Genomic DNA, 57495 nt, shown 5'->3' with positions numbered 1-57495 from the left:
TTAAAGAGGAAGATTTAGTCGATACCTTTTTAAAAGAGGTTGAAAAAGCGGCACGAGAGTATAAAGCATGAGTACGTTGCACAATGTTAACATTGAGCGTTCTGTTTTAAGCTCCATTCTCTTTAATCCAGCGACCTTTGAAGATGTCGCCGCATTGATTAGTGCGAAAGATTTTTATTTGCCCAGTCATCGTTATATTTTTGAAGCGATGGAAGCGTGTCAAAGAGAAGATTTGCCTATTGATGAAGAGTTTATCAAGAAAAAGTTAAACCAGCAAAGCAGATTTGATGAAGATGCGATGCTCGAAATTCTCTCCACCAATCCTCTTCCTACGACCAAAGCGTATGTGGAAGAGATTAAAGAGAAGGCGATTAAGCGTGAGTTGGTGCAACTGACGTCTGATATTAAAGAGATTGCGGTGGAGAAGGATTTGCCTTCTACGGAAGTGATTGATTTGGTGCAACAGAAGTTGTATCAAATTACGCAGGAGAACAGTTCTCGTGAATTTCGTGAATCGCCTGAGATGACGCATGCGACGATTGCACATATTCATGAGATGAAAAAACGGGGTAATTCTGGCATTGTTGGTGTTGATACGGGATTTACCGAACTGAATCGTTTGACAACGGGATTTGGTGAGGGCGATTTGATTATTGTTGCGGCACGTCCAGCGATGGGTAAAACGGCGTTTTGTCTTAACTTAGCACAAAGTGCTTTGGATAGAGGGCGTGGTGTGGCGATTTTTTCTTTAGAGATGCCAGCAGAGCAGTTGATGCTCAGGATGCTTAGTGCTAAAACTTCTATCCCTCTGCAAAAGCTTAAAGTGGGTGATATGAGCGATGAGCAGTGGAGTAGGCTTAGTGGTGCGGCGGATGAGATGAGTAAGCGCAAGTTTTTTGTGGACGATAATGGCTCAGTGGATATTCACCATGTGCGTGCGAAACTTCGAAAACTTAAAAGTCGCCACCCTGAAATCTCTTTGGCGATTATTGATTATTTGCAGTTAATGAATTCTGCGGGAAATAAAGACAGACATTTGGAAGTGAGTGAAATCAGCCGAGGGTTAAAACTTTTGGCAAGGGAATTGAATGTGCCTATTATCGCACTTTCTCAGCTCAATCGTGGTTTGGAAGGCCGTAGCGATAAACGCCCGATGCTAAGTGACCTTAGAGAATCAGGGGCGATTGAGCAAGATGCGGACATGATTTTATTTGTGTATCGTGATGATGTGTATCGAATACGAGAAGAGAAAGAGAAAGAGCAAAAAGCCAGAGTTGAGGGCAAAGAGTATAAAAATGACTTTTTTGAAAAGCCTGAAGAAGCAGCAGAAATTATTGTGGGTAAAAATAGAAATGGTCCTGTGGGCGTTGCTAATTTGGTCTTTCAAAAAGCATGTACTCGCTTTGTGGATAGTGTCAAAAATCCTATTCCTGTGGAAGTGGTACAGTATAACGCCTCCATTGCCCCTGAGGCAAAGATAAGTTTGCCTCCGTTGTAATATGCTTCTTCCTCCTCCGCTTTTAGCAAACAAAAAAGAGCTTTTTGTTTTGCTTGTAGCGGTGGGATGTGTGGCGCTTTTTTCTCTTTCTTTTCATTACTATCACTTTTTAGAACTTCACAAAACAGCGTTACATGTAAGCAAAGCCACGGTTTTAAATCACTATACTAAAACCAACGCAAAAGGGCGCACGTATGATGTTTTTAAGCTTAAACTTGATGGTAGTGGCGCAGAGGTTTATACCACTTCGTTTCGTCCCTCTTTCATTCCTATCAAGAGTCGAGTCAAAGTAAAACTCAATGTTGAAAATGTAAGCTTTTATGACTATCTCAAAGGTTTTTTTGCGCCTTCTTTGGCTCTGTATGAAATGTATGAAGATGACCCACCTTGGGATGTGCGCCCTTTGTATCAATGGATAGACGCCCAACATAAAAATGACAAAATGGCAGAAGTGTATAAAACCCTTTTTTTTGCCACGCCTATTTCAAAAGAGCTTCGTGACGAGGTTCAAAAGTGGGGTATCTCGCATTTGATTGCGATTAGTGGGTACAATGTTGGGGTTATCTCATTTTTACTCTTCTTTTTTCTTAAACCTCTGTACCGTTTTTTTCAAAATCGTTATTTTCCCTACCGTAATATGAGCGCAGATTTGAGTTTTATTGTCTTTGTAGTCTTGTTTTTTTATATGGTTATCATTGATTTTATTGCCCCATTTTTACGGGCATTTGTGATGAGTTTATTGGGATTTTTCTTCTATTCAAAGGGGATAAAAGTGTTGAGTTTTGAAATGCTAGCTCTGGTGAGCATGGCACTGTTAGCACTTTTCCCATCGCTTCTTTTTTCGCTCTCTTTTTGGTTTTCCATCGCAGGGGTCTTTTATCTCTTTTTGTTTTTGCACCACTTTGGGCATCTCAATCGTTTTGTTTTGCTTGGGATAATTGATTTGGGAGTATTTTTCTTAATGATTCCTATTGTGCATACATTTTTCCCCGTTTTTACCTTTTTACAACTCACTTCTCCTCTTTCTAGTTTGGTGTTTGTCGTGTTTTATCCTTTGGGGCTTTTGTTGCATCTTTTGCAGTTTGGTGATATCTTAGATGGCGCAGTCCTTACCTTTTTACATGTAAAGACACAAACGTATATGCTGGAATTTCCATGGTGGATATTGTTTGGGTATGTGGGAACTTCTTTGGTGGCAATACGTTTTAAACTAGCCCTCTATGGGTGTTTGATTTTCTCGTTTTGCTCGCTCTTTTTCATTGAGTAAAAAGCAGAGTTTTAAGCCGTAGAGATAGATAAACCATGAGAGATAAATCCATAAAAAAAAGAAGAGTAAAATGCTAAAAGAGCCATAAATGCTGAGGTAGGTTTTATTGTAAGCAACATAAAAAACAAATAGGTTTTTTGAAATATACCAAAAAAGTGAAGCGATAAATGAAGAAAGTAGAGCACTTTTAAGATGGATTTTGATTTTAGCAGAGACACTATACATAATTAAGAAGAGAAGCCAGATAATAAAATAAGGGGTAAATTGTACAAAATTAATCGTACTGGTAACAGGGGTTTGTTCTAAAAATGTTTGTATGGTCGCTGAGCTATAAAAAAAGATAATCAGCCCCAGTGGCATGAGTGTTACCATCGTCCAATATGTTGCGAGTGCTTCCCAAAAACTGCGGGTTTTTGTCTCAAAGATTTTACTGACAATTTTTTCATAATCCAAAAAAAACATAATGGAAATGTAAAGCACAAAAATGAGTCCTACAACGCCCATATTGCCTGTATTGGCGATGAAATCATGCAAGTAGTGAATCATGATGTCTTGCTGAGTGGGAATCAGTGAACTAAAGATAAAACTTTGGAGTTTTTCATAATAAATTTCAAAAAGAGGCAGTTTGGTAAAAAGGCTAAAGGTAATCAGTAAAATAGGAATGAGCGATAAAATCGTGTGAAAACTAAGCGAAGAGGCGTAGTGTGCAAGTTCTACGTCTCTTAACTTTTTGAAAAATTCCACACAATTTTTCGCACTTAACACTTAGAGTCCCATTTTAGAGGGATTTAAAATGTTATTGGGGTCAAAGGCTTTTTTAATCGAACGGAAGAGTTCCATCTCAGCATCGCTAAAGGCTAAGTGCATAAAAGGCGCTTTACTGAGTCCTATGCCGTGTTCACCGCTAAGGGTTCCACCCAGCTCCACAGTTGCTTTAAAAATCTCTTCAATGGCTCTATGCCCAATTTCAAGCTGTTTCGCATCGCTTCCATCGACCATGACGTTGGTGTGAACATTGCCATCGCCTGTATGTCCAAAGCACGGCACTACGACGTTGTATTTTTTAGAAATCTCACCAATGGCTTTGAGTAGGGCTGGGAGTTTGCTACGAGGTACGGTGATATCTTCGTTGAGTTTTTTACTGCCGTAGATGTTGATACATTGACTTGCATTGCGTCTTGCAAACCAAAGATTTTTCGATTCTTCGGCATTTTGCGCTCGTTTAAAACCACTTCCTCCATTTTCATTAAAGGCTTTTTCAATGACATCAAGCTGTTTGGTGAGCTCTTCTTGCGTGTTTCCATCCACATCGGTAATCAAAATAGCCCCTGCATCTTTTGGCAAGCCTTTGTTGTACTTTTGCTCAACGGCGTTGATAGAAAGGTTGTCTAAAAACTCCATTGCCACAGGCGTGACACCCGCTGCCATCGTTTTATACACTGCATTCATCGCATCTTCAACGCTGGGGAAAATGCCCATGGCTGTTTGTGACATTTTAGGCTTTGCAATCAGTTTAAGGGTAATCTCTGTAATGATGGCTAACGTTCCCTCACTGGCAATGAGAATTCCTGCAATGTTATAACCTGCGACATCTTTAATGGTACGTTTTCCCGCACGAATAATCTCACCGCTTGGAAGCACCGCACGAAGCGCCATAACGTAATCTTTGGTAATACCATATTTGGCGGCTCGCATACCACCAGCGTTTTCGCTGACATTGCCACCAATGGTTGAGTACTCTTCACTGGCAGGATCTGGTGGATAAAAAAGTCCCTTAGCTTCCACAGCTTTTTGCAGTGCCATGTTAATGACACCGGGTTGAACTACCGCAACCATGTTTTCCATGTCAATCTCAAGGATTTTGTTCATATGTTTTTCAAATGCTAAGATAACGCCACCATTTGCAGGCAAAGAGCCTCCTGTAAAACCACTACCCGCCCCACGAGGTGTGATGATAATGCGGTGTTCATTGCAGTATTTTAAGATAGCACTCACATCGTTTTCATCACGAGGAAACAGCACGGCATCTGGCTCATAGCGTGTACGGGTTGCATCGTAGCAGTACGCAATGAGATGGGCTTTGTCATCATAAACATTTTCAGCGCCTAAAAAACTTTTAAAATAATCAATATGCTTTGCTTCCATCACTATTTTCCAATCAATGAAGTGTAGTAGCTGTTATAGTCTTTAATTTCAGAACTTTCCCAGCTAAACCATGAACTTTCCACTTCTTCATTACGAGAGTAAAAAGGAAGTTTCATCTCTTGTGCAGAGGTTTGAATCGCAACGGTATGAATGGTGTTGAAATTATGACAATCTACAAAATAGCCCTTATCTTTAATCGCAAAGAAAATAAGTGATGCGGTGTTTTGATAGCACATTTTTTGAAAGAGTTCTTTATCGGGATTTGGACGGTAGATTTTTGCTAGATAGGCTGCCATTAAGTCAGGGTGTACCCATGTGATTTTAGGATAAGTTTTCAAAACCTCTTTATACGTCTCTTGATTTGGTGTTACAATTAACGCTCTGTCGTAGAGATAATTTAAAGTAACTTCATCGCCTTTGCTTGGTTTTATGCCTGATTCTGGAAAGGCAAATTGGGAAAGCATCTCAAATTTTTCAACACGCAATGTTGCATGATTTCCGTCTTTACTGATAACATCGACACGCGCAATGATACTTGAGGTTTTATCATCAAAGGCATGTTTCACAATGCCACTTGCACCCACAACAAAAGAAGGGGAATCTGCAATAACGAGGTGTTTATCATTTGCGTCTAACACAGCTGTTTTGTATTCGACAAAAGGTGTTTGAGCAAAAGCAAAAGAGCCAAATAAACACAGACACAAAAACAAGCATATTTTCTTCAACGGAAGCTCCTTAAGGGGTTGAATCCCTGTATGATTTTATAGTGGGATGATTATATCTATAACTGTTTTAAAAAAACTTATTTTTACACATAAGGAAGGCTTTTAGGGATTTTGTAAGATTTTTTGAGATAAAATCAAGCACTTATGAGGGGGTGTGTCGATGAATAAACTGCTATTTTTTTGGATGATTTTTGTTTCATTTTCTTGTGCCTCCTATCTTGAAGAGTTGAAATGGCCAAAAGGTGAAACTTTTTTAACCTTTTTAGAAAAAAACAATCTACCGCTTACGATTTATTATACTTTAGATAAGGAAGAACAAGAACTGGCTGCTGAAATTGTCGCAGGGGTTAGGTATCAGGTTTTAAAGAGTGATGATGAGCAACTCGAACAAGTGTTGATTCCGATTGGTGAAGAGCTTCAAATGCATCTTAAAAAAGTCAAAAATGAATTTATGATGGAGATTACGCCTATCGTTTTTCAAGAAGAGAAACACTCTGTTGCCATTGAAATTCATCATTCGCCGTACATTGACATTGTTAAGGCAACCAATAATCATGGACTTGCCAATGAATTTTCTCAATCATTTAAAAGTGGGGTGAATCTTCGTAGTTTACAAAAAGGGGATAAACTTGTTTTACTTTTTCAGCAAAAACGTCGCCTTGGAAAACCTTTTGGTTCCATAAAAATAGATGCTTCGATGCTTGAAACGGCTAAAAAGCAAAATTATATTTTTTATTATAATGAAAACTATTACAACCAAAAAGGGGAAGAGTTAGATAATTTTCTCTTAACAAAACCTGTGAATTATACTCGTATCTCTTCCGTGTTTACGCAAAAACGGTGGCATCCTGTCTTAAAAAAATACCGTGCGCATTTGGGTATTGACTATGCTGCACCTACTGGAACGCCTGTTCGTTCTGCAGGTAATGGCAAAATTGTTTTTGCAGGAACGAAGGGTGGCTATGGTAAAACGATTGAAGTGAGTCACGATGGAAGTTATAAAACGCTTTATGCGCATCTTAACGGCTTTGCGAGGGGCATTCGAGGTGGACAGCGTGTGAAACAAAATCAAGTCATAGGGTATGTCGGCAATACAGGTATGAGTACAGGACCGCATTTGCATTTTGGTTTGTATCGAAGCAATGTGGCGATTAATCCTGCGAGTGTGGTAAAAGTAGCTAAGAGTTCTTTGGGTGGAAAAGAGTTAAAAGAGTTTATGCGTTACACCGAAGAGTTAAAACAACACGTTGAAACAGCATTAGAAAATGGAGAAGAGCCTCGTAGGGAAGAAGAGTTTGATAACTTTTCTCTTTTAGAAAAAGCCCATAGTTAAATTAAATCGCAAAAAAGAGTCTCACATGATACGATGTTTTTTTAAGAATAGTAACAAACTAGAAGTCATCACTGATTTTAATGATTTTTATGAGAATGAGGATAAAAAAGATAAAGTTGTTTGGCTCGATATGCTTTTGCCAACCCACACAGAGATTAGTTTTGTGGAAGAGACGTTTGGGATAGATTTTCCAACCAAACAAGAGAGTGAAGAGATTGAGATATCTTCACGTTATTGGGAGGAAGATAAGAAGATAGAGATTAACAGCTTCTTCTTAATTACGCATGAAGACGGTGCGCACAACGAAACGGTTTCGTTTATTTTGCAAGGGAATTTGCTGATTTCGATTCGTTATAAAGAGCTTCGTGCGTTTGAAGAGTTTAGCAAACGCTTTTTTTACGCACCTCGTGAGTTTAAAAACGGCTATTACATCTTTTCACAGCTTTTAGACATTAGAATTGATGCCGATGCAGACATCATTGAAAAACTCTCAAAAGATATTACCCGTCTTCGCAAACACGTTTTTACAGACTATGCGAATAACGATGAGGAAATCTTGGAAAAAATCTCCTCTTTTGAAGATTTAAATATGAATATCCGTGAAAACTTGATGGATAAACAGCGTATCTTAACGTCGTTTTTAAAGTCTAATAAATACGACGATAGCTCCCTTCGTAGCGATATTGTCATTATGCTTAAGGATATTAAGTCCTTGATTGATTACACCGAGTTTAATTTTGAGAGGCTGGACTACTTGCAAAATATCTTCGTGGGTGTTTTGAGCATTGAGCAAAATAAAGTTATCAAAATCTTTACCATTGTTAATGTCATCTTTCTTCCACCAACGCTCATTGCAAGTATTTATGGGATGAACTTTAAGATTTTGCCTGAGCTTGATTGGAGTTATGGGTATGTCTTTTCGCTTGCGCTTATGGTGATTTCTGCGATTACGCCGATAGCAATTTTTAAGAAAAAAGGGTGGATTTAGGGAATGGAACACACCATTGAAGTGCTAAGAATAGAGGAGTGTGTTTCATCGGTTTATATTAAGCCTAAAAGCATGTACTACGTGCACAATGATGTGGAAAAACGCTGGGATTTGGTCGATACGCACGATAGCGTTGCGATTCTTTTGTACCATCAAACTTTGGATAGTTTCGTCTTCGTTAAACAGTTTCGCCCTTCCATTTACCTCAAAAATAAAGAGGGATTTACCTATGAGTTGTGTGCGGGTATTGTCGATAAAGAGAAGAGCTTGATTGAGATTGCCAAAGAGGAGATTATTGAAGAGACGGGGTATGATGTTCCGCTTGAAAAATTAGAAAAAATCTCTTCGTTTTACACCGCTGTTGGCTTTGCGGGTGGCAGACAAACGCTCTACTACGCCGTGCTAGATGAGAGCATGAAAGTGAGCGAAGGTGGTGGCATAGAGAATGAAAACATTGAAGTCATTTACCTCAAACGTGAAGAGACGCTAGAGTTTATGTTTGATGAGAGTATCGCTACCACATCTGGGTTAATGTTTGCCTTGATGTGGTACTTTAAAACGTATGAAAAATAGCTTTACATGTAAAGGTTTTAGAACATAAAACCAAATAAACTTCTGCTATAATATTTTCATGTACACCGTTGAATTTGTCGAACTTGAGACCAAAAAACCATTTGCAGAGTTTATCGCTACTTTGGAAAAAAATGAAGTAGCAAAGGTTTTTGCTTCGATTGATAAATTTATCGAGCTTAAAAATACCGCTTTGCCTGTCGGTGAAAATCTATCTAAAAAGCTAGACGAGGGCATTTTTGAGATACGAGTGAGCTTACCCAATAAGATAGTTCGAAATTTATACTATTACGTCAGCGGTCAAAAGATTATTATCACGCATGGCTTTGTGAAAAAAAGCCAAAAAACTCCTAGCTCTGAAATCGTAAAAGCCAAAGAGCTAAGGAGACAATACAATGAAAGGATGGCATATGAGTAACTATGAAAAACTAAAAAAAAGCTATATGAATGATGCTGAATTTGTCTCTATGTACGAAGATGCAAAAACACAAGTTGATTTGGAAAACGAAGTGCAATACATCAAAGATAAAATTCACACCAACGATACTTCTTTCAACCTTCTAAATGCTCTGGACACCTTGCAAAAACACATCAGCGAATACACGCATAAACGAAAGTTGGCGTAGGTTTTATCTTTACATGTAAAGCTTTGAATCTTTACATGTAAAAAGGTTTTAGTCAATAAATCGTTTCGTCAAATCCCCATAGGTTTCGATGCGTCTATCACGCAAAAACGGCCAGATGCGTCTGACGTGTTCGCCTCTTTGTAAGTCCACATCGACGATGAGCACTTCTTCTTTATCATGACTCGCTCGAACGATGATCTCGCCTTGAGGACCAGCGACAAAAGAGTTTCCCCAAAAGCGGATGCCATCTAACACGCCATGATTGTCTTCTTCTTTACCGATGCGATTGACGCTGATGACGGGTAGTCCGTTGGCGATGGCATGCCCTCGTTGCACCGTTTCCCATGCGTCGCATTGTCTTCTTTTCTCATCTTCCATGTCTTCATCAAACCAGCCGATGGCGGTGGGGTAGATGAGCATTTCAGCCCCTTTTAGCGCCATCAAACGGGCGGCTTCGGGGTACCATTGATCCCAACAGACTAAAACGCCTAGTTTGCCCACACTGGTTTGGATAGGGTTGTAGCCCATATCGCCTGGAGTGAAGTAGAATTTTTCGTAAAAACCGGGGTCGTCAGGGATGTGCATTTTGCGGTATTTGCCAGCGACTGTGCCATCTTTTTCAAAGATGACGGCGGTGTTGTGGTACAGACCTGCGGAGCGTTTTTCAAAAAGGGAGGTGACTAGAACGACGTTGTTTTCTTTGGCGATGCCTGACCAAAAGGCGATGTCGCTCTCCCAGTTGCTCGCAAGGTCAAAACATGCTACATCTTCGTTAATGCAAAAGTAGCGGTCTTGGTGGAGTTCTTGGAGTACGACAAGCTCTGCGCCTTGGCTTGAAGCGTGTTGAATGAGTGAAACGGTTTTAGCAATCGTTTCTTTGGCTGAGCCTTGAATGGCGTGTTGGATAAGCGCTGTTTTCATTGGATTGACCTTCTCTTATAAAGTGATTTTATTCTACATTAATATGCTTTTAACACAAATTAATCTATTATCTTGATGATAACTATCAATTAGGAACAGAGATGATAATGCTATCGGAAATGAATCCAGGCGAGCAGGGCATCGTCAGTAAAATAGACGCTCAAGGTGAGCTTAAACAACGCCTTTTTTCTTTAGGACTTCGAAAAGGAAGTCAGATCAAAATGAAAGCAAGCAGTATCGCAAAAAGTACGTTAGAAGTTGAAGTGGGAAGTACGCTTTTAGCTTTACGTTATGAAGAAGCAAAAATGATTCAGGTAAAAAGAGTATGAAAGAGTTTGTGATTGCCTTAGTGGGGCAACCTAATGTGGGTAAAAGTATGCTGATTAATGCCATTGCAGATGCAAGGCTTAGGGTTGGCAATTTTTCAGGGGTGACGGTTGAAAAAGCTGAGGTGCGTTTTGTAGCGCAAGGGCATAGCATTAAGATTGTCGATTTGCCTGGAACTTACTCTTTAAATGACTACACGCAAGATGAGCGAGTGACCAAAGAATTTTTGGAAAATGAGCCGTATGATTTGATTATTAACGTCGTGGACACCACCAATTTGGAGCGCAATCTTTTCTTAACGACGCAGTTGTTAGAGCTTGATAAAAAGATGATTGTAGCATTGAATATGATGGATGAAGCGCAAAAAGAGGGGATGTGCATTGACCATGAGCAGTTAAGCTCCATCTTGGGTGTTCCTTGTGTCAAGGTTTCTGCGGCAACGAAAAAAGGCATTGGAAAGCTTTTAAACCGTGCGATTGATATGTTCCAATTTCCACATGAAAAATCAAAGTTAATTTACAGTGATGTTGTGGAAGAAGAAGTTGCAAAAATCGTACTTTTCTTAGAAGAAAAGCGCTATAAAAGTGCTGTTGCATACCGTGATATTGCCTTAAAACTTTTGGAAGAAGATGTTAAAACGTACCATCAGATGCGAGATGAGCCTTTATGGTTGGAACTCTCTTTGATTTTAAAAGAGGCGTTGGAGCATCTGTATTTGCACCATGAGAGCAAAGATGTGCGTGAGATTTTTGCACAAGAGCGTGCGGCATTTGCCAAAGGTGCGGTGCTTGAAACGCTTACATGTAAAAAGTGTTTAACATCAAGTATGACTGAAAAAATTGATGCAATTTTAATTCACAAAGTCTTTGGGATTCCTATTTTTGTTGTGTTGATGTGGAGTTTGTTTCAGCTGACATTTGAGCTAGGTTCTATTCCTATGGAATGGATTGATATGTTTTTTGTGGCTTTGGGTGCGTATATTAAAACCATTTTTGGAGAGGGCGCTTTGGGTTCCTTGCTCGCAGATGGCGCACTTTCTGGTGTGGGTGCTGTGGTGATGTTTTTACCTAACATTGTTATTTTGTTTTTAGGCATTGCGCTTTTGGAAACCACAGGCTACATGGCTCGGGTTGCGTTTTTGCTCGATGGTTTTTTTCATCGTTTTGGTTTGCATGGAAAGAGTTTTATCCCTTTGGTGACGGGGTTTGGATGCTCCGTTCCTGCGTACATGAGCGCACGTACGCTTAAAAACGATAAAGACAGATTGGTGACGCTTTTTATCATTGGATTTATGAGTTGTGGGGCGAAACTTCCTGTGTATGTACTTTTTGTTGGGGCATTTTTTTCGCAAGAGCAAGCGGGCAATGTACTTTTTCTCATCTATATCGCAGGGGCATTTGTCGGGCTTATCGCCGCAAAATTTTTAAAGCGTTTTATTTTTAAAGGGGTGGATGAGCCTTTTGTTATGGAGATGCCAAAGTACCGTTTACCTTCGTTAAAACTTATTTGGCATACGGTGGCGATTAAGGCGATTTTGTATTTGCAAAAGGCGGGAACGTTTATTTTGGGTGCTTCGATGCTGATTTGGTTTGCGAGTAATTATCCTAAATATCCCGAAATTGAAGCAGAGTATGCGCAAAAAATAGAGTTAGCTCAAAGTGATGAAGCAAAAGATAGTCTTGAAAATGAACAAGCCAAAATGCTTTTGGAGAAGAGTTTTTTAGCGATGATTGGCAAATCTACCGAAGGGCTTTTTGCACCCATTGGGTTGGATTGGAAGATGACGGTGGCTTTAGAGAGTGGTTTGGCGGCTAAAGAGGTGGTGGTTTCAACTTTAGGGGTTTTGTATGCCTTAGGTGCTGAGGTCGATGAGGAGAGTGAGGGGTTGCTTGAGGTGATTCAAAAAGAGATTCCTTTTGCCTCTGCGGTTTCGTTTATTATCTTTGTCATGTTTTATTTGCCGTGTATGGCTGCTTCTATTGTTTTTGCCAAAGAGAGTGGAAGTTACAAATACTTAGCCTATTTGTTTGTGTTTACGACACTCATTGCGTGGGGATTGTCGTTTATTGGGTATCGTATAGCTCTTTACATGTAAAAGGGATTAATCCTTTTTTACATGTAAAAGCGTGTCGGTATTTGAATCATCATAGGGGTCAAGGTGTGCGTTGATGACCCACTCAATTTCAGGAGCGAGTGCTTTGATATTGTCTTCGATTTTATCCCCTGCATGGTGCGCTCGAAGCAGAGAAATACCAGGGCTAAAGACTAAATGAACATCGACAAAGTAGGTGTTGGCAGACCTTCGTGTTTTTAAGTCATGAAAATCGCTAATCTCCTTTTCCGCTAAAATAAGGCGTTGAATATTTTCCACAATCTCTTCTTCCAAAGAAGCGTCCAGTAAAATATAAACCCCATCTTTAATCAGCTCATACGCCGAGTAGATAATATAAAGCGAAATAAGTATCCCCATAATCGAATCAATCATCTCAAAGCCTGTAAAATGAATCGCCACTAAAGAGAGCAAAATGGCGCCATTGCTTAAGACATCGGTTTTATAGTGTAAGGCATCAGATTCGATGACCATACTGTGTGTTTTTTTTGCTACATGGTGAAGAAAAGCAACTAGCATGGTTGTAAGGATGAAAGAGACGAGCATCACCCAAATGGAACTGCTTAGGTGTGAGAGTGCCTCAGGATAAAAGAGCTTTTTAATCGCCGTATAGAGGATAAAAAGTCCCGACATACAAATAATCGTTCCCTCAATGACCGCAGCTAAGGCTTCGATTTTTCCTTTACCGTAGTTAAAGGTTTTATCGGCAGGTTGTTCGGCTTTGGCAATGGCAAAGTAGTTAAAGGCTGAAACGATTAAGTCCAGAACTGAGTCGATGGCAGAAGCTAAAACCGCCACCGAACCGCTTAAAAGACCAATAAACAGTTTAATAATAATTAAAAGTGTCGCCGTTGCACTTGAGACGATGGTCGCTTTTTTTTGTAATGTCATTAGGCGTCATCTCGTTCTTTGTAGATATTCATCGAAGCACAATGTAAACTGCCATGCTCTCGAATCAGTACAGAGGATTCAATGCCTACAACCTCACGCTCGGGAAAGTAGTTTTTAAACGTTTCGAGCACCGCTTCATCGCATGGGTCAGAGTAGGTTGGAACCAACACAGCGTTGTTAATCAACACAAAGTTCATGTAGGTTGCAGGAATACGGTGATTGTTAAAGTATTTGGCAGAAGGCAGGGGGAGAGCAAGCAGGTCATAGCCTGTTTTTTTAAGCTCTTTTTCCATCTTTTGAAGCTCTTCATAGTGTTCGTCTTCTTTATCGTAGCATTTGACATAGGCGATGGTATGTTTGTTGATAAATCGTGCTAGGGTATCAATGTGTGAGTCGGTGTCATCGCCCATCAGTGCGCCATGTTTTAAAACAATCAGTTTTTTGAGTCCAAAGAGTTTTTTCAAGGTTTTTTTAATTCCTTTTTTGGAAAGCTCAGGATTACGGTTCTCTTCAAAAAGACAATATGCTGTTGAGAGCATGACGCCATGACCGTTACTGTCGATGCTTCCGCCTTCTAGCACAAAATCTAAGCTTTTGAGTTTACCTTGAAGATAGCCTTGATAAAAGAGTTGTTGGGTGATGGTATTGTCTAAATTGGCTTCAAATTTGTTGCCCCATGCATTAAAGATAAAGTCATAGGTGCGACGTTTGTGATTTTTATAGATGTTAATGCCTCCAAAATCACGAATCCATGTATCGTTGGTTGGCATCTCAATAAGCTCAATATTTTGCAAGTTTGGAAGCAGGTTTGCAAGAGCGGTTTTATCTTCACAAATCACAAGACATTTTTGAAAGCGGGCAATCTTACCAATAAATTCGACATAGGTTTGATGAATCTCTTTAATCGAGTGTGCCCAGTCGCTCTGTTTTGGAGGAAACACAACCAGTAAAGCCTCTTGCTCTTCCCATTCTGCGGGTATACGTCGTTTCATTGGATTTCCTTCGTGGAGTAATTAGGGATTTTATTATACCAAAATGTGCCATCGTTTTTTTGAAGAAAAAAGAGTAAAATAGTCGCCATTACTCTTTACATGTAAAGGACTTTTGTGTTACTTCGAGATAAAAATAATAAAAGCATTAAACAGATTAATCTTATGGCACTGTTGTTTGCCGCTCTCTTTGCTTTTGTGTTTGCGGGGTTTATTATTATCAATGAATATCTTTCGTTTAAAGCAGAAAATGAAGCGCTTAAAGTGCGTTATAAAGAGGAACAACATAAAAGCGCTTTAGCTAATTTACGTCTTTTAAGCGACATCGTCCGTTATCGTTTTGAACAAAGTAAGCATGAAGAAGAGGGTGTCATTGAGAAAAAAGTACTCGAAGATGTCCGTGCGTTAATGGCGCATCTTGCAGCGCATCATTATATTTTTATTCAAAAAGAACAGGGGCAATTACTTTATACTTCCAGCGAGTATCCTACTGAAACGCCTTTGAATGAGAGCGTTGTACGGGAGAATTTTGAGCCTTTGGCGTTGGTTTTAGGAAGTGGTGTGCAGATGCAAGGGATTGAAGATGTTTTATCCCACAATGAAAAAGCGTATGAAGATAAGATTATTGATTTTGTTTTGAAAATTTATATGCTGACACTCTTTTTGTATTTGGTAAGTACCATAGAGTACCGTTATGTCAGTGAATTGATAGGGCGAGAAATTCGCTTTATCATTGCTTCATTTAAAAAAGCTTCACTCAATTATGAATTTATTGATACCAGCAAAATTAAATTTAAAGAGTTTCAAGAGATTGTGGCACAAGCCAATGTGATGATTGAGCAAATCAAGAGTCAAAATGGCGCTTTAGTGGGATTAAATAGCTCCCTTGAAGAGATTGTGGTGCAAAAAACACACGCACTGAAGCAATCGGTTGAATACACAAAAGAACTTTTAGAAAAACAAGATCGTTTTATTAAAAATGCTATTCATGAAATTAACACTCCCCTTTCTATTATTTTGATGAACATTGATTTGTACAATCTCAAATATGAGAAAAATCGCTATTTACTCAAAATTGAAGCGGCGGTGAAGGTGCTTGATAATATTTACGGGGATTTGGAGTACATTGTCAAAAAAGACAGAGTGGTGTATGAAAAAACAATGGTGGATTTTTCAAGCTTTTTGATGCAGCGGGTTGCCTATTTTGAAGATGTTGCGGAGGGAAATAAGTTAGAAATCAAAACAGAAATCGCTTCTGATTTGTTTATTGTCTTTAATGAAATTGAATTACAGCGTATTTGTGACAATAATATCTCCAATGCCATTAAGTATAGTTATGAAAATAATGCGGTAGAGGTTAGGCTCTATGAAGAGAAGGATGCCATTGTCTTTTCGGTTGAAAATTGCGGTGAGATGATTCGTTCTCCCGAAAAATTGTTTGATAGGTATTACAGAGAAGATGTCGCACGCGGTGGTTTTGGGCTTGGACTAAACATCGTTAAAGAGATATGTGATATGCATGGTGTGGGTATTGAGGTGATGTCCAATGAGGAGAGAACACGCTTTTTGTATCGTTTTAAAAAGGAAAAAGATGAAGATTTTACTGCTTGAAGATGAGTCGATGTTGCGAAGTTCGATTGAGGAGTATTTGGAAGGACTTGGGCATAAAGTCATTGCTTTTGGAAATGGGGAAGAAGCGTATAGTGCGATTGCAGAGGGAGTGTTTGATCTTTTGATTTTAGATATTAATATTCCTAAAATGAATGGATTGGCTCTTTTAAAGGCTCTCAATGAGGCAGAAAAAGCTTATCCGACCATTTTTATCAGTGCGAATGTTGAAATTGATGACATTAGCAGAGCGTTTGAGTTGGGGGCTTCGGATTATCTTAAAAAGCCGTTCCATCTTAAAGAGTTGGGACTTCGTATTGATAAAATTAAAAAAGCCTATGAAATTAAACATTTACAGCATGTCATTTTAAGTTCAAAATACGTTTTTTCCAAAGAGGAGCAGATGCTTTTTTACAACAATAATGTGCAAATTTTGACAAAAAAACAGTTACAAATAGTAACATTATTGTGCGAAAATATAGGGGTAGTGGTGGACTTCGAAAAATTCCGCAGTTATGTCTGGAACGATGAACCTGTTGATAATGCCACAATTAGGGCTGAAATAAGCCGTTTTCGTAAACTTTTAAAAGAAGATTTCATTATCAATCTTAAAGGGGTAGGTTATAAAATAGAGCGATATTATCCAGAGAAAAAAGGATAAATGTTACTAATTTACCCATATAAAAGATAAGTTTTTACAAAATTACACATAATTTTCAAATGCTACGATAATGCTATGTTGCTCTTTTAGAATGACCTTGTGACATTAAAAGCCGACCTTGAATTTTAAGGTCGGTCACAAACTTTAAGAAGGAGCATTTATGAGTGAAAATATCTACGATAAAGTCAAAACTAACCCAAAATTTGCAGAACTGGTGCAAAAAAGAAGTCGTTTTGCTTGGAAGCTTGCCATAGTGATGCTAGTTGTTTACTATGCATTTATTCTTGTAATTGCTTTTTCTCCTCATCTTTTTGCCATTAAAATAGGAGAAGGTGTTACCACGGTGGGTATTCCCATTGGGATTGGGGTTATTCTGATTGCTTTTGTATTAACAGGAATTTATACGCAAAGAGCCAACGGAGAATTTGATGACTTAACCCATCAAATTAAAGAAGAACTAAGGGGTGCAAAATGAAATGGGGTATTTTATTTTTCACACTTTCGAGTGTTCTTTTTGCGGCAGATGCGCAATTTAGCGGTAAACGTGATTTAAATGTTTCAGCGATTGTTATGTTTTTAATTTTTGTTTTGGCAACACTGGGTATTACCTATTGGGCGGCACGTCGTACCAAAACAGCGAAAGATTTTTATACTGCTGGTGGAGGTATTACAGGCTTTCAAAATGGTTTAGCCATTGCGGGAGATTATATGTCCGCAGCATCGTTTCTTGGAATTTCAGGACTGGTTTACATGAAAGGTTTTGATGGTTTAATCTATTCCATTGGCTTTTTAGTCGGTTGGCCAATCATCCTTTTCTTGGTGGCTGAACAGCTTAGAAACTTAGGGAAATACACCTTTTCAGATGTGGCATCGTACCGTTTGAAACAAACGCCTATTCGTACCCTTGCGGCATCGGGTTCTTTGGCTACGGTTGCGCTGTATTTGATTGCGCAGATGGTGGGTGCGGGACAGTTGATTCAAATCTTGTTTGGTATGGATTATGAATATGCGGTTGTTATGGTAGGCATTTTGATGATACTTTATGTAACATTTGGTGGAATGCTCGCTACAACATGGGTACAAATCATTAAAGCGGTTTTATTGCTCTCAGGGGCAACCTTTATGGCAATTATGATTATGTACAAAGTTGGATTTAGTTTTGAGAGCTTATTTGCTAAAGCGGTTGAGCTTAAAAAAACAAATGCTATTATGGCTCCAGGTGGGTTGGTAAGTGATCCTATCTCTGCTATAAGTTTAGGCATTGCGTTGATGTTTGGAACCGCAGGTCTTCCACATATCTTGATGCGTTTCTTTACGGTTAGTGATGCCAAAGAAGCACGAAAATCGGTCTTTGTTGCGACAGGGTTTATTGGGTATTTTTACATCTTAACCTTCATCATTGGTTTTGGTGCGGTGGTTCTTTTAACAGGCAATCCTGAGTACCTTGATACAATCAAAGGTGGCATCATTGGTGGTGGCAATATGGCAGCGATTCATACATCCCATGCGATTGGTGGTAATATTTTCTTAGGATTTATCTCCGCAGTAGCGTTTGCAACGATTTTGGCGGTTGTTTCAGGCTTAACCTTAGCAGGAGCGAGTGCGGTCAGTCATGACTTGTATTCGAATGTTTTTGCCAGAGGTAGAGCGGATGAGGTTACTGAGATGAAAGTCTCAAAATACTCTACGATTGCTTTAGGTATTTTGGCGATTATTTTAGGAATTGCGTTTGAGAAACAGAACATTGCGTTTATGGTTGGACTTGCGTTTGCGATTGCGGCGAGTGCAAACTTCCCAATTCTTTTCTTGTCAATGTTTTGGGGTAAGCTTACAACCAAAGGTGCTGTGTGGGGTGGAGGTTTAGGTCTTTTAACAGCGGTCGTTTTGGTTGTGTTAAGTAAAGCGGTTTGGGTGGATATTTTAGGCTATAAAACAGCGATTTATCCTTATGGAAACCCAGCGATTTTCTCAGTCACGATAGCGTTTGTTGGTATCTGGTTGTTTTCTTTGATGGATAATAGCGAGGATGCAAAACGAGAACATGCAGCGTATGAGCATCAGTTTATTCGCTCACAAACAGGCATTGGTGCGGAAGGCGCATCAAGCCACTAATGCTTTGGTACTCACAGGCAAGGTTTATGCCTGTGAGACTTTTGTCAAAACATGATTGAGACTAGTCGTGTTTTGTTAGAAGTCTAATATTATCGAAAGGATAGAAAAAATGTCACAACTTTTTGAACCAAACAGAGCGTTGAGTAAACAAGCACGTATTAAAAATATGTGTGAGTATAAAGAGCTTTGTATTCAAGCCGATGAAGATTTTGAAGGGTACTGGGATAAATTAGCCCGTGAGAAAATTGAGTGGTTTAAGCCTTATGATAGGGTACTCAATGAAGATAATGCTCCATTTTATAAATGGTTTGAAGGTGGAAAACTCAATGTTACCCACCAATGTTTAGGGCGTCATCTTAACTCACGTAAAAACAAAGCGGCTATTATCTGGGAGGGTGAAGATGGGACTCGACGCATCATCACGTATCTTCAACTTTTTTATCGTGTGAATCGTTTGGCAAACTTGTTACGCAATAAGTTTGGAATTCAAAAAGGCGACCGTGTTGTCCTTTACATGCCGATGATTCCTGAAGCGGCGTTTGCGATGTTGGCGTGTGCTAAGATTGGAGCGATTCACTCGGTTGTTTTTGGTGGATTTTCTGCTGATGCGCTAAGAGATAGAATTCAAGATGCACAAGCAAAATTGGTCATTACCGCCGATGGTGCGTTTCGTCGTGGTAAGCCTTACATGTTAAAACCCGTTGTCGATGAGGCACTTCGTGAGGGGTGTGAGTGCTGTGAAAAGGTTTTGATTGTTCAACGTAATTTTGAAGACATTGAATATGTTCGTGGTCGAGACTATGTTTACAATGAGATTGTCATGCAAGAGTCAAAGTATTGTGAGCCTGAATGGATGGATGCGGAAGACCCTCTTTTTTTACTTTATACTTCAGGCAGTACAGGAAAACCCAAAGGAGTACAACACTCAAGTGCGGGGTACATTCTTTGGGCGCAATACACGATGGAGCATGTTTTTGATGTGAAAGAAAATGATACGTTCTGGTGTACGGCAGACGTGGGTTGGATTACGGGGCATACGTATATCGTCTATGGACCTTTGGCAATGGGTGCGACGACCATTATGTACGAGGGTGTTCCAACCTTCCCAGACGTGGGTCGTTGGTGGAGTATGATTGACGAGCATAGGGTCAATCAGTTTTATACCGCACCCACAGCGATTCGTTTGTTGCATAAAGAGGGAGCGGATGCACCTAGTAAGTATGATTTAAGCTCTTTAAAGGTCTTAGGAACGGTGGGTGAGCCGATTAACCCTGATGCGTGGATGTGGTACTATGAGCAAATCGGTGGAGGGAAATGTCCTATCGTTGATACATGGTGGCAAACGGAGACAGGTGGTCATATGATTACGCCATTGCCTGGTGCGACACCGATTAAACCAGGCTCTGCAACTTTCCCACTTCCTGGTATTAAAGCGGAGATTATTGATGAAAATGGCAATCCAACGCCAAAAGGTGAAAAAGGATTCTTGTGTATCACAAAGCCTTGGCCATCCATGATTCGCAATATCTGGGGCGATAGTGACCGATTTGTGAAGTCTTATTTTGGAGACTGTAAAAAAGATGGCAAGCCTGTTTATTTCTCAGGCGATGGGGCGATGTACGATGATGATGGGTACATTGTCATTACAGGTCGAACGGATGATGTCATTAACGTTTCAGGTCATAGAATTGGAACGGCTGAGATTGAAGCGGTACTAGGTCATCATGAGAACGTGGCGGAGGTTGCGGTTGTTGGACGACCTGATCCGATTAAAGGTGAGGGTATTTTTGCTTATATTGTTATCAAAGGGACAGATAGCATTAGTGAAGAGGTCTATATGATTCAAGAGCTCAATAAGCTCATCGTAAAAGAGATTGGAAATATCGCTAAACTGGATGCGATTCGTTTCGTTCCAGGGCTTCCAAAAACGAGAAGCGGAAAGATTATGCGTCGTATTTTACGCTCCATCGCCAAGAAAGAGCCTATTACGCAGGATATTTCAACCTTAGAAGATCCAAGCATTGTGGAGAAAATCCAAAACCTCGTTCAGTTTTAACTTCTTAATGCGGTTACATGTAAAATGTAACCGCTCTTCTTTCTTAGGAGAGATAAAAATAGTTGCGCTCTTTTTTTATTTCGATAGGAAAAATCCCATAGTATGCTTTAAAGGCTTTACTAAAGTGACTGAGGCTTTTGTAGCCTACATGTAAAGCTGCTTCTTGCACACTAATGTCATTATGTTCGAGGAGATTTTTTGCTTCTTTTAGGCGATGGGCATGAAGCATGCCATATACCGTTGTTCCAAAGAGTGCTTTAAAGCCTTTTTTGAGTTTAAATTCATTGAGTGCAATGTGGTGGGCTAAGTCTTTGAGTGAGGGAGGATTGGTAAGATTGCTGAGCAAAATCTGTTTGGCTTTGTGCAAGGCTTTGGTATCTTGAGATGAGAATTCTTCGTTTACATGTAAAGGTAGTTTGTGAAAGGTTTGGTACACAAGTTCAAGCAGTTTAGATTCTAAAAAAAGCTCTTGCAGTTTGCCTTGAAAAATATGTTGGTGTGCAATTTGATTTAAAAGGATAGATTGTGTGTGAAGCATGGATCCATAATCTTGAATATGAAGCAGATTTTTAGAAGAAGAGAGTGGGTTTAGGGTGCGTGTTTCATGGGCTAAGGTTTGGTAAAGTTCGTGGGAAATAATCACAGAGTGGCTTGAGTAGTATCTGTTTTTTTCATAAATACCAAGAGAGCGAAGACCCTCGTGAATCGTCCCTTGCATTGTACTTTTAGCGTTCATACAAAATTCTAGATTATCGCTGAGTGATTTAAAATGAAGATGTTCACCTGCGTTAAAATAAAGAAAGGAGAGTTCTTCCATTTCCCACGAATGCAAATGTACCTCTTCATAAAAGAGTCCCTCAAAGGCACCGTACGCTATGCCATTGCCTGTATTGAAATATTTAAGATTTACCCTACCATACTCTTTTAATACAGGAGTCTCTCCTATGCTTCGCGATGCTTTAACAGAAAAAAGCTCAGGTACCATTTCGAGTAAATTATGGTTTGTAAGCGTAATGGACATTGCGTATGCCTTTCGTACAGTGCATTTTAAATATTGATAGTAACTATCAAATTAACTTTTAGAATAACGCACATTCAATTTTAAAAAGCTTAAGCTAGCGTTTCATTATTTTAGCTCTATACTGTTATCTTAAAATAATTAGTAAAAAATCCGTTTCGGGCACAAAAAAATCCCTCTAGCGTTAAAAAAATATTGATAATGGTTTTTAATATGGAGTACTATTGCCTTTTTAAAATGCGTATTATTTTGAGGAGGAGTGTGTGAATAAAAAGGTTTTGGTATTTGCCATGATTTCAGTCGTTACCAGTGGGTTTCTTTATGGCATGGATGAAACGTATAGCCTTGAGAGTGTCACGGTGAATGCGAACAAGATAGAGGAAAATATCCAAGACGTTCCCCAAAGCATCACGGTCATTGATGAGGAAGTTTTGCATGAAAAAGGGATAAAAACTGTAACAGATGCGATGAGAGAAGTGCCTAATATGAATGTCAGTAGTACTGCCAATGGTGCTACGATTTCATTTAGAGGACTCAATACTTCTATGTTTACCAATAACAATCCTGTGGTGATTTATGTCGATGGTGTGCCTTATTATGACCGTTATGACTTTGATCCTTCTTTGGCAGATGTAGCGCAAATTGAGGTGTTACGAGGACCTCAGGGAACCCTTTATGGTAAAGATGCGGTGGGTGCGGTTGTGAATATCATCACCAAAAAACCAAGCAATGAATGGCATGGAAATGTGGGGGCTGAGTATGGCAATTACAATGCCTTGAATACCACATTTAATACCAGTGGTCCCTTGATAGAAGATAAGCTTTATGCAGGAATAAATGGCTCTTTTAAGAAAGATGATGGCTGGATTACCAACGATTATCCAGGGATGGATTCGGATGCCAATCAAAAGCGTGATAGAAAAAACAGTGGCTTTTTACTCTTCAAACCCACCGAGCGTTTTTCTGGAAAAGTAACCCTTAGCGATAACTACACCAAGCATTATTTTATGAATGGTTTTGTAACAGACTCCACAGGAATCCTCTTGGGACTCGATAGAGACGATGGTAATCACATTAGTTCTGATATGCCAACGGTTGAGAGAACGGCAGTCAAAGCGCAAAGTCTCAATCTTGCTTATGAATTTGATGCCTTTAAAGTTGAATCCACGACTACCCATAAAACACTAGATTTAGAAGGTGATTTTGATGCGGACTTTCAAGCCAATAATAGCTCTGATGGGTTAAAACAGTTCAATTACACCGAGATTGAAACATGGACAGAAGAGCTTAAATTCTCAGGTCAAAATGATGCTTTTAAATGGGTAAGTGGTGTGTATGGGGACAAAGAAAAACGAGAACAAGGACCGTATGGAGCACAAGTCATGTCAGGTGGTGCGGTATACGATGCCAATGCGGATTCTACGACCGATAGCCAAACACAAGCATTGTTTGGACAAGTGATGATTCCTTTTTGGGAGAAGTTTGAATTAACCCTAGGTGGACGTTATCAGCGCATTAAAAAAGAGATTGATTTAGTGACCACACAAACATGGGGTGGTATGGCATTTCCTGATTATACTTTTGAGGGTGAAAAAACATGGAATGCTTTTATCCCTAAAATAGCACTCTCTTATAAAGTCAATGATGCGCTCAGTACCTATGCTTCCATTGCCAAAGGATATATGCCTGGTGGTTTTAACTATTTTGCAACGAGCGGTGGCATGGAAGAAAATAGCTTTGATCCTCAAACTTCCATTAACTACGAAGTAGGGGCGAAATACGTGGGGGAAAATTATCTGCTTAACGCCTCTGTCTTTCGTATGAACATTGAAGATATTCATATCTATAAAATCGCTGGCGGTGGTATGGTCTGGCTCACTGATAATGCAAAAAAAGCGCATTCTCAGGGCATTGAGTTAGAGGGAAAATACTTTCTAAACCAAAATATCGAACTCTCAGGCGCACTAGGGTTGATTGAAGCCAAGTACGATGATTACGATGCGGGGAGTAGAACCTATGATGGAGAGCGCATTGAAAATACACCTCGCTACACTGCTAATTTAGGGATTGCGTATGTGGCGACTGCTGGATGGTATGGACGCGTGGATGTGAATGCGATTGGCTCAACAAGCTATTACGATGGTGCCAATAGCCAGATGATTCGCTCCGATGGTGTGATTACCTCCAATGCAAAGCTGGGGTATAAATATAAAGCGTGGGATATTTACAGCTTTATTACCAATATTACCGATGAGTCATACATCTCAAGTTACCAATCCAAAACAGGCTTAGCCATGGTTGGATTTAATGATCCTAGACGCTATGGGGTTGGCTTTCGTTATACATTTTAAAGGATAGATAAATGCAAGAAGAAAAAAGGGGCTTATGGGCAATAATGGCTCCTGTGAAAAAAGAGATACAAATGGCCATTCTCCTCTCTGTTTTAGGAGGAACACTTCTTGTGGTAGATATGGCGCTTTTGGCGTATGTGATGCACATACCTTTGCGTGAGAGTGTGGTGTTTTTGGGTTTACATGTAAGCTTCCTAGGAGCCTTTGCTCTCTTAGGAATTATTGCCATAGGCTCCTTTTGGTTTTCTAAATACGCTTTTTTGGTTTCGCATCATGGCGCCTTTAAGCTTGAAGAGATTTTACGCAAAAGGCTGATTGAGCATTTGGCACACATTCCTCTAGGGCATATTATTAGTACGGGTTCGGGAGCACTTAAAAAAGTACTCTTAGATGATGTCAAAAACCTGCATGCCTTTGTGGCGGATAGCACTCCGATGATTGGGAAAAGCATCGCTACACCAATGGCTTCTTTGATTGCGCTGGTGTGGATTGACTGGCGTTTGGCGTTGGCAAGTAGTGTTGTTTTAGTCTTAGGTGGGGTCATTATGGGTGTTGTCATGCAAGACTCGGTAGAACATCGTAAAAATTATGATGCTTCGCAAGAGCAGATCAATCGTGCCGTCATTGAGTTTGTGCAAGCCATGGGTGTGGTGCGGACGTTTGATGATGGAAGCAGTTCGTTTAAACGTTACGCCGAGGCGCTTTTGAGTTACAAAGAGTGCCTTAAAGCGTGGATCAATGAGACGGCGGTGAGCGCAAAAATCGGTATGATGATCTTAAGTCCGATGCCGACCCTGCTTGTGGTTGGTGGCGTGGGAAGCTATTTTATTGCCCATCAGTCGCTCTCTTTTGCGCCGTTTATTGCAGCACTTCTCATCAGCACGGGGATGGCGGATGCCATGATGCCGCTGATGTGGATGAGCAATTTTATTAAAAAATCGCAAGCCTCCGCCAACCGCATTCAAGAGATTATGGCGATTACGTCTCTGTCTTATCCTGCACAAACGCTTATCCCCAATGATGCAAGTGTGGTATTTGAAAATGTCAGTTTTGCTTATGAGGGGCATACACAGGTCTTGCATAACGTCAGTTTTCAAGCTCCCTCAGGCAGTGTGACCGCTCTCATTGGACCCTCAGGGGCTGGGAAAAGTACGGTGGCTAAACTGATTCCTCGTTTTTGGGATGTGAATGAGGGACGCATTTTAGTGGGTGGTGTTGATGTGCGAAGCATCGACGCTTGGGTCTTAATGGAGCATATCTCTTTTGTCTTTCAAGATACGTTTTTATTTTATGACACCCTAAAAGCCAATATTAAAATGGCAAATCCCAATGCCAGTGATGATGCGGTGATAGAAGCAGCGAAAGCGGCGCAAATTCATGATTTTATTATGAGTTTACCACAGGGATATGAGACCTTAGCAGGCGATAGAGGGACAAGGTTATCGGGTGGGCAAAAGCAACGCCTGACCATTGCACGTGCCATTTTACGCAACGCACCTATTGTTATTTTGGATGAAGCAACTGCCTTTGCTGATCCTGAAAATGAAGAGGAGATCGTCAAAGCACTTGCCAATCTGACCAAAGATAAGACGGTGATTATCATCGCACATCGTCTCAGCACGATTAAAGATGTCGATCAGATTATTGTGTTTGATAAAGGGCGCATTAAAGAGTGCGGAAAACACGAAACACTTTTAGCCCAAAAAGGACTTTATGCAATGCTTTGGGAGAACTACGAACAAGCGCAACATTGGGATTTGCGTACGACAAGGGAGAGTGCATGAGCCAGAATGAACATTCTTACGCACCGTTACGAAAGGTTTTTGCCCTCTCTGTGGAATTGGCAGGGGAATATGCGAGTGGGTACAAACGCAGTTTAGCGCTTTTTACAGGAGCATTCATCGCACAAGGGATTGCTTTTTGCCTCTTTTACCCCCTACTAAAAGCGGTATTTGCGCCGACATTTATCCTTGGCGATGTGCTTTTTTGGTTTGCTTGGATGGCTTTTTTTAGCCTACTCTTTTGTGTTTTAAAGTGGAAGGGGCATGATTTTGACTATTCGGGCTACATCGCAGAAGTCACACACGATTTGCGTACGAAGCTAGGAAGTGCGCTTCGAAATATGCCTCAAGAAGAGCTGAGTCGGTATAAAACAGGTGAATTAAACGCCATTTTTTCGAGCAATGTCGATGAGTCGGTCATTCATATGGGCGTGGTTGCTTCTTTGTTTTTGCAAATTACTGTTGTGCCACTGGTGGTCTTGGTGGTGAGTTTTTTTATTGAGTGGCGACTTGCTTTGGTGATGCTCTGCTTTATCCCAATGGTGCTACCACTTTATGTGTGGAAGCGCCGTGCAAGCATTGCTGAAAAAAGTGAGTTTAACGAAGCCAATGCACAACTAGAAGCAGGCTTTATCGAGTACGTTCAAGGACTTCCTATTCTTCGCGCACTCAATCAAACAGGCAAAAATGCTCAAAATCTAAGACAGGCAATCTTACATGTAAAGCGTGTTCAAGCCCAAGGTATTGAGGCTTCAACCCTGCCACTGCTTTTTATGGGTGTTTTAATTGAGGTGACCCTTTTAGTGCTTTTAGGTGTGGGGAGCTACTTGGTTGATGAGAACCTTTTAGCCCTTCCCACCTTAGCGGCAATGCTCGTTATCGTGTCACGTTTAAGTGAACCTTTGTCGCTTTTTTTAGGGGTCATTCCGATGTTTGATTTGATGGACAGTGCCTTTTTACACATCAAATCCATTTTAAAGACCAAACCTTTAGAACGCAAAGAACCACATGAAATACCTCAATCCTTTGATGTGGATGTTGCCACGGTTGATTTTAGCTATTGTGGTGAGCGTGATAAAGCTCTTCATAGTGTCAGTTTAAGCTTTAAAGAGCGTACGCTAAGTGCCATTGTGGGAACCTCAGGTTCTGGTAAAACGACACTGATAAAGCTTTTGATGCGTTATGCTGACCCTCAAAAAGGGGTGATCCGTATAGGGGGAGCGGATATTCGTTCGATGGAAAATGATGTGTTAATGAAGCATTTTTCCGTAGTGTTTCAAGACGTGTATCTCTTTGATGACACCATTTTAAACAACATTCGCATGGGACGAGCCGATGCGAGTGATGAAGCGGTAGAAGAGGCGGCCAGAGCGGCGTTTTGCCATGAGTTTATCGCACGCTTACCGCAGGGGTATCAGACTCGCATCGGTGACATCGGCGGAAGCCTAAGTGGTGGGGAGAGGCAACGCATCAGCATTGCACGGGCGATTTTGAAAAATGCGCCGATTGTCATTTTAGATGAGCCGACCGCAGCTCTTGATACGCAGAGTGAAGTGGCGGTGCAAAAGGCGATTGATACGCTGGTGCGTGATAAAACGGTTATTGTCATTGCTCATCGTCTCTCTACCATTAGCGGTGCGGATAGCATTTTTGTGTTTCATGAAGGGCATTTGGTAGAAGAGGGAACGCATGAAAGCTTAGTGGCTAAAAAAGGTAAATACCATGCGATGTGGAGTGCGCAACAACGCATTAAAGCGTGGAATGTTGCCGTATGAAAAACGCAAAAATCTCATTGCAATACACAGCATTACTTCTGAATCTTTATATCTCTCAGTATTTAGGTTTAGGCTTTTTTATGGAAGCTTTGGTGGCTATTTTACGCAAGAGTGGGATTCCTTTGGAGCAGTTGGGGCTGATTTATACTCTAGGGCTTTTTATGATATTTCGTTTTTTATGGGCGCCCCTCATTGATAAAGTACGCTTTAAACGCTTTGGTCACTACCGTACGTGGCTTTTTATTTGGCAGAGTTTGATGGTGCTCAGTCTTTTACATGTAAGCCGTTTTGATGTCCTCACAGAACTTCAGCCTTTGTTAATTGGGTGCGCCTTTTTTGCTTTTTTTGCGGCGTCGCAAGACATTGCGGTGGATGCACTGGCGTATAAAATTGTTTTAGCCAAAGAGCGAGGTATGGTTAATGCCCTTAAAATCGGTGGTGGACTCATTGGGATGTTTATTGGTGGAGGGTTGGTGTTAATCGTGTATGAGCATTTTGGATGGTTTTACGCCATGTTGATTTTATGCGCAGGCACTGCCACATCGCTTCTGCAACTGCTCTTTTTTAAAGAACCCAATGACATTCACACCATCAAAGCGCATGAGCCTTCGTGGAGGGATTTTTACCGTTTTTGGAGCGGTAAATCAAAACGTCGCTGGTTTCTGCTGTTGTTGGCGTATCCCGTGTGCATCAGTGGTGCGTATGGGCTGATGACGCCTATTTTGGTCGATGCAGGGTGGCGGTTGGATCATATTGGGCTTAATATTAGTATGTTTGGCTCTTTGTTGGGCATTGTGGGAGCTTTTGGTGCGGGATGGTTGATTGAGCGGTTTGGGCGAAGGGTGATTTTGATTTGGACCCCTTTTGCGCAAAGTATCGGTATTTTGTTTTTGTTATTGCCCGCTTTGGGGTATGCGCATGTAAGTTTTAGTATGTTAGCGATTGGTTCGGTGATGTTTCTTTACAGCCCTTCAGCTACCGTGCTTTCAACGCTGATGATGGATCATGTGGAACACTCACCCGCTCTAGAATATGCGATGCAACACTGTGTTTTTAGTTTTTCAGGGATTCTCTCCGCAGGGGTTGCTATGAGTTTAGCGGGAACGTTTGGGTATGTCAACGTCATTATGGCGATTTCATTGATGGCAATAGCGACGACTCTTTTTGCATGGTATGCCAGCGGTGAAGTGGTACTTAAAAAAGAAGAGATAAGAGAGCTAGAGTGTGCAGGATAAGAGGGGAAAGAAGGAAAAAACGATGAAAGAGATGAAAACTTTAATGGTGGTGAATGTGTTGTGTGTGGCAGCGATGATGGCATTTTTAGCCGTTGTTGGGCCGATTATTCGAGCGCTTAAAATGGAAGAGTGGCATGCAGGTCTCACGGTGGCTCTTGCAGGGCTGATTTGGGTAGTGATGGCACGGTATTGGGGAAAAAAAAGTGATAGGGTAGGGCGAAAGCCTATTTTAGTGTTAGGTGTTTTAGGGGTAGGAGTTTCGTACTTGCTCTTAGCCCTTTTTGTTGATTATGCCCTTTTAAATGTTCCAAGCCTGCTTCTCTCTTTAGTGATGCTTGTCTGTATAAGAGGCTTAATCGGTCTTTTTTATGCGGCAATTCCTGCGGTTTCAAGTGCTCTCATTGCCGATAAAGTGGATGCACATCATCGCACAGGGTATATGGCAAAACTAGGCGCATCCAATGGTATTGGTATGATTTTAGGACCAGCGTTGGGAGGATTCTTAGCGGTGTATGGCTTACACGTTCCTCTGTATACCTTTGCGATTTTACCTATGATTGCGGCATGGTTGGTTTATAAGACGATTCCTAAAACACCTAAACATCACGTTGAAGAGATGCCTCATCCAAAATGGAGCGATGTGAGGTTACGTTTACCCATGATTGCGGCATTTTTAACGATGTACAGTGTGATTACCTCTCAGGTCTGCTTAGGATTTTTTATTTTGGATACTTTAGCTTTGGATGCGAATGAAACAGCCAAGGTAACAGGCATTATTTTATCGTTGTTAGGGATATGTTTTATCGTGGCGCAAGTGTTTGTCTCTAAAGTCAAAGGGTGTACCCCTCATACGTGGTTGCGTTTGGGTGGAAGCATTGCAGCGCTTGGTTATGTCATGATTTCATTAAGCCATACGGTGATTCCTCTTGGGCTTGGATTTTGTGTTGCTACCTTTGGAATGGGATTTATTTTTCCTGCCTTTCAAGCCCTTGCGGCTAACAATGTCAGCGAGCTAGAACAAGGTGCTGCTGCTGGAACGGTCTCGTCAGCACAAGGGATGGGTATGATTGTAGGACCGATGGTAAGTACGCTTTTGTATAAAATTGACCCCATTATTCCTTTTGTTTTTGCTGCCATTGCTTTTGCTTTTTTGGTTTTGTTTGCATTAAAAAAGTCACAATTTGAAAGAGAACTTTCTTTGGGTTAAAAGAGAGAAGAGGTATCAAAAAAAGCATTTTAGGGCTATTGAAACGCTGTATTGTTTTTGATAAATATTATTGATTTCATACAAAATTAAGCTCAAAAAGCCTAACATTCTGATAATGGTTATTACAACAATAGAGGAAAAATGGAAAATATAAAGTTAGCGGTAGATTATGGGGCACTGGGAATTTTACTTGTGATGAGCATTTTGGTGGTGGGGTATAGCCTTGAGCGGTATCTCTTTTTTAAGTCTTTACATGTAAAAGAGTATGCAACCAAAAGTAGTCTTGAGCGGGATGTTTCCAAAAACCTGACCATCATCTCTTTAATGGGTTCAAACGCTCCTTATGTTGGGCTTTTAGGAACGGTTGGGGGCATTATGGTGGTGTTTTATGACATCGGTATGAGCGGTGGAGCTTTGGATACTTCAAAGGTGATTGTAGGACTTGCTTTAGCGTTAAAAGTCACCGCTGCTGGGCTTTTGGTGGCGATTCCTTCGACGATGATTTACGGTGGATTTATGCGAAAGGTCGATGTGGCTGTGAGTGAGTGGGAAGATGAAGTCATTAAAGCGGGTTGAGGGGATTAATGTCGTTCCTTTAATCGACATTATGCTGGTTTTACTCACGATTGTTTTAACGGTTTCTTCGTTTATTGCTCTAGGAAAAATCGAAATCTCTTTGCCTCAAGCGACCAATTTTAGCAAGGTTGAACCTAAGTTTTATGAGATTGGCATTGATGCGGAGCATCAGTTTTTTGTGAATGGCGAATTAACGCCAAAAGAGGAGTTACATGTAAAGTTTGAAAGCCTCACCAAAGAAGATTCTGTGGCGGTGAGTGCGGATAAGTTGGCTGCTTATGAGGATTTTATCTATGTGATTGATCTACTTAAAGCCAAAGAAATTGAAAAAATTGGAATGGTTGTAAATAAAAATGAATAAAACAACGCATAAAAAAGTGGATTCTAAGGTGCTTTTTGGCGAGGAGAGAATTGTTAAAATTGTTCATAATGGTGTGGAGTATGTGCTTCGCATCACCAAAGAAGATAAACTGATTTTGACGAAGTAAAAAGGGGTTGTTATGGCAAATGCAATGTATCGTGTAGCACAAAGGAATGCGGAGGGAAAAGCGCTCTTGCTCTCTTTTGTACTGCATGCGAGTGTTATAGGATTTTATCTTTTATTTATGTACCAAAAACCTTCGTATATCATGCCTAGCAAAGCGATTGTCTTGGAGATTTCAAACATTGAGCGTGTGGCTCCCAAACCGCCTCTTCCTACACCGCTTCAGCCAGAGCCTGTGGCACAGCCAGAAGTGGTAAAGCCTATGGAGACTGTCAAACCTATCGAGCCTATGAAGCCGATTGAAAAAGTGAAGCCAAAACCAAAACCTATGCTCAAACCAAAACCCATCGCAGAGCCAAAAGCGTTTCAAGAAAAAGCAGTCGAAGAAACGACGCCACCACCAATACCCTCCCTTGCGAGTGAACCTGTCGCAACAGCACCTTCACTGGCAACAACGCCTATGACACCCAGCTCAACCAATAGTGCAGAGCCATATGAGCGAACGGATTTTGAGGTTATTAGAGATAAGGTACTTTCTCGCTTAGTCTATCCTAGTGTGGCACGCCGTATGGGATGGAATGGCATCGTACAGGTGGAGTTGGTCATTGATACCAGTGGTAAGTTGCTCTCTGCTCTCATCCATAAAAGTTCCAATCGAACGGTTTTAGATGAAGCGGCTTTAAGTGCTGCTTTAAAACTGCAAGGGCAACAACTCCCGAAACCTAAAAGCCTCAGTACGATTATCTTACCCATAGCGTTTAAACTTCGATAATACCATAAGGGGTGACCCTTATGGCACTTTGTGATTATTACTTCGTTAAGGTTGAATACCTATAATTCTCTTAATAGAGTTCTTGCAGAACTCTTAACACGCCTTTAAAGCAAAGTTCTAAAGGCTACGTTAACACTGGGTTTTCTTTGGCCAAAAGCCCACGCACCCTTGGTGCTTTTCCTTCTTGCAAAATGAGTTTTGCAAGAAGTCTAATATGAAACATAAAAGTTATAAGGAATAGTGATATGCAAAAAAAGATTTGGTTTTATACGCACTGGTTGTTAGGATTGGTTGCGGGATTTATTTTGGTAATTGTGGGTGTGAGTGGGGCGCTTTTATCGTATGAAAAAGAGATTATGGGATTGATGAATCAAAAGAGTTTTCGCATCGAGGCAACCGCTAACGAGAAGCTCTCACCTGATGTTTTATTAAACGCATTTAAAGAGAAGCATCCACAATCGGTGGTTGTGGGAGTACGTATTTTTTCTGACCCCAATGCTTCTACGGCTATCATGGTGCAAGGGGCAAAAGCGGGTGGAAAAAATATGTTAAATTATTATATCAATCCTTACACAGCAGAGCTTTTGCCTGAAGTAAGAGGAGATGCTTTTTTTCGTGTTGTTTTAGAGGTGCATCGAAGATTGCTTTTAGGAGAAGTTGGTAAACAAATCGTAGCAGCATCGACGGTAGCACTTTTGATTCTTTCGTTTTCGGGGATTTATCTCTATTGGGGAAGTATTCGTAAAAGTTTAAAATCCAGTCTTAGCATTAATTTTAAAGCCAAAGGCAGAGGCTTTTTGTATAAATTGCACTCGGCACTGGGCTTATGGGGGCTTTTATTTTTTGTTTTGATTTCACTCACGGGACTGACGTGGTCGTATGAGTGGTATAGAACATCTTTGTACCGTATGGTTGGGGTTGAAATGCCACAACATGGGATGAAGCCTTTTGGGAAAAAAAGCTCTTCTTCAAATATGAAATTAGGACAGAATGAGGCAGATAGACTCTTATCTCAGGCATGGGAACTTTTTGAGACGACGGTAAAAGGTGAGTATCGTGTGGCTTTGTTTCGTTTGCCTGATGGAAAAGGGAAGGTAGATTTTACGTATATGGATAAAGATGCTCCGCATTCTAGGGCGTTTAATACCCTCTCTTTCAATGCCAAAGAGGGCACCGTGCTTTCGCATGTGCGCTACGATGAAAAGCCTGTGACAGAGCAAGTGATGTCCAGTATGTTACCGCTTCACAGTGGAGAGTTTTTTGGATGGGGTGGAAGATTTTTAATCTTTCTCTCAAGTATGAGTATGGTTCTCTTTGGAGTCACTGGTCTCATGCTTTACCTCGATCGACGCAAAAAAGCACGCAAAAAAGCAGCTCTTCGCACCGCTTAGAAACTTTTACATGTAAAGGGTAGCGTATGCAGCGTTGCCTTTTACATCCATAAAGAATAAAACGATAAAGATTATCATATTTATAGATAATTAAGCTACTTCTATCTATACTATCACCTTCATTTATGATATAGCCAGCCACAACACTTAGCCAGCCAGTATCTTCTACCTTTAAAAAACAGGATATTTACCTTTTTACATGTAAAGATTCCTAAGGAGAGAGTATGCGCAAAAAAGGCGTTTTAGGGCTGAGTTTAGTAGCTTCGTTGTGTTTAATCCCCCGTGTTGTTTTAGCCGATGCTTTTGTAACCTTAGAGAGTGTGACCTTACTGGAAGAGTCTCTCAGTGGCATTGGTGAGGCTAAAGTGATTTCTAAAGAGAGTTTAGAGAAAAATCAAGCCAAAGAGATGAAAGAGGTCTTTAAAAATGAGCCTTCTATCTCGGTGGGTGGTGGGGCGAGAAATGCTCAACGTGTCTATTTACGAGGCATAGAAGGAACCAACCTTAACATTACCATTGATGGTGCAAAGCAGGGTGGAAGTTTGTTTCAGCACATGGGTGATGTGGGAAGCATTGACCCTTCTTTGCTTAAAAGTGTTGAGGTCTCGACCATCGCAGGAGCCGATAAAGGCAATGGCGCACTGGGCGGAAGCATTGCGTTTGAAACGGTGGACGCGCAAGATTTGCTCACGGAGGGGCAAGAGTTAGGCGCAACGCTTAGGGGTGGTTATTACAGTGCTTCCAAAGGTGTGCGTGGTGGAACTTCGCTCTATGGAAAAAGTGGGCATGTGGGCATTTTGTTCGATGTTTCAGGGCTTAACCAGCATGATTACCGTACAGGTGAGGGTGGTGATGCCGATAATACGGCGGTAAAAGATAGAAACTATTTTTTCAAAGCGAGTTTGCTGGATTATTATGACCATAGTTTAAAACTAGGGGCGACGCATACCACCAACGATGGGCATTATATCGCAGGAAGTTCTGGAAGTGATATGGGTGTGCCTAATCCCAATACGCCAACCAGTCATATTCTCACCACCAGAGATACCTATACACTCGATTATCGTTACAATCCTGCAAGCGAGTGGATTGATCTTAAAACCAATCTGTACTACAACGACCGCAATTATGACAATCAAACCAACAATACCGATGTGACCAGTGAAAACTACGGTGGAAACATTAAAAACAGTTTTGGTTTTGCAACAGGTGCTTTAAACCATTTTTACAGCGTGGGGATGGATTATGACATTGAAGATGGTGTGACTCAAACCACTTCAGGAGACATCACCAATACCTCTAAAACCTTAGGAGCCTTTGTTCAGGGTAGTTCTAACTACAAAATTGCCACCCTACGTTATGGCGTGCGTTTGGATGAGTACTCCATCGAATATGGTCCTAGCAATGAAGTCACTGGGCATGAATTTTCCCCCAATGTTGGCTTAGATGTGGAGCTTTTTGAGGGACTAAACGCCTTTAGCAATTACAGTGAATCGATGAAAATTGGCAGTGTTATTCCGGTGCAATGGCTCTCGAACGCAACCGCTACTACCACTTTTAATGGCACATTAAATGGTGATTTGGAGCCTGAAAGCTCGAAGCAGATAGAAGGGGGTCTTCGTTATAAAAACAGAAGTCTCTTTAGCGATAGCGATAGTATGACACTAGGAATGAGCCTCTTTAAAACAACCATCTCTGATTTGATTCGTAAAAATCCAGCGGGTGGACCGACGATTAGTAATATTTACAACAGCGATGTGGATATTATCTCCAAAGGCTACGAACTTAAAGCCTCATACGCTCTGGCTCCTTTTAAAACCTCTTTGAGCTTTTTACATGCCAATGTGGAAGATGAAAACGGCGTAGCGATTTTGGAAAGAAGAGTCGCTGGTTCTGTGGGAGATACCTTTGTCTGGGACAATTCATGGCGCATAAACCCAGAGTTTGCACTAGGTTATACGCTGACTTCGGTAGGTAAAATGGACGATGAGATTGAGCGGGGAAGTTATGTGGTACACGACCTCTCTTTGGAGTACACACCAGCATCCATTAAAAATTTAACGCTCTATTTTGCGATTAATAACCTCTTTGATAAAGAGTATTACGCCCAGACATCCATTGAAAGTGGCGATACATTGGTGGAAGAGGCGGGGCGGGATTTTAGAGCGTCCTTTAAATACGTATTTTAATCATCTTAAGGAGAAAACATGAAAAAAAGTTTGTTAGCCGTTATGGCAATGATTGGTTTAAGTGCGCCTTTGGCAGCACATCAGGTGTGGTTGGAGCGTGAGGGCTCTGTGATTCATGAATATTTTGGGCATTTTCCTTCTTTCAAAGAAAAGGCGGATGGTAAGCGTTTGGATGCTATTAAAGGCGTTGAGCTTAGTCCCAAAGATGCGTACCTTAAAACGGTACGAGGTGAGGATGGCATTGCCATTTTTGTTAATAAAGTAGGCGATATGGGTGTCACAGAAGTGATGACCCCTCGCAAGGGAAAATTTGTTGATTTTACGGTGCGTACCATTTTTCTAGCACGTGAGGGACGCAGTGAGAGTAAAACGCTTTTAGCGCTTGACATGGTTCCAGACGCTCCTCATAGCAATACCTTTACACTGATGATGGATGGCAAACCGCTTCCTAAAGCCAAAGTAGCACTCATTGCTCCTAATACATGGAGTAAAAATTTTATGAGTGATGAAGCGGGAAAAGTAAGCATTCAAACTCCATGGCTTGGAAATTATGTGGCACAACTTGACTACACCGATAAAACCAAAGGTGAGGCTGAGGGCATTAAATATGATCAAACCAATTATGTGATGACTTTGCATTTTAGTGTGAAATAAGGCTGTGAAAATGGCACGTCAATGTGCCATTTTCTTTTTACATGTAAAGAGATTTGGGAGAAAAAAATGAAAAAAAGTGTTGTTGTTATGGGCTTGATGAGCCTTTTAGGAAGTTCTTTGTTTGCGCACACAGCGCTGATGAGTTGTATGGAAAATGCGGATGCGACCATTACGTGTGAGGCGGGATTTAGTGATGGTTCTAGTGCGGCGGGGGTGATGTTTAAGGTGGTGCAAGAGGGAAAGGTGATTTTTGAGAAGAAGTTTGATGAGAACAGCGAGATTACCTTTAAAAAGCCACAAGGCGAATACACCGCAGTGTTTGATGGTGGCGATGGGCACAGTTTAACCATTCCTAGCCGCTCCATCTTAAAATAATCGCTTTACATGTAAAAAGGAGTTGTGTTGATGATACGAAGAGTTTTTCTAGGAAGCGTTATGGCAAGTGTGGCTTTGTGTGCGAGTGATGTGCAGGTCTTGGACGAAATCGTTACGATTGGTACAAAAAGTGAGAAGAGTGTAAGTGAGCAAACCACAAAAGTCGAAGTGATTACGCAAGAAGCCATAGAAAATTCAGGTGCGAGCAATCTCTCCGAGGTTTTAAATGCGACACCGTGGCTCTATGTTGCACCTTCAGGAAAAAGCATCAGCATTCGAGGGATGGGGCATGCTGATACACTTTTGTTGATTGATGGCAAACGGGTCAATGGAGAGTTTTCAAAAACCTATGAGTTGGAGCGAATTCCCTCAGGTATGATTGAGCGCATAGAGGTTTTAAAGGGGAGCTCCAGTCTGCTTTATGGCAGTGATGCCATGGGTGGGGTGATTAATATTATCACGAAAAAACCCACCAAAGAGGATGTGAGTGGCAATGTGCAAGTGATGGGTGGAAAAGATAAAGAGAGCGTGGATACTTTTGTCTCAGGCAGAGCGGATAAACTCTCCTACAGCTTTTATGCCAACTACCTTAACCGTGATGCCTACTCAAAGTCTAAAACCGCTGATGTCAAAGTGATGCAAGCAGGAATCGAAAAATCTCCTTCTGCGCTAATCGGAGCAGGTGGATGGGCAAGTTTACGAAGCAATCTTGCAAATAGTTATACCATAAGCAACAACTACACCGATAATTTAGAAACCAAAACGGTGGGTGGCTCTTTGGCGTATGAGTTTAGTGATTTTTTTAGAGCGTACATCGAAGCTTCGTATCTTGAAGAGAAAAAAGATGGGTTGTATATTAGCGATAGTTATGCGACTAATTATAAAAACGGTGGTAATACCATTATGGCAAAATATATTCCAGCGCACCAATACGATGACAATCAGCGCTTTAACATCGCCACAGGATTTGATTATACGCCCAGTGATGCTTTACATGTAAAGTATAACCTTGCCTATTCACGCTATGAAAAAGACAGAAAAGTCTACACCCCTTTGTGGAGTGAGTTAGGCTACGCATCCATTGAGGCTTCCAAATCCAGCCTCAATGTCTCAACGCTAGAGTATCTCACCAATGACGCACAACTCACATGGACGCTGGATCAAAACAATCGCATCGTTACAGGTGCAGAACACCGCATCCATGATGTATCCTCCACGGCGTATGATGTGGACGATAGAACCTATACGGGCGCTTTTATTCAGCATGAGATGACACCATTGAAAAAACTCCATCTGGTGTATGGAGTTCGTTACGATACAACTTCCACTGATGAAGAGGAGACCTCTTTGAGTGTTGGTGCGACGTATGATCTTTTGGAGCGTTTAAAGCTTCGAGCCAGTTACGCTCAAGGGTTTCGAAGCCCTGATGATAGAGAACTCTATGTCAATCAAACCAATCCCAATGGTAAAAAGATATTAGGCGCAACCGTGATAGATACGAGTGTTGGGAAGAGTTCACAGTATGATTTAAAGTCTGAGACCAGTGAAACCTTTGAGGTGGGTTTTCTAACACATGGCGATGCTTGGATGTTTGATGTTGCAGCTTTTAAGACGAACATTGATGATAGAATCTCTCAAGTTGCTTACAGCAACTACACCACCTTTGAAAACATTAGCGACAGTGAAATTAAGGGGATTGAAGCAACTTTTGATGTGGGATTGCATGAAACACTATGGCTTCAATTAGGCTATAACATTCAAGATGCGCAAAACAAAACAGCGCATACCAAACTCACAGATGTTCCAAGACGTATGGCTAGTGTGAGTCTTAGTTACACACCTATTCATAACCTAGAGTTTCGCTCAACCACGAAGTATATTGGGGAGCAAGAGGGGCTTGAGGGTGAAGATGTGGGAGGCTTTAGCGTAACCAATGTTAAGGTGATTGCTAGGGAGCTTTTCAAGAACACCGATGTCTTTGCAGGCGTGGATAATGTGTTTGAAAAGAGAACTCCTGAGTATCTAGGGCTTTTGCCTGAGTTTGCTTATTATGTGGGTTTTAACTATAAATTTTAGGAATAAACATGAAAAAAAGTATGGTTGTGATGGCATGTCTTTGCCTCTCTTTGATGGCTCAGGGTAAAAATGAAAACTTTGTGATTCATGATTTGGTGACGTTGGAGATGCCTGGTGGTGCGATTAAAAGTGGGGCGTTGGAATTAAATGGCGATCAGATGATTCGTATCTCTAAAGAGGTAAGACCCATAATGCACGAGCGCTATCAAGCCAAAATGAATGAAGCCTTTGGTTTGGAAAAACGGGTACAAAAGCTGCTCAAACAAGGCAAAAGCAAAGAAGAGCTTAAAACCTATCTTGACCAAATTAGTACCATTAAGCGAGAGGCGATGGATATTAAAATAGATGCGTATAAAACCTTTCAAGCGATTTTAACACCTGAGCAGTGGCAAAAATACCTTGCTTTAGGTGCACAGAAAAATTGATTTAAATCATTGATAATCGTAATCAATATATGATATAATCCTCCTTAATTTTATTGGGAGGATTTTTGTATGAACTATAAAGGCTTATGGCTCTCTTTGGCCGCTGCAAGTGTTTTAATGACAAGTGAAACCACACTTTTAGAAGAAATTACCACCATTTCTACTGCCACTAAATCGGAAAAGAATATTGATGGAGTGAGTGCTAGTGTTGTTGTGATTGATGAAGAGGATATTGCACGTTTGGGCGCAGAATCGCTTAAAGATATTATCACCAAAACCCCTGGTCTTAGTGTTCAGTATGGAACATTTCCCAGTGCGAGCAGTGCCTCTAAAGGCTCTTTAGTCCTTCGTGGTATGGGAGCTAAGGGAACGCTTCTTTTGGTTGATGGCAGACGTTTGAGTGGAGAAGTCGCCAATCCCTATGATTTGGAGCGAATCCCAGCTTCTCAAATTGAGCGTATTGAAATCGTTAAAGGTCCTATGAGTACGCTCTATGGGGCAGATGCAACGGGTGGCGTGGTGAACATCATCACCAAAAAGCCAAAAAATGAACCTCACGTGGATGTTGGGGTGCGTTATGGTGCCAATGGACATGGCGAAGATGAGAATAAAAACGCCAATATCGCCATTCGTGGAAAATATGAAAAGCTAGGGTATAGTTTCTACGCCAATGAAACGCATACCACTCCATATACCCAAAAAGAAAATGGCGATGTGTACGCTAAAGCAGGTGTAAACACGTTGGTTAAACCCTCCGCACATCCAAATCCTAATATCAGTACTAAATTACCCAATAGCTATGAGAATGTTGACGTTAGCTACCGTGATGAGAGTGAGGTCTCGACACAAGGTGGGCGTTTGACGTACGATATTAGTGATAACATTGTGGCGGGGATTGAGTTTAACCATTTCACTGAAGAGCGAGATGGAACCTACTTGAGTTATTTTCATCCTACCGCTTACACCATTCCAGCGTTTAACGTGCCTGTCAATTCTGAAGATGAAAATGAACGCCTTGATATTGGGGCGGATGTTAAAATCAAAGCGAGCGATACGCTAACTCTCATGCTTCGAGCCTACAACAGTTCGTATGAAAAACGAAGTACCATCACCGCCAAATATTGGGCAGATATGGGCTATACCTCCGAAGCGGCATCGGCGCAAAATGGTATGGATGCTAATGTGGACACTACGACCTATGAAGCCAGTGCCAATTATTTGATTCATGATGACCACCTCTTAACTTTTGGCATAGAGCGACGTTTTGAAGAGCGTGAGGGAAGTGTCTTTACCTTAGCCAATACGATGAGTACTAAAAAAGTGGATTACACTGCTGGGTATCTGCAAGATGAGTGGCAAGCCACAGAGGATTTGAGCATTACACTGGGTGGGCGTTTTGATGAAATTAGCAACGCTGATAGCAAAGCCACGTTTAAAATTGGCGCAGTGAATCGTTTTGATGAAGCGTTACATGTAAGAGCCAATTTTGCGCAAGGGTATCGAACGCCTGACATCAGAGAGCTTTACATCTATAAAAATACCGCCACAGGCGTACAGCGTGGTGCTGAGGTTATTGATGCGAGTGTGGGTAAAACCAGTGCGTATGATTTAAAGCCTGAATTTACCAACAGTTATGAACTAGGTGCGAGTGGAAAAGTGGGTGTAGGTAAGTATGACTTTACGCTTTTCTATAATGACATTGAAGATATGATTTCTGAGGTCAATACGGGGAATTATTATACGTTTATCAATGTTCCTAAAGCTAAAACTTATGGAATGGAAGCCTCATGGGCGCAACCTCTCTTATCCCATCTTGATGTGAGCCTTTTTTGGAGTGAACTTCGTACGAAAAACAAAGAGAGCGGGAAGGATTTGGAGTTTACGCCAGAGCGTATGCTAGGCGCAAAACTTGATTATGCATTGAGCAAAGCGCTTTCAAGTTATGTGGGAGTGAACTATGTTGGTGAGCAGTATTATCTTAAAACATTAAACCGTGGAACACCGAGCCAAATCCTTGTTGATGCCACCGCCGATGGTTATGTGAGTGTGAATTGGGGTGTGAATTATGCGCTTAATAAAACCGTGACACTCTATGGAGGCATTAACAACCTCACCAACGAAGGGGTGGACGATGTGCTAGGCAGTAGCAGTGGGCGTTACTTCTTTGTGGGCGCAAAGGCGCATTTATGAAAAAACTTTTTATACTGTGGCTAGGGCTTTTAAGCCTTAGCTTTGGAGTGGAAAAACTCGATAAATTGGTTATTGCAGGTCCTTTTTCAAGTATTTCGCATCCGGTTCTTCGACTGATTGAAACCGGTGCGTTAAAAGATGTGGCGCACAACGTAGAGTTTAAACTCTGGCAAAATCCCGATGAACTCCGTGCCCTTCTTTTAAAAAAAGAGGTGCATTTTGTTGCCCTTCCGACCAATGTCGCTGCGAATCTTTACAACAAAAAAGAGCCGATTCGGCTTTTAAATGTTCCTGTGTGGGGAATTTTGGAGATTCTTTCCAGAGATGCAAACTTAAAGCACATTGAGGATTTCAAAGGCAAGGAGATTATCGTTCCGTTTCGTGCCGATATGCCTGACATTGTGCTTCAAGCGCTCATTAAACAAGCGGGATTGGATGTTAAAAAAGATTTTAGCCTTAAATATGTACCAAATCCACCCGATGCGATGCAGATGCTTCTTTTGCGTCGTGCGGATCATGTGCTTTTAGCAGAACCTGCCACCTCGATGGCGATGCGTAAAACGGGTTCGTTTCCTGTGAGCCTCATCGCTCCTGCCCTGTATCGAAGCTTGAATCTTCAAAGCGAGTGGGGCAGACTCTTTAAGGTAGAGCCAAAAGTCCCACAAGCGGCGTTTAGCGTGGTGGGCGATATGGATAGAGAAATAATCACGCGTTTTAATGAAGAGTATACAAAAGCCCTTTTATGGTATCAAAGCCATCCTAAGGAAGCGGGTGAAATGGTTGAAAAAACGCTGAAAACCTTTAAAGTCGAAGCCATTAGCGACTCTATCGCACACACGCAGTTTGAGCTTCAAAGTGCCCAACAGAGTAAAGTAGCACTCGAGCAGTTTTTTGAGATTTTGATGCAAATCGAGCCAAAACTGATTGGCTCTAAAATGCCTGATGAAGGTTTTTATTACCAATGAGATTTTTACTTAAAGTCATCAAAGATTTTCCGTGGTTTTTGTGGAGTGGGTGGGGGTCTATTGCTTCTATTTTTCTCTTTTTAGCCCTTTGGGAGTTTGGGTTTCAAACTTACGGAGAGCTTGTTTTGCCTTCTCCAAAGGTGGTTTTTGAGAGTATGGGAACACTGTTTAGCGATGCGTCGTTTCATACGGATTTGTATTTGACCATCAAGAGAGGGTTGATTGGTTTTGGGGTGTCTCTTGTGGTGGGAACGTTTTTAGGACTGTTGGCTGGGTATTTTATCACCGCTTCGGTGATGAGCCGTCCGATTGTCACCATTTTGGTGGGGATTCCACCTATTGCGTGGATAGTCCTTGCTATGATTTGGTTTGGGCTGGGGGATATGACCGTGATGTTTACGGTGATTATCGCTTCCTTTCCCATTGTTTTTGTGGGAGCGCTTCAAGGAAGTCGTACCATTGAGGGGGATTTAAAAGAGATGATGGAGAGTTTTCACATCGGCTTTTTTCAAAAGGTGAGGGATTTGTATTTCCCGCATCTTTTCTCCTATCTTTTTCCTTCATGGGTCAGTGCGCTTGGCATGAGCTGGAAAATTGTCATTATGGCGGAGCTTCTTAGCAGTAGCGATGGCATAGGAGCAAGTCTGGCGATTGCGAGGAGTCATCTGGATACACCTCTTGCACTTGCACTGGTGAGTGTTATCATCGGGGTGCTCTTTTTTGTGGAGTACATCATCTTAGAACCCATGAAAAGGGAGATAGAATCATGGCGCAATTAAGAGTCAGTGAGCTTAATTTTTACTATGGCTTTACGCAGATTTTACAGGATATTCACTTTACGTTGGAAGAGGGCAAAATTATCAGCATTGTAGGACCTAGTGGGGGTGGCAAAACCACACTGTTAAAACTCTGTGCTAACCTTTTGGATGTGACGGAGGGCGAGGTGGAAAATAGCTTTTCAAGCAGTGCGTTTGCATTTCAAGATGCGAGATTACTGCCTTGGAAAACCTCTTTAGAAAATATTATGATGCCTTTACATGTAAAGATGAAAGAGGCTATTTTGAAGCAAAAAGCGATTGATTTGGCATTGAAATTTGGGTTAGAAAAGAGTGATTTGGAAAAGTATCCCAAAGATTTAAGCGGGGGGATGAGGCAGCGGGTGAGTTTTGCACGAGCACTCATGGGTGAGCCTAAGCTTCTTTTTTTAGATGAGCCTTTTTCAGCTTTGGATATTGGGCTGAAAAAAGAGCTACAAAGCTTTGTGCTAGAGGCGTGTAAGAGGCAAAAGATGAGCGTTCTTTTTATTACCCATGATGTGATGGAAGCGATAAAACTGAGCGATACGATTTTACTCTTAAAGAGTGACCCTGGTGAAATTGTCGCACGTTATGAGATAGAAACACCCAAAGGTCTTAGAGATGATGCCTTTGTGTTTGAGCAAACCAAAGCCTTTTTAGAGGATGCTTTAATTCGTGAAATTTTTGAGATAAAGGTGAGTGCATGAGTGAGCCAATCAATGCCACCAAACATTATAAATACTACCCTGATGAAAAAAACGTCCCTCCTTTTTTAGCGTACGGTTTTCGTCCGATTTTCTTAATTCTGCCGTGGTACATGGTCGTGTGTATGCTCCTTTGGGGGCTTGTGTTTCAAGGAACTTTGAGTTTTCCATGGATGAAAAATCCTGTTGTTTGGCATATTTATGAGCTGGTATTTGGGGTTGGATTTGCAGGGATTATGGCGTTTATATTCACGGGACTTCCTGAGCTTTTCCCAGGTCTTGTGCCTATCATCGGAAAGCGTTTAATGAATATTATGGCGCTGTGGATAGCAGGGCGAGTGAGCTTTTGGTTTATGGATATTCTTACCATTTGGGTGGTGGGCGCTTTAAACCTTGCGCTCTCGTTGGTCATTATCGCATGGGCGTTTAAACCTGTTGTACTTGACCCACTTCAGCGTCATGCGAGTATTGCTTATACCATCGTTGTGATTACCTTTTTGCAAGGGGCGTTTTTTCTCTCTCATGGAGGCTACATTGTCTGGGAAGCGATGGCGATTTTAAAAGCGAGTGTGGGTGCATTTATGGTGCTTATCGTCCTAGCGCTTCGAAGGGTAAATATGGAAGCGATTAATGAGATTTTAACGCATGAAAAGATTGATGATGTCTTTGTCGCAAAGCCGTATCGTTACAATTTAGCCGTTTTTTGCATCGCTTTATTTAGCGTGGTGGAGTTTTTCTCTCCTTCCAATAGCATGCTTTCATGGTTAGCATTTGCCGCGGGAGCTTCAAGTCTTGGCATTATAAATGATTATAATTTGCCTTATACGCCTATTTTTTTTAAGCCTTTTACGCTCTATTTAGCGTCGATTGTTGTTTTTTTAGGGCTTGGGTATTTAGCTCTTGGCTGGAGTCATTTGATGGGATTGGGTATGGAAAATCACATGCGTCATCTTCTCACTTCTGGTGCGTTTGGTCTGAGCTTTTTTATGGTGATGGTGATCATTGCCTATGTGCATACAGGAAGGGTACTTCGCTCCTATCCGTGGATAGCTTTTGGGGTTTTGATGTTGTGTGCTTCTGCCCTTTTACGTGCAGGGGTGGCATTTTTTCCTGAGATGTACAGTGCCTTTATGGGCAGTTCCATTTTACTTTGGATAGCCCCTTTTATTCTTTTCTTCTTTAAAACTCGTCTTTTTTTACTCTCTTCACGTGCGGATGGCATTAAGGGATAAGCCCCTTAATGCGCTATTGTAGAGCATGTTTTAGCCCAATTATTTGAGAATAGCTATCAAAGTTATCTTCTTTTAAGTTGAGTTTGCTTATCATTTCTCAATTAAAACGAAGGAAAGAGTATGCATTTAGGTGAACTGAGAAAAGGGCAAAAGTGCAGGTTAGTGAACATTCATGGTGCGGGAAAACTCAAACAAAAACTCCTTGACATGGGGTTTATTTTTGGAGCGGATATTGAAGTTGTGAGAGAAGCTCCTTTGTATGACCCGATGGAATTACGCATTCAAAACTATCTTGTCAGCCTAAGACGCAATGAAGCAACCCTTTTAGAGGTGAAGGTTTTATGATAAAAGTCGCACTTGCGGGGCAGCCAAATTGTGGAAAATCAACGATTTTCAATCTTGTCAGTGGTATTCATCAGCATGTTGCTAATTATCCAGGGGTTACCGTTGATAAAAAAGTAGGGCGTTTTGACTACAAAAATGAAAAAGTTGAGATGGTGGATTTACCAGGGACGTACTCATTTAGCTCCTATTCGCTTGAAGAGCGGGTCTCTAAGGATTTTTTATACGATGAGTCTCCTGATATTATTGTAAACATTGTGGATGCTTCTAACATTAAACGCCATCTTTACCTCACGTTTCAGCTCCTTGAAATTGGGATTCCTGTGGTGATTGTCTTAAACATGATGGATGTCGCAAGTCGTAGGGGTATTGATATTGATGTGCCTAAGATGCAAGAGATGCTAGGTGTTCCTGTGGTGTGTGCGAGTGGGGCTAAAGGAGAGGGTGCTGAAGCGATTATGGAAGCCATTGTCTTAGCGTACCAGCAAAAAGAGCAGTATCAAAATTTTAAAATTAATTATGAAGAGCTAGAAGCGTTTATTCAAGAGATTGAGGCTGAAATTGCTGAGGTGAATGTTCCTTTAAACAGACGCTGGTTGGCGATTAAGATTTTAGAGGAAGATAGAGCGCTTGTGGAGAAGTTGGGTTCTCATTTTACCCATTTGCAAGAAAAAGCCAAAGCGTGTGAAGAGCGATTTCATGCAACATACGATAAAGATATTAGCGCATTTTTAGCCTCTATTCGTTATGACTCAGCCGATGTTGTTTTTCATAAATGTGTGAAAGTGACTAAACTGCACGAAGAGACACTCACGGATAAAGTCGATAAAATTGTTTTAAACCGTTGGTTAGCCTTTCCTATTTTATTGCTGGTGATGTTTTTGGTGTATGAGCTCTCCATCGTGTATGGATACAAGCTCACCGATTACACGTGGCCACTTTTAGCTATGTTTAAAAATTTTGTGATTGATATTTTGCCTGAGCCTGATTTGATTCGTGTGCCGATGATGACAGATTTGTCGATTTGGATGATCAATAGTGCGATTGCACTGATTAACTACATTCCTATCTTTTTTATTCTCTTTGCGTTGATTGCGATTATGGAAGATGTGGGCTATATGCCACGCCTTGCGTTTATTTTAGACAAGGTCTTTAAAAAATTTGGGCTTCACGGTCAATCTACCCTTCCTCTGGTTTTAGGCGGAGCGATGGTAGGGGGATGTGCCGTTCCTGGGGTTATGTCTACCAAAGGCATTGCGGATGAGAGAGCGAGAATGGCTACGATTTTAGCGGTTCCTTATATGAACTGTCTGGCAAAAGTTCCTTTTTACACCCTTCTTTTAGGCGCATTTTTTAAAGAAGAGATGGGTTTGATGATGTTTTATATCTCAACGGTGACCCTTTTTATTGCGCTGATTGTCTCCAAACTTTTAACCAGTACGGTTTTAAAAAACAGAGAAACGGCTCCTTTTGTGATGGAGTTACCACCGTATCATTTGCCCACCTTTAAGGGGGTTATTATTCGTTCGGCACAAAGGGTGTGGGTCTATATCAATAAGGTCGTGACCATTGTTTTAGCCGTGGCGATTGTTCTGTTTGCGATGTTACAGTTTCCAGGCTTAAGTGAGGACGCGCAGCAAAAATACGATGAAAAAATAGCACAAGCACTCAGTACCTTTGATACAAAAGTCAAAAAATCCTCTTATTATGAGAGGGTCGATACCAAAGAAGAGGTCTCAGCGCTTATCAATTACTATGATAATTACAAAGCCAAACGTATGGTTTCCTCAGGCGCAGAGGGGGCGAAAAGCGTGGATGAGTCATTTTTGAAAAAAGATGAAAAGCTTTTTATTTTCGTCAAACCTGAAAACGATAAAGATGCCAAAATGATTAATAGCGCTTTGCGTCAGATATCTAATGTCCGCAAAGATGTGTTGCGTCAAATCAAAAACGAAAAAATCGAAAATAGCTTTTTGGGAATGGTCGGACATTCTATGGAGCCAGTGACACAGTTCGCGGGATTTGATTGGAAGATTAACGTGGCATTTTTAAGCTCTTTTGCAGCACGTGAGAGTGCGGTAGCCACACTGGGTTCTTTGTATGAAAATAACAAAGCAGACTCCAAACGTGCGGAAGAGGCGATGTATGAGAACAGTGGGTATACGCCATTACACGCTGTGGCGATTATTATTTTTATGATTTTAACGCCTCCTTGTATTGCGACGATGATTGTGGTGAAGATGCAGTCTAACAGTTACAGATGGATGTTCTTTGCTATTTTCTTTCCGATTACATTGGGTGTGATTATCTCCTCATTTCTCTTCTCTTTTGGCTCTGTAGCGGGTTGGAGTGGGGTAGAGGCAATGAGTTATTTTTATGTAGCCGTGGTCTTTTTAGCGTTATTTTTAGGCTTGATGCCAAACCGTCAAAATAGCTGGTTGGGTGGATTTAGAAATCAAACTTTATAAAGGAGAAAAAATGTTTCGAAAAAGTGTATTGGGTATCTTAGTTGCCGCAAGTTCTTTGTTTGCACACTCTGCAATTATGAATTGCTTTGATAATGGCGATGGCACGATTACGTGCGAGGGTGGTTTTAGTGATGGCAGTAGTGCGAGTGGTGTGGAGTTTAGGGTGGAGCAAGATGGTAAGGTTCTTATTAAAGATAAAATGAGTAAAAACAGTGAATTTACCTTTAAAAAACCAAGTGGTACCTATACTGCTATCTTTAATGCGGGGGAAGGACATCAAGTTGTGCTTGATGGTAAGGATATTGTTCAGTAGGGTTTAATACTCTTTTTTGGGAGTATTTTTTATGATTTTTAGATGATAGTAATTATTAACATTATAAAGGAGTTTTTATGACAAAAAGTTTTCTTAAAGTTGCGTTGGTCTCTTCCGTGATTGCCTCAAGTGCGTTAGCGCACTTTCAAATGCTTTATACACCCAATATGGCACTCGAAAAAGGGGGAAAAATAGAATTGCGTCATGTTTTCACTCACCCGTTTGCGGATGAACATACCATGGATATGGGCAAACAACACGACAGCGACGCTCTAGCGCCTGTGGTAGATTTTTTTGCTATCAATAAAGAGCAAAAAACGGATTTGAAATCAACCCTGAAAGAGATTACCTTTAAAGGCAATCATAACAGTGGCAAAGGCTTTGCTTCTGAGTACAAAGCGCAAAAAATGGGTGATCACATTTTAGTGTTAACCCCTGCACCTTATTATGAAAAAGGTGAAGATGCGTACATCCAGCAAATTACCAAAACCATCGTGAATGTTGCAGGAACACCAACGGATTGGGATGCGGATTTAGGGCTTAAAGCCGAAATCGTTCCTTTGACAAAGCCCTATGCAATTTGGGAAGGGGGTAGTTTTACTGGTGTGGTTAAGTCCAATGGCAAACCTGTTCCTTTTGCTGAAATTGAAGTAGAATATATCAATCGAGATGTGGATATTAAAAACAATAAAATGGGAAAAGATCGTGTAAAAGCTCCACAAGATGCGTTTGTAACGATGGGCATTAAAGCCAATAAAGACGGTGAGTTTACCTTTGCACTTCCAAAAGCTGGATTTTGGGGATTTGCAGCACTGGGTGTGGGTGTGGATAAAGAATATAAAGGCAAAGAACTCAGTCAAGATGCCGTGATTTGGGTGGAAGCTAAACCTATGAAATAAAGAGAAAGAGGGTTTTCCCTCTTATCTTTACATGTAAAGACTCCAAAACCTCTTTTTACTCTCATTTTACAAGGTTTTATCATGCTTGAAAACATTTTTTTAGGATTGGTTACGTTGGGTGCTATCTACTATCTTTATCGAACACTCTTTAAAACTAAAGGGTGCGGATGTGGCAAAGATAGTTGCAATGTCAAGAAAAAGTAGTAGACTTTTTTCAGTGAGTTATGCAAGACGTCTCGTATATCTTACGTTCAAGGTAGGGTAAGAAAATTAATCTATTAGTTAGTAATTATTATTATTTAAGAATAGTATGCTATAATTTTTTCGTCAATAAAATAAATTTAAGGAGTCTATGATGTCAAAAGTTATTAAACAATTACAAGAGATTCAAGCTAATAGTCACGTTTTATACGTCACGTTTCATAACTATCATTGGAATGTTAAAGGGATGCAGTTTTTTCCAGTCCATGAGATGACAGAAAAACTTTACGATGCAATGTCAGAAATTTTTGATGATACAGCAGAGCGCATTTTACAATTAGGCGGTAAGCCTTTAGTGACTCTTTCTGAAATTGTAGAGGCTTCAACGCTTAAAGAAGAGACTAAAAATTCATTTGAAGCTAAAGAAGTGATTTCCCATGTGGTTAAAGCACTAGAAGCAATGCATGCAGAATGGGTTAAACTCTCTAAACTTGCAGAAGAGGTTCGAGATACCACAACGATGGCAATGGCAGATGAAAAAGTTGCCGAGCTTGAAAAACAACTTTGGATGTATCAAGCAACCCTTGCTTAATCCCTAAAGCACACGCTCTTGCGTGTGCTTCTTCTTTCAATACTTCAATCTTCTTATCAAATTAAAATGATAATTTTTATCATATTATCAAGAATTAAGCTCTTTTTACATACTATTCGATATTAGTTATCAATAATTATTAAAAGGGTCAAAGATGAAATTTCGTTATTCACATGTTTTAGCGGCGTTGATTTTAGGAAGTTCTTTCAGTGTCGCAGCAGATGCCACTTCACTTGAAGAGGCACTTACAAAAGCTGAGGTTACAGGTACTGTGGGTTGGTTTGGTGTCCATAATGATAGAAAAGGCGAGAGTAAAAACGATAGTTTTTCTAATGGTTATCTTAATGTAGGGTTTGAAACGGCTCCTTTTCATGGTGTGAGCGTGGGTGTTGCTGGTTGGGGTAGTGTTCAAACCAGTAGCTATCATGATGCGTACGATGAGGCGATGGGAGATAGAATGGCTCTTTCAAAAGCTTATCTTAAAATCGAACAAGAGGGAATGGGCAAAGTAGTATTGGGACGCCAAGATGTTGATTTTAATTGGCTAACAGACTATATTGATGGTGTGAGTGCTGAAGTAACCGCAGTCGATCATTTAGTGCTTAGTATGGCATGGGCACACTCCAATGCGGTGATTGATATTGATGAAATTTCAGAGCGTTTTACCAAAATTAACGGACACGATGGTGTCTATATGCTCGATGCCAAATACACACCCGTAGAAATTTTAGAACTCAATCCTTATCTTTATTATGGTAATGATTTGTTGAATGCGTATGGTATGAAAGCAACCCTAAGTCTTGAGCCAAGTGATGCGGTTAAAACGACAACCATGGCGCACTATGTTACAGTCAACAGCGATGTGGCAGACGTGGAAGATGGCTCTTTTGCCCAATTTGAGCAAGGGGTAGAACTCTTTGGTGTAGCATTAGCTGCTGGGTATATGCGCACGCATGATGATGGTATGGGAGGTTTAAATGAGTTGGGTGATCAATCGCCATTTGAAGAAGGCAACCACGTGTTTGATCCTGAGGCAAAAACACCGTATATGAGTGCTTCGTATGAAATTGAGGGAGTTACGCTTAGCGCATTGTATGGGCAAACCAAATATTATGATGGGGATGCTGATAAAAAATTTAAAGAAAAAGAGTTAGATGTGAGCGTGAGTTATGAGATTATCAAAAATCTTGAAGCTTCTTTGATCTATGCGAATATTGATAATGACCAAAAAGATGAGAGTTATGACGCCTATAAAGCTCATATCTCTTATAACTTTTAAGTAAAATCTGAGGTATAAACTATTTTTACATGTAAAGTGCGAATGCTTTACATGTAAAAAAGTATTTAAGAAACTAAAGCGGATTGAATAACCGTTTCATGAGGTTCACATTGAATCGTGCAATTACTCTTCTGTGCGATTTCTTCTATATTTTTTTCAAAATGTATGGCTGGGCTATCGCTTTTAATGGCAATAGAAAAGATAGGATATTTTTTACTATTAAAGCGGATATATTCGCCTGTAATCAGTGAAAGTCGTGTGGTGATTGTTGTAGCGTGCAGATGGGCATGATAAATTTTGGTTAAAAGCTTCATAAAATTTTCAACATTTAAATAGATATCAGGGAAGGTAGGGTCAAACTCTTTTTTGAATTTAATCGTTGAACTTGTTGCGACTGCACTGATACACAAATCTAGCAGTGCATAGATATTAACACTCTCTCCATACTCTTCGACGTGTGTAAACTTTTTAGTAGCATTTTTATAGAGTTTAATACCAATGACATTTTCATCCAAATAGCCAACGGTGATGCCATAGAATTTATAAGAGTTAAAAACGATATCGACAATGGTCGTTTTAAAGCCATAGGTAATACTTGCATACGTTTGTGCAATATCAAAAATCTTTTTATGATTGACCTCACCAAGAAGGTATTGGGCTTCTTGGTTGAGGGAGATGATTTTACCGTTACTATCAAAGACAATAAAAGGATTGTAGTCGTGTTCTATCCACTCTTCAGCAAAATTCATGGCTTAGCTTTCAATATAATTTTTAAGTTTTCTTCCTACTTTTGGATGTTTAAGCTTTTTAATGGCAGAACTTTCAATCTGGCGCACACGTTCACGAGTGACATTAAGCTCTTTACCTATCTCTTCTAAGGTTCTATCGCTCTCATCGTGCATTAAACCAAAACGCATACGGATGACCGCTTTTTCTCTGTCGTTGAGCTGATCAAGTACATCGTCAATTTGCTCTTTAAGGTCTGATTTTAAAATATGCTCAAGAGGGGCAATGGATGTTTTATCTTCGACAAAATCACCAAATTTTCCATCGTCTTCGTTACCAATAGGCGCTTCCAACGAAATAGGCTCTTTGGTGATTTTAATAACGTTTTTAACTTTATCCGCACTCAAGCCCACTTCCAATGCAATGGTCTCGATGTCTGGCTCTTTACCTTCTTCTTGAAGGTGTTTACGAATGATTTTATTGATACGGTTAATGGTCTCAATCATATGAATTGGGATACGAATGGTACGGGCTTGATCGGCAATCGCACGTGAGATGGCTTGACGAATCCACCATGTGGCGTAGGTTGAAAATTTGTACCCTTTTTTGTACTCAAATTTATCAACCGCTTTCATCAAACCAATGTTTCCTTCTTGAATCAAATCCAAAAATGGCAAGCCTCGGTTGGTGTAACGTTTAGCAATAGAAACAACCAGACGAAGGTTACTTTTTGCCATACGTGTTTTAGACTCATCGGCAATTTTTTTACCCCGTTTGATTTGCTCCAAAATCTCTTTGAGCTTTTCAGGGTCCAAATCAAAGCCTTGCTTACTGGCTTCTTTGGTTTGAAAAAGCTTTTTAATTTCCATATACGTTGAAACCATTGTAGCTTCTGGAACCATTGTAGCGATATCTTCTTTGTTTAAATCAATGATGTTTTTAAGAAGATTTTGATGATTTTCTTTGAGTGTTTCGTTAAAAAGAGGTAAACGATACTCTAGGCGTTTGAGTTCTTTATCAAACTCAAAATCACTCTTAAGAGCTGTTTCCATAGATTTGACGAGTTCATTAATGAGTTTACTGGTTGGCCCTAAATCCATCAATGCGTCTTTAAGCAATTTCTTTTTATACGCCAATGCCAAATCGTAATTCATCATCTCTTCAGCATCAAGATTCTCTTCAGGTGGACGAGCAAAACTCTTCATCCAATCTTTTTTTGCTTTTTCTAAGGCTTTAAAGCTTTCGATGACTTTTTCGGTTCGAGAGTTATCTTTTTTAGAAAGGGGGCGTTTCTCTTCCCCTTCTTCATCAAACTCCTCCCCATCATCGCTATCATCGTCATCGCCATCATCGTCATCTTCAAAGGTTTTAAACAACTCTTTAACACGGCGTTCACGATTAATCAAGGCTTCTTTATAATCTAAAATAAAGTCGATAAGATAAGGCACTGAACAAAACGCATCAATAATAATATCTTCGCCAAACTCTATCTTTTTACTAATGTCAATCTCTTCTTCTTTGGTTAAAAGCGAAATTTGTCCCATCTCTCTTAGATACATACGCACAGGACTGTCGCTTCTTGACCACTCTAAAAGCTCTTTTTCACTGGCAAGGTCAAACTCGTCTTCTAAGGCTTCGTCTTGGAGTTTTTGGCGCTCTTCTTCACGTTTTTTTGCCTCTTCTTTGTTGCGAAGTTTCGCAATTTCAGCAGAAGAAATAAGGGTGACTTTGTATTTTTCGAGCAATCCCATCAACTTTTTAACGTTTGCGGGTGTTGGGGGTTTTACAAAGAGTTCCATCACGTTTTCATACGTGACATAAGATTTTTCATTTTCGACAAAAAGCTCTTCTAATTCTGTATACAGTTCTTTTGAAGCCATGGGTGTAACTCTCCTTAAGAGTAAGGGTGTTGGAGATTTTGATTTTTTATGTTTTCTCATTAAAAAAGATGTGGATTATACCGAGTTTTCTTTTAATTATCATTAAAGCTCTTATTTTTCAAAGGTGGAACAGGAGTTGCTTTAGTTAGAAAATAATTTTTGACTATGTGGATAAAACAATGCAAAATGGCTATTATGACGTTACAGGCGCAATGGTAACACAGTTTAATCGACTCAATGTTATCTCCAATAATCTTGCCAATTTAAACACAACAGCTTTTAAAAGAGATGATGTGGTTGTGGGAGATTTTAAACGTATTTTTCAAGAATACAAAGAAGAGATGCCCTTACGTGACAATACCAAAGAGGCGAGTAAATTTGTCAATGCAGCGATGTCTAGGGTTCCTCATATTGTCGAGCAGTACATTAAGTATGAGCAAGGTGGCATCAAAAACACAGGTAATGCGCTTGATTTTGCCTTGAAGCGTGATGATGCGTTTTTTATGGTTGAAACGCCCAATGGTATTCGCTTAACGCAAAATGGTTCATTTACGTTAAATAATGTAGGTATTTTAACCACCAAAGAGGGCTATCCTGTGCTTCCTTCGACCTATTTTCAAAACAAGCAATACATTGAAGTTCCAGAAGATGGAGAACTTCGTGTCAATCAAAGTGGAGCGTTGTTTGTCGGGGATGATGAAATAGGACAGATGTATCTGGTAAAAAGCGATGACATTAAGTCTCTCACTAAAGAGGGTGAGAGTTTGTATGCTTTTAAGAGCACGGATGAGCTAACCCAACTTGAAAATGGGGATTTTGTTGCGCAAGGATTTTTAGAGACTAGCAATATTAATCCCGTAAGTGAGATGGTAGGGCTTATTGAAACCAATCGTTTGGTGGAGATGTACCAAAAAGTGATGAAATCACACATGAATGATTTAAATTCAGATGCAATCTCAAAACTTGCATCAACCAAAGCATAAATTTTAGGTAAGGACTAAGCAAAGATGATACGTTCACTTTATACTGCTGCAACGGGTATGATTGCGCAGCAAACGCAAATCGATACGACTTCAAATAACATTTCAAACGTCAATACCATTGGTTATAAAAAACAGCGTGCGGAGTTTGCGGATTTAATGTATCAAACCATGACGTATGCAGGAACGTCAACCAGTGCTACTAGCACCTCTCCTACAGGCATTGAAGTAGGTCTTGGTGTTCGCCCCACAGCCATTGCAAAGCAATTTACGCAAGGCAACTTTAAAGAGACAGGTAACTCGCTTGATGTTGCCATTACGGGTAATGGTTTTTTTCAAATTCAGCTTCCAGATGGTACCACAGGCTATACGAGAAATGGCTCGTTTAAGCTTGATAGCGAAGGAAGTGTGGTCAATAGCGATGGGTATAGACTCTTACCAGAACTTACTATTCCTGAGGATGCGACACAAATTACCATTGGTGTGAACGGTGTTGTCTCCGTGCTTCAAGCAGGACAAACTGAGACGAATGAAATCGGGCAGATTGAGCTTGCAAACTTCATTAATCCAGCAGGTCTTCACTCTTTGGGTGATAATAACTACATTAACACCTCTGCTTCGGGAGACCCGATTGTCAGTGAACCTGGACTTAATGGTCTTGGGCAAACCAGACAGCAGTTTGTTGAAATGAGTAACGTGCAGCTGGTGGAAGAGATGACGGATTTGATTACGGGGCAAAGGGCGTATGAAGCCAACTCCAAAGCGATTACCACCAGTGATGAGATGCTTCAAACCGTTAATGCGCTAAAACAATAGATTTTAGTATGCTTTTTTTGATTCCTATTTTTGTCATCATTGCTATTATTTTAGCGATTGATTTTTTCTATTTTTCCGATACAACACTGAGCGAGGAAGCTCCAAACAAAGAGCTTTCTCAAAAGATTGAGGAGCAAAACGCCACTCAAAACTATCTCAATCGCTACATCAAAAAATAGTGTTACATGTAAAGATATGCTATGAATTTTTTTGCTATTTTTAAACTGACCATTCCCGTCTTAATGGGCTATATTCCTTTGGGTATGGCATTTGGACTTTTGCTTTCCAAAATGCTTATTCCATGGTACTACGCTTTTTTTATGAGCCTGTTTATTTTTGCAGGTTCAGGGCAGTTTTTGGCACTCACTCTTTTTGCTTCACAAGCGACCATTTTAGAAATCGCCATTGCCACCTTTTTGCTCAATCTTCGTCATACCTTTTATGGGCTTTCCATGATTTCAGCCTTTAAAAATTTTTCATGGAAAAAGCATTACCTCATTTTTGGACTCACCGATGAGACGTTTGCACTTTTAAAAACGAGTGAGATTGAAGAGCAGCACCGTGAAAGGGCTTATCTTATCATTACCTTTTTAAATCAATGCTATTGGATTATGGGCAGTGTATTGGGTGCGGTTTTAGGCAATGTCGTTCCTTTTAATTACGAGGGCATTGAGTTTTCATTGACCGCTTTGTTTGTGGTACTTTCCATTGAGTTGTATAAAAAAAGCAGACTGCATCAGCCGTTTTTGGTAGCGCTCATTATTGGGTTGTTTGGCATGGTGTTTTTTCCACCGCAAAAGATGCTGATTTTATCACTTTGTTTGGCGGCGTTTGTGTTGATTGTTTTTAAAAGGAGTATGCAAGATGCAGAGTAGTTATCTTATCGGAGGCATTGTGGTTGCTATGTTTGCGACGTATGCGACACGCCTCATTCCCTTTATGCTCTTTCGAAATCGTGAGCCATCACCTCTCATACGCTACATTGAGCGTAATATGCCTTTGATGATTATGGTGATTTTGGTTTTTTACGCCTTAAAAGATGTGAAGTGGGAGGTTTATCCTTACGGTTTGGCGGAGATTGTTGGGGTGAGTGTTGCGATAGCTTTACATGTAAGTTTTAAAAACGCACTCTTAAGCATTTTTACCGCAACACTTATCTATATGGTCTTAATTCAAAAAGTGCTTTGTTAAGCCTTTTTGACAAATTCCGATTTTAATCCCATCGCCCCAATGCCTTCAACTTTGCAGTCAAGGTTGTGATCACTCTCAAAATTAAGACGAATATTTTTCACTTTGGTGCCACCTTTGATGACCGCTGAAGAGCCTTTGAGTTTAAGATCTTTTATAACGATAACGGTGTCACCATCGGCTAAAATCGTTCCATGCGCATCTTTGACAACCCTGCTGTTCTCTTCGCTTGAAGTGCTCACTTTTTCCCATTCGTGCGCACACTCAGGGCAGATAAACATTGCTCCATCTTCATAGGTGTATTCGCAGTGACATTTTGGACATGCGGGTAAATTTTCCATAGATTTCCTCTCTTTTTTGGCGAAAGTATGCCTAAAAGCCTCTCAAAAAGAGATAAACTGCTTTTGCGCTATAAAAGAAAAGGAAATTTTCTATCTCTCTCATAGCGTTTCATCTTTTCTTCATACTGTTCAATGACATCAACCATTTGCTCAGCAAAATCCGTCTCAATAAGGTAGTCTTTTTGGTTTACATGTAAAGTTTTTAAGCCTTGTATTTTGGCATTGTACATCAGAGCAGGGCGTATTTCTTCAGCGTGATTAGAGGTTAGCCTTTTGATATCATGCCCCAATCCAGTCATCCACAAATCCATAAACTCCACACGAAACGGGAGGATTTTCCCCCATGTTTGTTGCATTAAAAGTCCCTCTTTTTGAGAAAATTCGTAAAACAAAATGGCATCCATGCTCTCATCATAAACCGCTAGAGTTTGGTTTGGAAGGGGTTT

Annotated in this window: 58 protein-coding genes (2 of these 58 cut by a window edge); 47 read left to right on the top strand and 11 right to left on the bottom strand. The window is 40.6% G+C overall.

The features are described from left to right. The 3 genes in view from ispG to SDEL_RS08030 are tightly spaced (at most 49 nt apart) and all read left to right on the top strand, a layout consistent with a single transcriptional unit that may run on beyond the window. On the top strand, positions 1 to 71 hold the end of the coding sequence (gene ispG, locus SDEL_RS08040) for a flavodoxin-dependent (E)-4-hydroxy-3-methylbut-2-enyl-diphosphate synthase (protein WP_012857362.1). The gene continues 994 nt to the left of window position 1, outside the view; 71 of the gene's 1065 nt are visible here — the last part of the coding sequence; its start codon lies off the left edge, out of view; the stop codon is at positions 69 to 71. After that, positions 68 to 1498 (top strand): replicative DNA helicase, encoded by a 1431-nt coding sequence (locus tag SDEL_RS08035; protein WP_012857361.1) that lies wholly within the window; start codon positions 68 to 70, stop codon positions 1496 to 1498. The genes ispG and SDEL_RS08035 overlap by 4 nt, the downstream gene beginning before the upstream one ends. A gap of 49 nt (positions 1499 to 1547) precedes the next feature. Continuing rightward, complete coding sequence (locus SDEL_RS08030; RefSeq protein WP_223295813.1) at positions 1548 to 2765, top strand: ComEC/Rec2 family competence protein; 1218 nt, start codon at positions 1548 to 1550, stop codon at positions 2763 to 2765. Here the strand turns inward: SDEL_RS08030 and SDEL_RS08025 are convergent. Genes SDEL_RS08025 through SDEL_RS08015 form a run of 3 tightly spaced genes read right to left on the bottom strand, consistent with a single transcriptional unit; the run spans position 2709 to position 5635 of the window. Next, positions 2709 to 3530: a YihY family inner membrane protein gene (locus SDEL_RS08025; RefSeq protein ID WP_012857359.1), complete on the bottom strand. Its 822-nt coding sequence runs from the start codon at positions 3528 to 3530 to the stop codon at positions 2709 to 2711. The genes SDEL_RS08030 and SDEL_RS08025 overlap by 57 nt on opposite strands. Beyond that, positions 3531 to 4910 (bottom strand): FAD-linked oxidase C-terminal domain-containing protein, encoded by a 1380-nt coding sequence (locus SDEL_RS08020; protein ID WP_012857358.1) that lies wholly within the window; start codon positions 4908 to 4910, stop codon positions 3531 to 3533. 2 nt (positions 4911 to 4912) lie between these two features. Further along, entirely contained in the window at positions 4913 to 5635 is a 723-nt protein-coding gene (locus tag SDEL_RS08015; protein ID WP_012857357.1) for a plasminogen-binding N-terminal domain-containing protein, read from the bottom strand. A 160-nt stretch (positions 5636 to 5795) separates the two neighbouring features. On the opposite strand from SDEL_RS08015, the gene SDEL_RS08010 reads away from it, so the two are divergent. The 5 genes from SDEL_RS08010 to SDEL_RS07990 are packed head-to-tail and all read left to right on the top strand — an operon-like array spanning position 5796 to position 9152. Continuing rightward, positions 5796 to 6968, top strand: a complete 1173-nt coding sequence (locus tag SDEL_RS08010) for a peptidoglycan DD-metalloendopeptidase family protein (RefSeq protein ID WP_012857356.1) — start codon at positions 5796 to 5798, stop codon at positions 6966 to 6968. Between the two features lie 25 nt (positions 6969 to 6993). Next, positions 6994 to 7956 (top strand): magnesium/cobalt transporter CorA, encoded by a 963-nt coding sequence (corA, locus tag SDEL_RS08005; RefSeq protein WP_012857355.1) that lies wholly within the window; start codon positions 6994 to 6996, stop codon positions 7954 to 7956. Positions 7957 to 7959: 3 nt separating this feature from the next. Further along, positions 7960 to 8529: an NUDIX hydrolase gene (locus SDEL_RS08000; RefSeq protein WP_012857354.1), complete on the top strand. Its 570-nt coding sequence runs from the start codon at positions 7960 to 7962 to the stop codon at positions 8527 to 8529. 58 nt (positions 8530 to 8587) lie between these two features. Further along, positions 8588 to 8944: a type II toxin-antitoxin system RelE/ParE family toxin gene (locus tag SDEL_RS07995; protein WP_012857353.1), complete on the top strand. Its 357-nt coding sequence runs from the start codon at positions 8588 to 8590 to the stop codon at positions 8942 to 8944. Then, a complete protein-coding gene (locus SDEL_RS07990; RefSeq protein WP_041666354.1) occupies positions 8937 to 9152 on the top strand; it encodes a hypothetical protein in 216 nt (71 codons plus the stop codon). Before SDEL_RS07995 ends, SDEL_RS07990 begins: the two co-directional genes overlap by 8 nt. Before the next feature lie 48 nt (positions 9153 to 9200). Here SDEL_RS07990 and SDEL_RS07985 read toward each other — a convergent pair whose 3' ends face one another. Next, on the bottom strand, positions 9201 to 10073 hold the full coding sequence (locus tag SDEL_RS07985; RefSeq protein WP_012857351.1) for a carbon-nitrogen hydrolase: 873 nt from the start codon (positions 10071 to 10073) through the stop codon (positions 9201 to 9203). A gap of 101 nt (positions 10074 to 10174) precedes the next feature. Between SDEL_RS07985 and SDEL_RS07980 the strand changes: the two genes are divergently transcribed. Both SDEL_RS07980 and feoB (SDEL_RS07975) read left to right on the top strand, forming a co-directional pair. Continuing rightward, the gene (locus tag SDEL_RS07980) at positions 10175 to 10402 is read left to right on the top strand and encodes a FeoA family protein (RefSeq protein ID WP_012857350.1); all 228 of its coding nucleotides are present in this window, start codon (positions 10175 to 10177) and stop codon (positions 10400 to 10402) included. Beyond that, positions 10399 to 12495 (top strand): ferrous iron transport protein B, encoded by a 2097-nt coding sequence (feoB, locus tag SDEL_RS07975; RefSeq protein ID WP_012857349.1) that lies wholly within the window; start codon positions 10399 to 10401, stop codon positions 12493 to 12495. Before SDEL_RS07980 ends, feoB (SDEL_RS07975) begins: the two co-directional genes overlap by 4 nt. 6 nt (positions 12496 to 12501) lie before the next feature. Here feoB (SDEL_RS07975) and SDEL_RS07970 read toward each other — a convergent pair whose 3' ends face one another. Together SDEL_RS07970 and SDEL_RS07965 are read right to left on the bottom strand one after the other, a co-directional pair. Beyond that, positions 12502 to 13401 carry a cation diffusion facilitator family transporter gene (locus SDEL_RS07970; protein ID WP_012857348.1) on the bottom strand — a complete coding sequence of 300 codons (900 nt, stop codon included), beginning with the start codon at positions 13399 to 13401 and terminating at the stop codon, positions 12502 to 12504. Further along, positions 13401 to 14393 carry an agmatine deiminase family protein gene (locus SDEL_RS07965; RefSeq protein WP_012857347.1) on the bottom strand — a complete coding sequence of 331 codons (993 nt, stop codon included), beginning with the start codon at positions 14391 to 14393 and terminating at the stop codon, positions 13401 to 13403. The genes SDEL_RS07970 and SDEL_RS07965 overlap by 1 nt, the downstream gene beginning before the upstream one ends. A gap of 114 nt (positions 14394 to 14507) precedes the next feature. Between SDEL_RS07965 and SDEL_RS07960 the strand changes: the two genes are divergently transcribed. From SDEL_RS07960 to acs, 5 genes are all read left to right on the top strand, one after another. Then, positions 14508 to 16001: a sensor histidine kinase gene (locus tag SDEL_RS07960; RefSeq protein WP_012857346.1), complete on the top strand. Its 1494-nt coding sequence runs from the start codon at positions 14508 to 14510 to the stop codon at positions 15999 to 16001. Continuing rightward, positions 15982 to 16659, top strand: a complete 678-nt coding sequence (locus tag SDEL_RS07955; RefSeq protein ID WP_012857345.1) for a response regulator transcription factor — start codon at positions 15982 to 15984, stop codon at positions 16657 to 16659. Before SDEL_RS07960 ends, SDEL_RS07955 begins: the two co-directional genes overlap by 20 nt. Before the next feature lie 160 nt (positions 16660 to 16819). Beyond that, on the top strand, positions 16820 to 17134 hold the full coding sequence (locus tag SDEL_RS07950) for a DUF485 domain-containing protein (protein WP_012857344.1): 315 nt from the start codon (positions 16820 to 16822) through the stop codon (positions 17132 to 17134). Further along, positions 17131 to 18771 (top strand): cation acetate symporter, encoded by a 1641-nt coding sequence (locus tag SDEL_RS07945; protein WP_012857343.1) that lies wholly within the window; start codon positions 17131 to 17133, stop codon positions 18769 to 18771. The genes SDEL_RS07950 and SDEL_RS07945 overlap by 4 nt, the downstream gene beginning before the upstream one ends. Before the next feature lie 109 nt (positions 18772 to 18880). Beyond that, positions 18881 to 20827 carry an acetate--CoA ligase gene (gene acs, locus SDEL_RS07940; protein ID WP_012857342.1) on the top strand — a complete coding sequence of 649 codons (1947 nt, stop codon included), beginning with the start codon at positions 18881 to 18883 and terminating at the stop codon, positions 20825 to 20827. 43 nt (positions 20828 to 20870) lie between these two features. Here acs and SDEL_RS07935 read toward each other — a convergent pair whose 3' ends face one another. Further along, the gene (locus SDEL_RS07935; RefSeq protein ID WP_012857341.1) at positions 20871 to 21848 is read right to left on the bottom strand and encodes a helix-turn-helix transcriptional regulator; all 978 of its coding nucleotides are present in this window, start codon (positions 21846 to 21848) and stop codon (positions 20871 to 20873) included. Between the two features lie 260 nt (positions 21849 to 22108). Between SDEL_RS07935 and SDEL_RS07930 the strand changes: the two genes are divergently transcribed. The 27 genes from SDEL_RS07930 (at position 22109) to SDEL_RS07805 (ending at position 51118) form a co-directional block, all read left to right on the top strand. Next, positions 22109 to 24196 (top strand): TonB-dependent receptor, encoded by a 2088-nt coding sequence (locus SDEL_RS07930; RefSeq protein WP_012857340.1) that lies wholly within the window; start codon positions 22109 to 22111, stop codon positions 24194 to 24196. Between the two features lie 11 nt (positions 24197 to 24207). Next, the gene (locus tag SDEL_RS07925; protein WP_012857339.1) at positions 24208 to 25980 is read left to right on the top strand and encodes an ABC transporter ATP-binding protein; all 1773 of its coding nucleotides are present in this window, start codon (positions 24208 to 24210) and stop codon (positions 25978 to 25980) included. Continuing rightward, positions 25977 to 27752 (top strand): ABC transporter ATP-binding protein, encoded by a 1776-nt coding sequence (locus SDEL_RS07920; RefSeq protein ID WP_012857338.1) that lies wholly within the window; start codon positions 25977 to 25979, stop codon positions 27750 to 27752. Before SDEL_RS07925 ends, SDEL_RS07920 begins: the two co-directional genes overlap by 4 nt. Beyond that, positions 27749 to 28987, top strand: coding sequence for an MFS transporter (locus SDEL_RS07915; RefSeq protein WP_012857337.1), 1239 nt, complete (start codon positions 27749 to 27751; stop codon positions 28985 to 28987). Before SDEL_RS07920 ends, SDEL_RS07915 begins: the two co-directional genes overlap by 4 nt. Positions 28988 to 29009: 22 nt before the next feature. After that, positions 29010 to 30194, top strand: a complete 1185-nt coding sequence (locus SDEL_RS07910; protein WP_012857336.1) for an MFS transporter — start codon at positions 29010 to 29012, stop codon at positions 30192 to 30194. Positions 30195 to 30335: 141 nt separating this feature from the next. Continuing rightward, positions 30336 to 30770, top strand: coding sequence for a TonB-system energizer ExbB (gene exbB / locus SDEL_RS07905; protein WP_012857335.1), 435 nt, complete (start codon positions 30336 to 30338; stop codon positions 30768 to 30770). Beyond that, a complete protein-coding gene (locus tag SDEL_RS07900; RefSeq protein ID WP_012857334.1) occupies positions 30748 to 31131 on the top strand; it encodes a biopolymer transporter ExbD in 384 nt (127 codons plus the stop codon). The genes exbB and SDEL_RS07900 overlap by 23 nt, the downstream gene beginning before the upstream one ends. Next, entirely contained in the window at positions 31124 to 31258 is a 135-nt protein-coding gene (hemP, locus tag SDEL_RS07895; protein WP_012857333.1) for a hemin uptake protein HemP, read from the top strand. The genes SDEL_RS07900 and hemP overlap by 8 nt, the downstream gene beginning before the upstream one ends. 12 nt (positions 31259 to 31270) lie before the next feature. Next, entirely contained in the window at positions 31271 to 32026 is a 756-nt protein-coding gene (locus SDEL_RS07890; protein WP_012857332.1) for an energy transducer TonB, read from the top strand. A 245-nt stretch (positions 32027 to 32271) separates the two neighbouring features. Further along, positions 32272 to 33417, top strand: coding sequence for a PepSY-associated TM helix domain-containing protein (locus tag SDEL_RS07885; protein WP_012857331.1), 1146 nt, complete (start codon positions 32272 to 32274; stop codon positions 33415 to 33417). A gap of 224 nt (positions 33418 to 33641) precedes the next feature. Continuing rightward, the gene (locus SDEL_RS07880) at positions 33642 to 35606 is read left to right on the top strand and encodes a TonB-dependent receptor domain-containing protein (protein ID WP_012857330.1); all 1965 of its coding nucleotides are present in this window, start codon (positions 33642 to 33644) and stop codon (positions 35604 to 35606) included. Positions 35607 to 35624: 18 nt separating this feature from the next. Further along, positions 35625 to 36260 (top strand): hypothetical protein, encoded by a 636-nt coding sequence (locus tag SDEL_RS07875; RefSeq protein ID WP_012857329.1) that lies wholly within the window; start codon positions 35625 to 35627, stop codon positions 36258 to 36260. A 66-nt stretch (positions 36261 to 36326) separates the two neighbouring features. Then, the gene (locus SDEL_RS07870) at positions 36327 to 36635 is read left to right on the top strand and encodes a hypothetical protein (RefSeq protein ID WP_012857328.1); all 309 of its coding nucleotides are present in this window, start codon (positions 36327 to 36329) and stop codon (positions 36633 to 36635) included. Positions 36636 to 36665: 30 nt separating this feature from the next. Beyond that, entirely contained in the window at positions 36666 to 38711 is a 2046-nt protein-coding gene (locus SDEL_RS07865; RefSeq protein ID WP_012857327.1) for a TonB-dependent receptor plug domain-containing protein, read from the top strand. A gap of 8 nt (positions 38712 to 38719) precedes the next feature. Beyond that, complete coding sequence (locus SDEL_RS07860; RefSeq protein ID WP_012857326.1) at positions 38720 to 39136, top strand: hypothetical protein; 417 nt, start codon at positions 38720 to 38722, stop codon at positions 39134 to 39136. Positions 39137 to 39205: 69 nt separating this feature from the next. Continuing rightward, positions 39206 to 41326 carry a TonB-dependent receptor plug domain-containing protein gene (locus SDEL_RS07855; RefSeq protein ID WP_012857325.1) on the top strand — a complete coding sequence of 707 codons (2121 nt, stop codon included), beginning with the start codon at positions 39206 to 39208 and terminating at the stop codon, positions 41324 to 41326. Beyond that, positions 41323 to 42291 (top strand): ABC transporter substrate-binding protein, encoded by a 969-nt coding sequence (locus SDEL_RS07850; RefSeq protein WP_012857324.1) that lies wholly within the window; start codon positions 41323 to 41325, stop codon positions 42289 to 42291. Before SDEL_RS07855 ends, SDEL_RS07850 begins: the two co-directional genes overlap by 4 nt. Further along, positions 42288 to 43070: an ABC transporter permease gene (locus SDEL_RS07845; protein ID WP_012857323.1), complete on the top strand. Its 783-nt coding sequence runs from the start codon at positions 42288 to 42290 to the stop codon at positions 43068 to 43070. Before SDEL_RS07850 ends, SDEL_RS07845 begins: the two co-directional genes overlap by 4 nt. Continuing rightward, a complete protein-coding gene (locus SDEL_RS07840) occupies positions 43058 to 43795 on the top strand; it encodes an ABC transporter ATP-binding protein (RefSeq protein ID WP_012857322.1) in 738 nt (245 codons plus the stop codon). Before SDEL_RS07845 ends, SDEL_RS07840 begins: the two co-directional genes overlap by 13 nt. Next, positions 43792 to 45024: an NnrS family protein gene (locus SDEL_RS07835; protein ID WP_012857321.1), complete on the top strand. Its 1233-nt coding sequence runs from the start codon at positions 43792 to 43794 to the stop codon at positions 45022 to 45024. Before SDEL_RS07840 ends, SDEL_RS07835 begins: the two co-directional genes overlap by 4 nt. A 120-nt stretch (positions 45025 to 45144) precedes the next feature. Continuing rightward, positions 45145 to 45369: a FeoA family protein gene (locus tag SDEL_RS07830; protein ID WP_012857320.1), complete on the top strand. Its 225-nt coding sequence runs from the start codon at positions 45145 to 45147 to the stop codon at positions 45367 to 45369. Then, positions 45366 to 47834, top strand: coding sequence for a ferrous iron transport protein B (gene feoB / locus SDEL_RS07825; RefSeq protein WP_012857319.1), 2469 nt, complete (start codon positions 45366 to 45368; stop codon positions 47832 to 47834). The genes SDEL_RS07830 and feoB (SDEL_RS07825) overlap by 4 nt, the downstream gene beginning before the upstream one ends. 10 nt (positions 47835 to 47844) lie before the next feature. After that, the gene (locus SDEL_RS07820) at positions 47845 to 48147 is read left to right on the top strand and encodes a hypothetical protein (RefSeq protein ID WP_012857318.1); all 303 of its coding nucleotides are present in this window, start codon (positions 47845 to 47847) and stop codon (positions 48145 to 48147) included. 77 nt (positions 48148 to 48224) lie between these two features. After that, positions 48225 to 49046 carry a DUF4198 domain-containing protein gene (locus tag SDEL_RS07815; protein WP_012857317.1) on the top strand — a complete coding sequence of 274 codons (822 nt, stop codon included), beginning with the start codon at positions 48225 to 48227 and terminating at the stop codon, positions 49044 to 49046. Between the two features lie 81 nt (positions 49047 to 49127). Next, positions 49128 to 49250: a hypothetical protein gene (locus SDEL_RS11905; RefSeq protein ID WP_012857316.1), complete on the top strand. Its 123-nt coding sequence runs from the start codon at positions 49128 to 49130 to the stop codon at positions 49248 to 49250. A 151-nt stretch (positions 49251 to 49401) separates the two neighbouring features. Further along, the gene (locus SDEL_RS07810) at positions 49402 to 49839 is read left to right on the top strand and encodes a Dps family protein (protein WP_012857315.1); all 438 of its coding nucleotides are present in this window, start codon (positions 49402 to 49404) and stop codon (positions 49837 to 49839) included. A 154-nt stretch (positions 49840 to 49993) separates the two neighbouring features. Then, complete coding sequence (locus SDEL_RS07805) at positions 49994 to 51118, top strand: Opr family porin (protein WP_012857314.1); 1125 nt, start codon at positions 49994 to 49996, stop codon at positions 51116 to 51118. Positions 51119 to 51183: 65 nt separating this feature from the next. Here the strand turns inward: SDEL_RS07805 and SDEL_RS07800 are convergent, their stop codons facing one another. Together SDEL_RS07800 and rpoD are read right to left on the bottom strand one after the other, a co-directional pair. Next, positions 51184 to 51867 (bottom strand): transcriptional regulator, encoded by a 684-nt coding sequence (locus SDEL_RS07800; RefSeq protein ID WP_012857313.1) that lies wholly within the window; start codon positions 51865 to 51867, stop codon positions 51184 to 51186. Between the two features lie 3 nt (positions 51868 to 51870). Further along, the gene (gene rpoD, locus SDEL_RS07795) at positions 51871 to 53724 is read right to left on the bottom strand and encodes an RNA polymerase sigma factor RpoD (protein ID WP_012857312.1); all 1854 of its coding nucleotides are present in this window, start codon (positions 53722 to 53724) and stop codon (positions 51871 to 51873) included. 179 nt (positions 53725 to 53903) lie between these two features. On the opposite strand from rpoD, the gene SDEL_RS07790 reads away from it, so the two are divergent. Genes SDEL_RS07790 through SDEL_RS07775 form a run of 5 tightly spaced genes read left to right on the top strand, consistent with a single transcriptional unit; the run spans position 53904 to position 56711 of the window. After that, complete coding sequence (locus SDEL_RS07790) at positions 53904 to 54707, top strand: flagellar hook-basal body protein (protein WP_012857311.1); 804 nt, start codon at positions 53904 to 53906, stop codon at positions 54705 to 54707. Positions 54708 to 54731: 24 nt separating this feature from the next. After that, positions 54732 to 55520: a flagellar basal-body rod protein FlgG gene (gene flgG, locus SDEL_RS07785; RefSeq protein ID WP_012857310.1), complete on the top strand. Its 789-nt coding sequence runs from the start codon at positions 54732 to 54734 to the stop codon at positions 55518 to 55520. An 8-nt stretch (positions 55521 to 55528) separates the two neighbouring features. After that, a complete protein-coding gene (locus tag SDEL_RS12160) occupies positions 55529 to 55699 on the top strand; it encodes a hypothetical protein (RefSeq protein ID WP_012857309.1) in 171 nt (56 codons plus the stop codon). Between the two features lie 21 nt (positions 55700 to 55720). Then, positions 55721 to 56395, top strand: coding sequence for an AzlC family ABC transporter permease (locus SDEL_RS07780; RefSeq protein WP_012857308.1), 675 nt, complete (start codon positions 55721 to 55723; stop codon positions 56393 to 56395). After that, entirely contained in the window at positions 56385 to 56711 is a 327-nt protein-coding gene (locus SDEL_RS07775) for a branched-chain amino acid transporter permease (protein WP_012857307.1), read from the top strand. The genes SDEL_RS07780 and SDEL_RS07775 overlap by 11 nt, the downstream gene beginning before the upstream one ends. Here the strand turns inward: SDEL_RS07775 and SDEL_RS07770 are convergent. Together SDEL_RS07770 and SDEL_RS07765 are read right to left on the bottom strand one after the other, a co-directional pair. After that, entirely contained in the window at positions 56708 to 57049 is a 342-nt protein-coding gene (locus SDEL_RS07770; RefSeq protein WP_012857306.1) for a zinc ribbon domain-containing protein YjdM, read from the bottom strand. The two genes, SDEL_RS07775 and SDEL_RS07770, sit on opposite strands and share 4 nt — an antisense overlap. Positions 57050 to 57117: 68 nt before the next feature. Further along, positions 57118 to 57495, bottom strand: partial view of a hypothetical protein gene (locus SDEL_RS07765; RefSeq protein ID WP_012857305.1) — the 3' portion only. It continues 90 nt past the right edge of the window; 378 of the gene's 468 nt are visible here — the last part of the coding sequence; its start codon lies off the right edge, out of view — the gene reads right to left on this strand; it ends in the stop codon at positions 57118 to 57120.

It is taken from the genome of Sulfurospirillum deleyianum DSM 6946, assembly GCF_000024885.1.
GTDB lineage: Bacteria > Campylobacterota > Campylobacteria > Campylobacterales > Sulfurospirillaceae > Sulfurospirillum > Sulfurospirillum deleyianum.
Note: the sequence above shows the minus strand (reverse complement) of the source record. Positions and strands in the feature narration are given on the sequence as shown.

Coding starts and splice junctions, on each gene's coding strand:
- SDEL_RS08035 (WP_012857361.1), top strand. CDS start 68: ATGAGTACGTTGCACAATGTTAACATTGAGCGTTCTGTTTTAAGCTCC.
- SDEL_RS08020 (WP_012857358.1), bottom strand. CDS start 4,910: ATGGAAGCAAAGCATATTGATTATTTTAAAAGTTTTTTAGGCGCTGAA.
- SDEL_RS08010 (WP_012857356.1), top strand. CDS start 5,796: ATGAATAAACTGCTATTTTTTTGGATGATTTTTGTTTCATTTTCTTGT.
- corA (WP_012857355.1), top strand. CDS start 6,994: ATGATACGATGTTTTTTTAAGAATAGTAACAAACTAGAAGTCATCACT.
- SDEL_RS08000 (WP_012857354.1), top strand. CDS start 7,960: ATGGAACACACCATTGAAGTGCTAAGAATAGAGGAGTGTGTTTCATCG.
- SDEL_RS07995 (WP_012857353.1), top strand. CDS start 8,588: ATGTACACCGTTGAATTTGTCGAACTTGAGACCAAAAAACCATTTGCA.
- SDEL_RS07990 (WP_041666354.1), top strand. CDS start 8,937: ATGAGTAACTATGAAAAACTAAAAAAAAGCTATATGAATGATGCTGAA.
- SDEL_RS07985 (WP_012857351.1), bottom strand. CDS start 10,073: ATGAAAACAGCGCTTATCCAACACGCCATTCAAGGCTCAGCCAAAGAA.
- SDEL_RS07980 (WP_012857350.1), top strand. CDS start 10,175: ATGATAATGCTATCGGAAATGAATCCAGGCGAGCAGGGCATCGTCAGT.
- feoB (WP_012857349.1), top strand. CDS start 10,399: ATGAAAGAGTTTGTGATTGCCTTAGTGGGGCAACCTAATGTGGGTAAA.
- SDEL_RS07970 (WP_012857348.1), bottom strand. CDS start 13,401: ATGACATTACAAAAAAAAGCGACCATCGTCTCAAGTGCAACGGCGACA.
- SDEL_RS07965 (WP_012857347.1), bottom strand. CDS start 14,393: ATGAAACGACGTATACCCGCAGAATGGGAAGAGCAAGAGGCTTTACTG.
- SDEL_RS07955 (WP_012857345.1), top strand. CDS start 15,982: ATGAAGATTTTACTGCTTGAAGATGAGTCGATGTTGCGAAGTTCGATT.
- SDEL_RS07950 (WP_012857344.1), top strand. CDS start 16,820: ATGAGTGAAAATATCTACGATAAAGTCAAAACTAACCCAAAATTTGCA.
- SDEL_RS07945 (WP_012857343.1), top strand. CDS start 17,131: ATGAAATGGGGTATTTTATTTTTCACACTTTCGAGTGTTCTTTTTGCG.
- acs (WP_012857342.1), top strand. CDS start 18,881: ATGTCACAACTTTTTGAACCAAACAGAGCGTTGAGTAAACAAGCACGT.
- SDEL_RS07935 (WP_012857341.1), bottom strand. CDS start 21,848: ATGTCCATTACGCTTACAAACCATAATTTACTCGAAATGGTACCTGAG.
- SDEL_RS07925 (WP_012857339.1), top strand. CDS start 24,208: ATGCAAGAAGAAAAAAGGGGCTTATGGGCAATAATGGCTCCTGTGAAA.
- SDEL_RS07920 (WP_012857338.1), top strand. CDS start 25,977: ATGAGCCAGAATGAACATTCTTACGCACCGTTACGAAAGGTTTTTGCC.
- SDEL_RS07915 (WP_012857337.1), top strand. CDS start 27,749: ATGAAAAACGCAAAAATCTCATTGCAATACACAGCATTACTTCTGAAT.
- SDEL_RS07910 (WP_012857336.1), top strand. CDS start 29,010: ATGAAAGAGATGAAAACTTTAATGGTGGTGAATGTGTTGTGTGTGGCA.
- exbB (WP_012857335.1), top strand. CDS start 30,336: ATGGAAAATATAAAGTTAGCGGTAGATTATGGGGCACTGGGAATTTTA.
- SDEL_RS07900 (WP_012857334.1), top strand. CDS start 30,748: ATGAAGTCATTAAAGCGGGTTGAGGGGATTAATGTCGTTCCTTTAATC.
- hemP (WP_012857333.1), top strand. CDS start 31,124: ATGAATAAAACAACGCATAAAAAAGTGGATTCTAAGGTGCTTTTTGGC.
- SDEL_RS07890 (WP_012857332.1), top strand. CDS start 31,271: ATGGCAAATGCAATGTATCGTGTAGCACAAAGGAATGCGGAGGGAAAA.
- SDEL_RS07885 (WP_012857331.1), top strand. CDS start 32,272: ATGCAAAAAAAGATTTGGTTTTATACGCACTGGTTGTTAGGATTGGTT.
- SDEL_RS07880 (WP_012857330.1), top strand. CDS start 33,642: ATGCGCAAAAAAGGCGTTTTAGGGCTGAGTTTAGTAGCTTCGTTGTGT.
- SDEL_RS07875 (WP_012857329.1), top strand. CDS start 35,625: ATGAAAAAAAGTTTGTTAGCCGTTATGGCAATGATTGGTTTAAGTGCG.
- SDEL_RS07870 (WP_012857328.1), top strand. CDS start 36,327: ATGAAAAAAAGTGTTGTTGTTATGGGCTTGATGAGCCTTTTAGGAAGT.
- SDEL_RS07865 (WP_012857327.1), top strand. CDS start 36,666: ATGATACGAAGAGTTTTTCTAGGAAGCGTTATGGCAAGTGTGGCTTTG.
- SDEL_RS07860 (WP_012857326.1), top strand. CDS start 38,720: ATGAAAAAAAGTATGGTTGTGATGGCATGTCTTTGCCTCTCTTTGATG.
- SDEL_RS07855 (WP_012857325.1), top strand. CDS start 39,206: ATGAACTATAAAGGCTTATGGCTCTCTTTGGCCGCTGCAAGTGTTTTA.
- SDEL_RS07850 (WP_012857324.1), top strand. CDS start 41,323: ATGAAAAAACTTTTTATACTGTGGCTAGGGCTTTTAAGCCTTAGCTTT.
- SDEL_RS07845 (WP_012857323.1), top strand. CDS start 42,288: ATGAGATTTTTACTTAAAGTCATCAAAGATTTTCCGTGGTTTTTGTGG.
- SDEL_RS07840 (WP_012857322.1), top strand. CDS start 43,058: ATGGCGCAATTAAGAGTCAGTGAGCTTAATTTTTACTATGGCTTTACG.
- SDEL_RS07835 (WP_012857321.1), top strand. CDS start 43,792: ATGAGTGAGCCAATCAATGCCACCAAACATTATAAATACTACCCTGAT.
- SDEL_RS07830 (WP_012857320.1), top strand. CDS start 45,145: ATGCATTTAGGTGAACTGAGAAAAGGGCAAAAGTGCAGGTTAGTGAAC.
- feoB (WP_012857319.1), top strand. CDS start 45,366: ATGATAAAAGTCGCACTTGCGGGGCAGCCAAATTGTGGAAAATCAACG.
- SDEL_RS07820 (WP_012857318.1), top strand. CDS start 47,845: ATGTTTCGAAAAAGTGTATTGGGTATCTTAGTTGCCGCAAGTTCTTTG.
- SDEL_RS07815 (WP_012857317.1), top strand. CDS start 48,225: ATGACAAAAAGTTTTCTTAAAGTTGCGTTGGTCTCTTCCGTGATTGCC.
- SDEL_RS11905 (WP_012857316.1), top strand. CDS start 49,128: ATGCTTGAAAACATTTTTTTAGGATTGGTTACGTTGGGTGCTATCTAC.
- SDEL_RS07810 (WP_012857315.1), top strand. CDS start 49,402: ATGTCAAAAGTTATTAAACAATTACAAGAGATTCAAGCTAATAGTCAC.
- SDEL_RS07805 (WP_012857314.1), top strand. CDS start 49,994: ATGAAATTTCGTTATTCACATGTTTTAGCGGCGTTGATTTTAGGAAGT.
- SDEL_RS07800 (WP_012857313.1), bottom strand. CDS start 51,867: ATGAATTTTGCTGAAGAGTGGATAGAACACGACTACAATCCTTTTATT.
- rpoD (WP_012857312.1), bottom strand. CDS start 53,724: ATGGCTTCAAAAGAACTGTATACAGAATTAGAAGAGCTTTTTGTCGAA.
- SDEL_RS07790 (WP_012857311.1), top strand. CDS start 53,904: ATGCAAAATGGCTATTATGACGTTACAGGCGCAATGGTAACACAGTTT.
- flgG (WP_012857310.1), top strand. CDS start 54,732: ATGATACGTTCACTTTATACTGCTGCAACGGGTATGATTGCGCAGCAA.
- SDEL_RS12160 (WP_012857309.1), top strand. CDS start 55,529: ATGCTTTTTTTGATTCCTATTTTTGTCATCATTGCTATTATTTTAGCG.
- SDEL_RS07780 (WP_012857308.1), top strand. CDS start 55,721: ATGAATTTTTTTGCTATTTTTAAACTGACCATTCCCGTCTTAATGGGC.
- SDEL_RS07775 (WP_012857307.1), top strand. CDS start 56,385: ATGCAGAGTAGTTATCTTATCGGAGGCATTGTGGTTGCTATGTTTGCG.
- SDEL_RS07770 (WP_012857306.1), bottom strand. CDS start 57,049: ATGGAAAATTTACCCGCATGTCCAAAATGTCACTGCGAATACACCTAT.